This window comes from Rufibacter roseolus (genome assembly GCF_017916365.1).
GTDB lineage: Bacteria > Bacteroidota > Bacteroidia > Cytophagales > Hymenobacteraceae > Nibribacter > Nibribacter roseolus.
In genome coordinates, this window is record NZ_JAFMSU010000001.1 from 1,929,385 (window position 1) to 1,985,228 (window position 55,844).

Consider the following 55,844-nt stretch of genomic DNA (forward strand, 5'->3'; position numbering starts at 1 on the left):
AGTTCCTTGCCCATATCTTCCTCCACCCAGCGCGAGGCGTTCTCTATGCCGCGCAAGGGGGCTTTCAAGTCATGGGATACCACGTAGGCAAACTGATCCAGTTCCTTGTTTTTGCTGTCCAGCTCCGTGAAGGTGTTGTCAATGGTGGAGGCCATCCGGTTCAGGGACTCAGAGAGGCGGGTGAGTTCGTCGTTGGCATCGTCCTCAATCTGGGTTTTGTATTCGCCGTGCGAGATCCGGTCGGCTAGGTTCACCATCTTTAAAATCCGGCGCGAGATAAGGCGGGTAATATAGTAGGCCCAAACCAAGCCCAGCATCACCGAGATCACCGTCAAAGTGGTGGAGATCCGGCGCGTATCCGCGATACTTTCAGCCAGGCGGGCATTGCGGGCTTCGCGCACCTTGTACTCAATGCTGTTAAAGTCCTTGAAATAAATCCGCATCTGGTCAGTGATGCGTTTCCCTTCCTCGTTGAGCACTAGAAAGCCGTGTTCCAGTTTCTGAATGCCGCGGTAGAGGTCTGAGGTTTTGTTTTCCTTGTCTTTCTCCTCAATCAGCAGCACGGCAAATTCATCGCGCCATTTCCGGTGCAGGTCTTCAATCTCTTTCACTCTTTTCAGCTGATCTGGGTTGTCCTTCATCAGTTTCTTGAGCAGGTCAAACTGGCCGGGGATTAGGGCCGCCGCCGAAAAATAAGGATCCAGGAAGGTGCGGTTGCCGGTAAGCAGATAGCCACGCATACCGGTCTCCATGTCAATGATGCTTCTCTGCAGCGAGGCCGACGTACGGGTGATGTTCTGGGAGTCTGACACGAAGGCCGAGTTGGAAATCACATCCTCAGAAAGGCGGTAATTGACAATGGCCACCGTGGTGAAGAGAAAGGAGATTAGAACGAAGCCGGCGAAGAGCTTGGTTGTTAGATTCATGTAATGTGTGCTAGGAGAGATGGAGACCACCTCCCAAGATAAATACAGAAACAGCCGCGCCTTCCTCTGCTGGAATGCCGGCTGTACAAAAGTAGATTTTTTGCGGTACTTACCCTCTCAAAGAAACCTGGGTGTATGGTGCAATCTACCCTGCCCAACTATTTGAGTCATCTTGATAATTGCTGCCAACCAGAACCTGAGGGCAGAAAAGTTATGTGTGATGACACCGGTGAACCTGGAACAGGGAAACTGAATAAAGAAGCAATACGGCAACGAGCCTAACGGGTTTTGTACGATCAGGGAAAGTACTATAAGTATGAAAAGAACTTGCTTTATGTTTTGGCCTTGTTTTCACCAAATCAGGCCAGAAGCGGTACCATCCTGGGGTTGGCCTGGTGCAAAGGCAAAGGCGGCGGCTTGGTTTAGAAACCCGCCTTTATTTTTATACTTTTGCCTTTCCTTAACCGATTCTTCCTAAACAACCCATACATGGAATTAAAGAAAATTGCCCTGAATGATGTGCACGAGGCCCTGGGCGCCAAGATGGTGCCTTTTGCGGGTTACAACATGCCGGTTCGTTACAGCTCTGACCTGGATGAGCACCACACCGTGCGCAAAGCCGTGGGGATCTTTGACGTGTCGCACATGGGCGAGTTCCTGGTTTCTGGTCCCCAGGCCCTGGACCTGATCCAGCGCGTGACCACCAACGATGCCTCCAAACTGACGCCGGGCAAAATCCAGTATTCCTGCCTGCCCAACCAGGAAGGCGGCATTGTGGATGACCTGTTGGTGTACTGCCTGGCCCCCGAGGAATACATGCTGGTGGTGAACGCCTCCAACATTGAGAAAGACTGGAACTGGATCAATCAATTCAACACCAACGGCGCCGAGCTGAAGAATATCTCCGATGAGATGTCTCTGTTCGCGGTGCAGGGCCCCAAAGCCGTTGATGCGTTACAGTCTTTAACGCCAGTAGACCTGAAAAACATGGTGTACTACACCTTTGACAAAGGCACCTTCGCCGGACAACCCGACGTGATCATCTCGGCCACGGGTTACACCGGTGCCGGCGGATTTGAGATCTACGTGCCCAACGAAAGCGCCAAAGAGGTGTTCCAGAAAATCATGGAAGCTGGGGCCGAATACGGTATCAAGCCGATTGGTTTGGGGGCCCGCGATACCCTGCGCCTGGAGATGGGCTACTGCCTCTACGGCAACGACATCACCGATTCTACCTCGCCGCTGGAAGCCGGTCTGGGCTGGATCACCAAATTCAACAAAGACTTCACCAACGCGCAGAACCTCAAAACCCAGAAAGAACAAGGCGTGAGCCGCAAGCTTATAGGCTTTGAGATGATGGAGCAGGGCATTCCGCGCAGCCACTACGAGATCGTGAACGCCGAGGGTGCCACCATCGGGGAAGTGACCTCGGGCACCATGTCGCCGTCGTTGGGCAAAGGCGTGGGTTTGGGTTACGTGCAGAACGAGTTCACCGCTCCCGGCAGCGAGATCTTCATCAAAGTGCGTAACAAGCAGCTCAAAGCCCAGGTGGTGAAACTGCCTTTTTACAAACCAACTGTGTAAGTTCTGAGTCTTGAGTCATGAGTCCTGAGTTGAAAACTGATTTTGTTTACGGCTCAAGACGCAGAACCTTTCATTGGCGTTTAGCGGCTGTTTTTCCAAGAACAGCTCCTAAACGCCAAATTTTTTAAAGACTCAGGACTCATGACTCAAGACTCAGAACTCTTTTCCCATGCCTTCTTTAGATGTCTGTTTCAGCCCCGAGCTGTTGCACCTGTATAATTTAACCGGCAAGATTGCCGTAGTTGTGGATGTGCTGCGGGCCACGTCCAGCATGGTGACCGCGCTTTCGCACGGCGTCGCCCACATTACCCCCGTGAGTGAATTGGAGGCTTGCCTCGCTTACCGTGACCAAGGATACCTGGTAGCCGCCGAGCGTGAAGGCCTCAAAGCCGATGGGTTCGACCTGGGCAATTCCCCGTTCCATTACCTGGAAGAAGACCGCACCGGTCGTTTCCTGGCTATCACCACCACCAACGGCACCAAAGCCATGCGCCTGTCCAGTTCCGCCGATGAAGTCCTGGCCGGCGCTTTCCTCAACGTGGGCGCTATCGCTGATTACGTGCGCAAAGCCGGCAAAGACGTGGTAGTGGTCTGCGCTGGTTGGAAAGGCCTTTTCAACCTGGAAGACACCCTGTTTGCCGGCGCCCTCGCCGATCGTCTGCAAGGCGAATTCACCTTCGACCACGATGCCACCCAAGCCGCCTGGCACCTCTACACCACCGCCAAACCAGACATGATGGGCTTCCTGGCCAATGCCTCGCACGTGCAGCGCATGAAACGCCTGGACATCCTCAAAGACACCGAGTTCTGCCTGCAGGAAGACGTGTACACCGTAGTGCCCGTCCTGAAAGGCGATTTCCTGGTGCCCGCCGAGCTCGCGTAAACACCAAGAGAAATGCTCTTGTGCCTTGTCTCTGTTTTCGGCCCGATTTCTTTAAATCAGCCCGAAAACAGAAACAAGGCATTTTTATTTGAGTGGAAAGCGCCTGCGTTAATCCGCAGCATGCCTTCCGAAGGGATCTTGCAACTGCACATCAAAGGCCAGGTAGGAGGTTTTGTGCCCATGCGGCTTAAACTGCTCCATCAAGCCAAGATCCACGCTGAGCGACGAATGGGCGAACACGTGCCGGAAATATAGGGATAAGCGGTCCTCGGTGAAATGGTAGGTTGACCAGATGTTCTCCGGGCTTTTATCCGTCACCGTCAGGAGTTCGTTTCCCCCGATCAAGAAATTACTGTGTGGCTGGTTCAAGGGAATACTGGCCTGCGCCTTCAACCTTATCCTGATTTCCTCGGGCGTTGCGAGGGGCGTAGCAGAAGACTGATAAAACGTGCGCCACTCCGGCCGGAAGGTGTAGGTCATGACCACCTGCCTCAGATGGTGTTTGTATTGGAGCCGGCTGTAAAAGCGTACTTCCTTCTTATGGGCCGGATTCTCCAATTCAAAAGGAGCCTCCTCGGAATACTCATTCTGCCGCCTGAAACTTCCCGCCACGGAGAGCTGCCAGTGAGAGGTTAAGCCGTAGCCTACTTCCTCGTTTAGTACTAGCAAGCCCTGCTTCTTGAACAAGGCCCAATTATCTGGGTCGCTTTCCCGGGCCATCCCAACGTAGGTGCTGGACACCCATCGCGATCCCAGATGCTGCGTCAACCCGATGGCTCCCCAACTGACGCCCTTGGTGGAGCCAACCCCCGGCGGCGAAATCTGGGCCTGCGCCGAGCCGATGAAAAGAATAAACAAAATCGCTGATAATCCCCGGCGGAGATAGGTAAAACGTGCCGAGACGCGGCAAAGGAAAGTAGGGGAGGTGTAGGAGGAGGTGAGGGTTCTTAACATAGTTTCTTTCAGTTAGGAGGTTATCTCAAGGACCTTGCAAAGTCTGGTCAAAGAGACAGCCCAATACTGGAAGAAATTGGGAAGAGGAAAATAAGCCTCGGTCTGAGGAATTGCCCGCCAAGGCAAAATGCGTTTTGGGTCTGCTTGTTAGAAAACAGGCCCAAAACGCATTTCTGTTTATGGAGTGAGGTCTACCGCAGTTTGGGGTTGTTCTGGTGCCGGTCTTTGTCGCGGGAGGTGCGTTTCTCCATGCCTTTGGCAAAGGCCTCGGTGAGGTTCACGCCCGTCTGGTTCGCCAGCGCGATGAGCACAAACAACACATCGGCCATCTCCGCACCCAGGTCCACGTCCTCGTCGCTCTTTTTGAACGATTGGTCGCCATAGCGCCGCGCGATGATGCGGGCCACTTCACCCACTTCCTCGGTGAGAATAGCCAGGTTCGTCAGTTCGGAGAAATACCGCACGCCCACATCTTTGATCCAGGTATCTACCGCTTGTTGTGCTTCTTCTAAGGTCATGTTTTTAATGTGCTAATTAGGAAATGTGCTAATGTGCTAATTGGGGAATGTGATGAGGTGTTGATGAAGAGTGTTTTAAGGCTGTTTCTCAGAAAACAGATTGAAAACAGAGCCAGAAAAACAATCAACAATAAACAACTAACAATCAATTACTCCCTGTTTTGCGAGTCAATGGTGATGGTCACGGGGCCGTCGTTGACCAGGGCTACTTTCATGTCGGCGCCGAAGATGCCGGTGGGGACTTCTTTGCCTAGTTCTTTTTTGAGCATCTGGTGGAACTGCTCATACAGCGGGATGGCCACGGTGGGCGGGGCGGCGTTGATGTAGGAGGGGCGGTTGCCTTTCTTGGTGAGGGCATACAGCGTGAATTGGCTGATAAGTAAAATGCCGCCGTTCACGTCCTGCACGCTCAGGTTCATCTTGTCCTCGGCATCAGAGAAAATCCGGAGCTGCACAATCTTCTTGGCGGTCCAGGATAGGTCCTCTGCGGTGTCTGAATTGGTGAAGCCAGCCAGCACTAGCAGGCCCTGGGCAATGTGGCCGTTCTTGTTTCCTTCAATGGTGACGGATGCCTCAGACACCCGCTGAATCACTACGCGCATAATCAGTAATTAAGAGGAAGGACAACTGGTTGGTTTCACAAGGTTTTAAGGAAAAGGGGCTAAAAAAACATTCACTCCTTCTCGCAATCACTCCTTCACTCATTCCTAAAAGGGGCAAGTTAAAAAGAAAACCCGCAGCCATCGCGCTCAAGCGCACATTCTTCATTTTATAAGAATAGAAAGCTGAAGCAGACGTTTTTCCATTATTTTTGTGTTCCTAACCCTTCAAGGATGCCGAAAAAGACGATTTACTGGCTGTGTGGTGTGGTGGTGCTGTTGGCGCTGGGCTTCTATGGGTACTCAAAATGGACGGAGGCACGCGAAAAGGTGAGCCTCTGGACGCTGGTACCCGACAATGCCGTTTTTGTGGTGGAAACGAACAACGCCCCCCGGTTCCTGGATCATTTGCAACAGACAGACCTGTGGGCCACGGTTTCCCAGATGCCCTACGTGCTGCGCCTGGACGATCAATTGACCCAACTGGACAGTCTTTCTACCGGCCGCTCGCCACTTCGTAATTTCCTCACCAATAAGAATGTATTAGTGTCCATGCACGTGATGGGCCGCACCGAGTATGACCTTGTCTATTACGTGCCGGTGAGCACCGTGGCGCAACACCGCTACATCCGTACGTTGGTGGAGAACATGTCTAAGTCTGGTTTGTACCGGCAGGAGATGAGGGAGTATCAGGGTTTCCAGATCACTGACATCATCCACCAGAACGACAACGACAACCTCTCTTATTTCAGCTACCATAATAACCTGGTCATCAGTCCCAGCCCGGTGCTGGTGGAGGAGATCATTAGAAAGATCAACCGTGGGCAACTGGAGTCGCCGGCCAAGGACTACAAGAACACCAACTACCTGAGCCAGCCCGATGTCTACGCCAACGTCTTCATCAACTACCAGCACGTACCTGATCTGTTGGGCGTTTTCCTCAAGAAAGACCTCCTCGCCGATGTGAACCTGCTCAGCAGCCTTTGCCGCAACAGCATGTTGCAGTTAAAACTAGACAACAACCGGCTGTTCATGAACGGCTTCTCGCGACCTGAGACCGTGGAAGGTTCTTTGTACAGTCGCATCCAGGGGCATGAGGCCAAGAAATTCAGCCTAAAGGAGGTGCTGCCAGAGCGGGCGGCCATTGTGCTGCACCTGGGTCTAAACCAGATGAGCACCCTCCGGAAAGAACCCGGCAAGCCGGAAGGCTCCTTCCTGGATTCGCTGTCCGGGTCTTTTTCCGGGGAGCTGGGCCTTTGTTACCTGGAAGCCTACGATACCAAGACCAGCCCTGAGAAAATCCTGTTCGCGCAGACGGCCAACCCGGGGGTGACCCAGCAGATGCTCAACCGTTTGCAGCCAGGCCAGACCGCCGGTACCGTGGAAAAGCACGGCCAGCACACCATCAGGCTACTCACCGCCAAGGAACTGCCGCAGCAATTGTTCGGGGACCTGTTCAAGGGCTTTGAGCAGACCTATTACACCACCCTGCAGAACTACATCCTCTTCACCGATGACGTGGCCACCATGCGCGCGTTGCTCACCGAGGTAGAGGAGGGGAAGGTCTGGAACAAATCGGCTGCGCTGGAGCCTTTGCTCAATGAGTCGCAGCAGACAGACAACATAGGGTTGTTCATTAACACGAGCCACGCCTGGAACCTGCTTTTGCGCTCCATGAGCCCCGAGCAGCAGGTGAGTCTGCTCCGTAATAGCGCTATCATCAAGAAATTCAACTATTTTAGTCTGCAATTCGGCGCCGCCGATAACCAGTATTACACTAGTTTCCTTTTGCGCCACCAGGAAGAGTCAAGGGTGAAGACCGTTTTGGCCAACCAGGGCATCAGGCAGGAAGAGACCTTTGACTTTAACAGCCGCCTTATTTCCACGCCGTTCCTCACGCGGTTTGTGGTAGACAACAGCAGCGAGATTGTGGTGCAGGACTCGGCGCTGGTGCTTTACGGCGTGGGCGCAGACCGCGGCCGCCGCAACTGGAGCGATACGCTCAACTCCCGCATTATGGGGCCGGTGCTCCAACTGCCCTACGGCCAGGACAAGCGCCTGAAGTATTTCTTCGCCACTGCTAACAGCCTGCACTGTATTGACAAAAACGGCACCGAAGAGGAGAACTTCCCTTTCATTCTAGGAGACTCCATCAGGTTGCAGCGCCTCACCGTGTTTGACTACGACAAAACCGGAGATTACCGCCTCGCTGCGGATGATAACCTGGGCAACCTCTTCATCCTGGACATGCAGGGGAACCTCCAGTCTGGTTGGAACCCCATGCGCCTGGACGGCCGCCTGGCTGCGCCGCCGCAGCACGTGAAGGTGAACGGCCGCAACGTGATTATGGTGGCGCTGGAAAACGGCTTCATCTACGCCTTTGGAACGCAGGGCGAGCCTTATCCGGGGTTCCCCATCAACCTGAACGCGAGTCTGCGCTCGGGGCTATTCTCTAAATTGGGCATCTCTTTCCGGCGGTCGCTCTTCACCACGGTGACGCAGGGCGGCGAGATCATCACCTTTGACTTGACCGGCGAGGTAACCCGGCGCGAACAGCTCCTGCGCCCCAGTAGGAGCAGCACGTTCAAAATGATACCCGAAGAAGGAGGGAAGTCGTTTATCATTGCCCGCTCAGACCCGGGCCGCGTGGCCTTGTTTGGGCAGGACGGAAAACTCTTGCTGGACCGCCGCTTCGTGACGTCCTCGGCCAAAGAGGTGCAGTATTTCCATTTCGGGGGAGACCGCAAGCTGTACGTGATCTGGGAAACCGGGCCACGCAAAGCGTACTTGTTTGATGTGCAGGCACAGCCGCTGGGCAATGACCCCATCAATACCAGCTATCCGGTAACGGTGCGCTACAACGAGGTGCAGAACCAGTACACCATCTTCTCTACCTACAACAAACTGCTGCAGAAAACGGTGGTGCAGGGCCGCTAAATTCCTGCTCCTTCATTTTTTCTGCTTTCTGTTTCCGGGCCGTTTTTCCGTTATCGGCCCGGAAATGAAAAAAGATGAAAATATTTTGAACTTAAATGTATGTATATACATTAATTGTCTATACATTTGCAGCACTTAAACACTAAGTCAAAAAGAAATGAAACTGAGAAACACAGTACTATTGGCGCTGGTAGCGTTAGTAACATTTGCCTTCGCTGGTAAAGGCGTTAATTACAAAGTGGTAACCAACCAGTCTAAAGTGAACTGGAGAGGCACCAAAGTAACAGGTGAGCACTCTGGCGCGATCAACGTAGCCGAAGGTACCCTGAACAGCGACGGAAAAAACATCTATGGTGGTACATTCACCATTGACATGAACTCCATCACCTGTACTGACATCACCGATGCCAAGATGAACGGTAACTTGGTAGGTCACCTGAAGTCTGATGACTTCTTCGGTACTGCCAAACATCCAAAGGCTACCCTAGTGATCACTAAAGTAACCCCTTCTAAAACCAAAGGCCAGTACCTGGTGAATGGTGATTTGACCATCAAAGGCATCAAAAACCCAATCCAGTTCCCGGCTACCATCGCGCACGCCGGTAACCAGATCAAAGCCAAAGCCAACATCAAAGTAGACAGAACCAAATATGACATCAAATATGGTTCAGGTTCTTTCTTTGACAACCTGGGCGACAAAGCCATCAGCAACGAATTTGAACTGAACGTTGATTTAGTTGCTCAGAAAGACTTAGTAGCCAAGAAATAAGCTTACCCGTTTTTCATGATTGTTTGCCCCGTGGCAAGAGCGAAAGCTCCCCACGGGGCATTTTTCATTTTAGCCCAATTTATTGGGCTTTCCTCGTTTTCAGGGTCTTTTTCTTATTTCTCAGCCAAACAGGATTTCTTTTGAAAACAGAAATGAAGTAGTAACTGTTCTATTGATGATAGTATTGCTATTATTTCAAAGAGTGTTTGTATATTTGGGCAGGATTTACGGATACAACCATGAGCGCTACCATTACCATCAAGTTAAACGAGAAGCTGTTCCTGCGGGACCCTGAACAAACGGAACTGGGCAAAGCCATTGTGAAAGAAAGCATCAGGCTGATTGATGAACTTGGCTTTGAGCAGTTCACCTTCAAAAAACTGGCCCAGCAGATTACGTCCACGGAGGCATCGGTGTACCGGTACTTTGAGAACAAGCACAAGCTGTTACTCTACCTGGTGTCCTGGTACTGGAACTGGCTGGACTACCGCATCAGCTATCATACCCACAATGTGACCGATGCTGCGGAGCGACTGCAGGTATTCATCAAGATTCTGGCGGCTGATCCTATGAAAGAGCCGTTGACCACCTTTTTTGATGTGGAAGCACTGGCCCGCATTGTGGTGCTGGAGGCCTCCAAAGCCTACCTTACCAAAGAGGTGGATAATGATAACCGGGCTGGCTTGTTCCGCGACTACAAGAGCCTGTGCCACAAGATGGCGCTGGTGGTGCTGGAAATAAACCCTGAGTACCCATATCCGCATGCCTTGGTGAGCACTCTTTTTGAGACTACCCGTAAGCACCTGTTTTTCGCCCAACATCTGCCCTCCCTCACCGAGGTGAAACTGGAGCAAGCCGGTTTGACCAGCCTCACCAGCTATTTGAACCACCTGGCTTTCTCGGCTATTGGTACTGCAGTTGTAAATACACAGTCAAAGGACTAAAAGAAAAAGATGAGCGAAATACCTGCAAAAAGAAGTCCCCTTAGCCGCTTCCTCGAGCTGCTGGCCTCAGAGAAAAAAGTGATCGGCTTCATTTACCTCTATGCCGTCTTTTCGGGGCTGGTCAACCTGTCTTTGCCGCTGGGCATTCAGAGTCTGATTGGGTTTGTTTCCGGGGGGCAGTTGGTTACTTCGGTTTCGGTCCTGATTATTTTCATTGTGGTGGGGGTGCTGGTGGTGGGAGGCCTGCAGGTGATGCAACTTTCCTTAGTAGAACACATTCAGCAGCGCATTTTCGCGACCAAGGCTTTTCAGTTTGCTACCCACCTCACCAAGATCAAAGGAAGCCAACTGGCTACCCAGAACCTGCCCGAACTCATGAACCGGTTCTTTGACGTGGTTTCCCTGCAGAAAGGTCTGGCCAAAATGCTGACCGATTTCTCGGCGGCTGCCATCCAGATCTTGTTTGGGCTCATTCTGCTTTCCTTCTACCATTCTTATTTCATTTTCTTCGGGTTGGTGTTGGTCTCGCTGTTAGTGTTGGTGCTGCGCCTCACCAGCCCGCAGGGAATGCGCACCAGTTTGGAGGAGTCTAAATACAAGTACCGGCTAGTGCATTGGCTGGAGGAGATGGCTCATAATATCTCGGTGTTCAAGTCGGCCTCCCACGAGAAACTCTCCCTGGAGAAGACCGACTATTACACCAGCGGCTATCTAAAGGCGCGGGATGCCCACTTTAAGGTCTTGATCACCCAGTACATCAGTTTTGTGGGTTTCAAGACCATCATTACGGCGGGCTTGCTGCTCATGGGAAGCCTGCTTCTGATCAATCAGGAAATCAACCTGGGGCAGTTTGTGGCCTCGGAAATCATCATCATTCTGGTCATCAACGCGGTAGAAAAACTGCTGGTGAAACTGGACGTGGTGTATGATGTGCTCACCAGCCTGGAAAAATTGGGTGCCGTTACAGATCTACCCATGGAAGAGGAAAAAGGCCTGGCCCGGGAGACGCCTTCCGGTAAACCGGGTGTTTCTCTGAAAGTGGAGGAGTTGACCTTCCAGTACGCGGTCTCTCCCAAACCTGCCCTGCGGGGTGTTTCCTTCTCCGTGAATGCTGGCGAGAAAGTTTGTCTGATGGGTTCTGAGGAGGCTGGAAGATCTACCTTGCTGCAGGTGATTGCCGGCATCTTAACCGACTATGAAGGCACAGTGGTCTGCAACGGTTTGTTGCTGCGGGACTATACCCCGGAGGCCATCCAGAACCAAACGGGATACTTTCTCTTCCCCAGCCTCTTGTTTGAAGGAACCATTCTGGAGAACATCTCCATGGGGCAGCCAGACGTGAAACTGGAAGATGTGCTCTGGGCGCTGGAGACTGTGGAGTTAACTGATTATGTTCATGCGCAGTCTCAGGGCTTGTATACGCCCATCCGCAGCCATGCACCCAATATTCCGGCGGGAGTGGCCCAGCGCCTGGCCCTGGCCCGCAGCATTGCCCGCCGCCCTAACCTGCTCTTGCTGGATTCCTTTCTGCCTAATGTCAACAAACATCTGCGGGAGCGGATAGGGAAGCGGCTGCTAGGGCAAGAAACCACCTGGACCGTACTTCTGATCTCTAATGATTCCGCCATTATGCGCCTGTGTAAGAGGGCTGTTGTATTGCGGAATGGCCGGGTGGAACGCGATGAAGTAGGTGAATTTACCAATGCCGAGGAGTTAACCAGTTTGATGTCATGATAAGGCAAGCGAAAAAATATCCGTTTACCCAAGAATTGGAGCAGTATGAATCTTTTCGGCTGGTAGGCAAGCCGCGGCTGGGCAAAAGCGTGGCGTATTGGTGCGTGGGGCTGTTCAGTCTCCTGTTTCTGGCCTCCTGGCTACCCTGGACCCAGAATATCCGCTCTGCGGGTAGCGTCACCACGTTGCAGCCCCAGGATAGGCCGCAAACGGTTCATAGCACCATTGCCGGCCGTATTGAGCAGTGGCGGGTGCAGGAGGGGCAAAAAGTCAAAAAGGGCGATACCCTGGTACTGCTCTCCGAGATAAAGGAGAAATACTTTGACCCTCAGTTGTTGCCGCGCATGCAGGAGCAACTGCAGGCGAAGGAAGGCAGCCTTCAAGCCACCCAGGCCAAAGCCGAGGCGCTTACCCAGCAGATAGCCGCCTTGCAGGAAGGGCTCCAGTTCAGTCTGCAGAAAGCCCGGAACAAGGCCCGCCAGGCGTACCTGAAAGTCCAGAGCGACAGCGCGGATCTGGTAGCCATCAAAGCCGAGTATGAGGTGGCTCAGGCGCAGTTCGCGCGGCAGGAGAAACTGTATGCCCAGGGCCTGAAATCTTTAACCGAGCTGGAAACCCGCCGGCTGAAATTTCAGGAAGTCCGGGCCAAGCTGCAGAGCACCCAAAACAAACTGAGCATCAGCCGCAACGAGCAGCAAAACGCCCGCCTGGAACTAGCCTCTCTGCAGGCCGAGTACCAGGACAAAATCTCCAAAGCCCATTCTGACCTGAACGCCACGCTGGCCTACGTGAATGACACCAAAGGCGAGATCTCCAAGGTGAAGAATGAATACGCCAACACCCAGATCCGGAACTCCTTTTACCAGATCACGGCGCCGCAGGACGGGTACGTGGTGCGGGCCCTTAAATCGGGGTTGGGGGAGACCATTAAGGAAGGGGAAGCCGTGTGCAGCATCATGCCTGCTAATCCGCAACTGGCCGTGCAGCTCTACGTGCATCCCATGGATATTCCGCTGTTGGACGTGGGCCGGCCGGTGCGGCTCCAGTTTGAGGGGTGGCCCGCGCTGGTGTTCTCAGGCTGGCCCAACGTTGGATTCGGGACGTTTGGCGGAAAAGTGGCCGTCATCGATAACATTGACAGCCAAGGCAAATATCGGGTGCTGGTAGTGCCCGAGAACGCAGAAACTCCCTGGCCCGAGGCCATCCGGATCGGGTCTGGGGCTTATGGGTGGGCCATGCTCAATGACGTGCCCATCTGGTATGAGCTGTGGCGCCAGTTGAATGCTTTCCCGCCAGATTTCGTGGGAGCCGTGGACGGGGCACAAAAGGGCAGCGAAAAAGAGACAACATCTAAGGCAGAAGACAAGAAATGAAAGTGAAATTCGTCCTTCTCGTTTTTCTGATGGGGTGCCCGGCGGTCTTTTTCCAGGCAGCAGCCCAAAGAACTGACAGCACGGCCGTATTCACCATCCGCGATCTCATGGAGCAGCTGGTGGTGCATCATCCGGTGGCCCGGCAGGCGCAGCAGCTAACCGAGCAGGCCCGGCAGGAGGTCCGCATGGCCCGGGGCGTTTTTGACCCTGTTTTAGCGTCTAAGTACTATAACAAAGAACTGAGCGGCAAGAACTACTTCACCCTTTGGGACAATGTGCTTAAGGTTCCGCTCTGGGTAGGGGAACTCAAAGCCGGGTATGAGCGCAACAGCGGGGTCAATGTCAATGGAGAGAACATTACGCCTCCCTCGGGGCTGAGCTACTTTGGGGTATCGGTGCCGCTGGGCCAAGGCCTGTTGATTGATGAGCGGCGGGCCACGCTTCTGCAGGCCAGGCAGGCGCAGGACCTCGCTGAGGCCGATCGGGTGAAAATGATCAACAAATTATTGCTGGAAGCCGCCAAAGCTTACTGGGACTGGGCCGCTACTTATGAGCGTTGGCAACTGCTGGAGCAGGGCTTTCAATTGGCCCAAGTACGGTTGCAGGCCGTGAAGGAGCGGGTAATCCAGGGCGATCTGGCGGCCATTGATTCAGTGGAAGCTAAGATTGAGGTGCAGAACCGCCAAGCTCAGTTGCAGCAGGCCAGAACAGAATACCAGAACGCGGTTCTGGTGGTCTCCAATTTCCTGTGGGGCGAAAATGCTACGCCTCTGGAAATACCAGAGAATATCAGGCCTTCTTTGGTGGGTACCGAAACCGAACCTATGGCTTCTGATGCCCTTTCTGAATTGCTGGCAACTGCCCGGGAGCAGCACCCCGAGGTTCAGAAGCTGGAGATCAAGACCAGGCAACTGGAGGTGGAGCGCAGATTCACCCAAAACAAACTGCTGCCTAAGCTCAATCTGGAATATAACCTCATCGGGCCTGGGAATTCTCTAAGCGGTCAGTGGCTGGAGGGAGGGTATGCCTCCAATAATTTCAAAGTGGGAGCAAGTTTCAGTGTGCCGATTTTTTTGAGGCAGGAGCGGGGAAAGCTGCAGGTAACGCGCCTGAAACTGAATGCCACCCACCTGGAACTACAGCAAACCACTCGCGAGAACTTGAACCTGGTACAGGCGGCCTATAATGAGCGACAGATGCTGGAGGACCAGATTACCCTTCAGGAGCAAATCATTGCCAACAGTACCCTCATGCGGAACGGCGAACAACAGCGGTTTGAAAACGGCGAAAGCTCCCTGTTCCTGATCAACACCCGCGAATCGAATCTAATCACCCAGCAAATCAAGCTCTACGAACTAAAAGCGAAGTACGGCAAGGCCAAATACTACCTGCAGTGGGCCGCCGGTAACCTGAGCAGCACCTGGAACCCATTAGCCCGTGTTAGGTAGCATCCTGCAAAAGTGGTAGTTCTATTGGTGACTGCTTGAGGTCCTGAAAAGAGGCTAACTTGGAACTGCTTAGATGGAGCGTTTTCAGCCTCTCTTGCAGAAATTAACCTAAAAATAGCCGGAGTTAAGCCAGCTGATAAAGTCCGGTGGGGAGCATCACTGATTCGTGAGCCAGCCTTTGCGGTAGAAATAGTACACCATGCCCGAGACGATGACCGCCATCACGCATAGCAGCGTCACGTAACCATAGGGGTGGTAGAGCTCGGGCATGTTGAGGTAGTTGATACGGCCGTTGGGGTTCTCGCGCGAGAAGTTCATGCCGTACAGTCCCACAATGAAACTCAACGGAATGAAGATGGTGGAGATGATGGTGAGCACTTTCATGACCTCGTTCATGCGGTTGCTCACGTTGGAAAGGTACAGGTCTGTGAGGCTGCTGGTCGTTTCTTTATAGTTGTCTACCAGGTCCATGAGCTGCACGGCGTGGTCATAGATGTCCTTGAAGTAGATCTTGAGGTCCTGCGGAATAAGTTGCTCGTCCATGCGCATAATCTCGTTGATCTTGTCGCGCTCAGGCCAGACAATGCGCCTTATTTTCACCACCTCGCGTTTGAGATCCAGAATCTGGCTCAGGAGTTGTTTGCTGGGCTTCTGGAAAAGGCAGTCCTCCAGTTCCTCGGCGTACTCGCCCAGTTGGGCCATGGCCGGGAAATAATGATCCAACACCACATCCATAATAGCATACGCCAGGTACATGCTGGATTTCTTTCGGATGGCGCCTTTGCCCGCCTTGATCCGGTCCCGAAGTGGTTCCAGGCAGTCCTCGTAGTCGCTCTGGAAGGTGATCACGTAATTAGGTCCGGTGAAAATGGAGAGCTGGTCATCGTCAATTTTGTGGTCTGGCGTGAACTGAACCATGCGGGACACAATGAATAGCCGGTTGTGGTCTTCCTCCACCTTGGGCCGCTGGTAGTCATTGATCACGTCTTCCATCTGCAGCGGATGGATGTGGAAATCTTTCATGATTTGCTCCAGCAGCGCCACGCTGCCGTAGCCGCGCACGTCAATCCAGTGCCGGGCCTCCGGGGTTTGCTTAAACTCCCGCATCAGCGATTCATAATCTGTAAACTCCCGGGCCCCGTGCATCTGCTCATTGAAAGACATCAGGAAAAGTCGGGGCGCCAAGGCATCTGCCGAGATGGTCAGCGATCCTGGTTTCTGGCCTACGCTTCTTTCCAGAATGCTTTTAGGAGGCAGCTTTGACTTTTTAGACTTTGACTTAGGAAGAATGCGCATGTGGGTTTCTGGGTGTTGAGGTCTTAAGCGGATGCGGTAAACTGGATTTGATACGTAAACCGGCAAGGTACGGATAAGTCTGTTTCCGCGCTGTTTTTGCCGAAACAAGGTGTAAACGCCCGGGCAGGCAGGTTTCTTGCGCTAAGCCTCCAGCGTACCCCCGGCCTTATGCAGAAGCGTTTCAATCTGGGCGGCCAGGCTGGTGCGCACCTCCACCGTAAGGCGGCAATCCAGGTGGAAATCCTGCTGCCGCACCGGCAGGTCGAAGTCTTTGACCACCTTCATGATCTCGTTCATCTGCCCGTACCCAAACTGCACCGTGAGCAGCGCTGTTTCATGGCGTTCTATGACCTGAGCTCCTTCCAGCGCCTCAGCGGTGGCCGTTTTGTAGGCATGGATCAATCCGCCCACGCCCAGCTTCACGCCCCCGAAATAACGGATCACCACCACCAGCACGTTGCTCAACCCCAGCGACCTGATCTGTCCCAGAATAGGGTCCCCGGCCGAGTGATTAGGCTCCCCGTCATCGTTGGCGCGGTAGGTGGCCCGGTCGGCGCCCAGCAAATACGCATAGCAATGGTGCCGGGCATCAAAGTACTCTTTGCGCAGGGCTTGGAGGATTTCCTTGATCTCTTCCTCAGAGCGCACCGGGTAGGCCTTGGCGATGAACTTGCTGCCTTTCTCTTTGTACAGTCCCTCTACGGGCGCAGCGATGGTGCGGTAGGTGTCCTCCATGAAGGGTAAAATTACGAAAGGTTTTACAATGGGCGTAACGGCCGTTTCAATCCTCTTTTCCAGAAAACTGGCCTGAAACAACTTATGCGGTGGCGTTCATTTCCGGTCTGGCCCGGGAAGACGGTATCCATTTCCGGGGCTTTGCGTAACTTCGCCGATGATGATTCCAACTGAACCGTACCTGTTGCCGTTCCTGTGTTTGCCTGATGCCCATGGCACCCTGATTTCGACCCAAGACGAGAAAGGCTTGCCTTTCGCCGCCAAACGGATTTTTTGGGTTTTCGCCTCAAACCAAGGCGACGAACGCGGCGGGCACGCGCACCGCACCACGCAGGAGATTTTGGTGGTGGTACAGGGCAGCGTGAAAGTGGAAACCGAAACCGCCCAGGGAAAGCAAAGTTTTGAGTTGCAGACGCCCAGCCAGGGACTGTACATTCCACCGTTCTGCTGGATTGCCGTGCACCCTTCCCCCGGGGCCATCCTGTGCTGCATGACCTCCACCGTGTTTGAGAAAGCCGATTACATACGCGATTACGCCGAGTTCAAAAAACTGATTTAACCCCGAAGCGATGCCAGGACCCTTGGGAGCGACCTACGAGGCCAAATGCCTCACCAGCCCGGCGGAGCTTTCTGCCCTGCCTCCCTTTGCGTTTGAGGTGTTCCTGTACCTGCAACCAGCGCACGTGGCCCTGCAAGCCGGACCCAACTGGCAGGTGTTCGTTCTGGTGAACCACTCCACAGGTCAAGTGGTGGGAATAACTCATCTCTTCCGGGAGCAGGATTTAGCCCGTACCCCTTGGCGGGCTCCGTTCGGTGGCATGCAGCTGCACCAGGACGTCCCTGAAGCCGTGGCCCGCACGTTTCTGCAATACGTGCACCTGCACCTGCGCGATCAGAACGTGCAGCGCGTGCAGTGGCTGCAATGCCCCGATGTGTACGCCCCCGGCACCAACGAATGGATGCGCTCCGCCTTGCCCGCCTTCCGGTATTCCCTCCAGCACGACCAATGCAACCACCATATCCCAGTCACCGAGGCACCTTTCCAGAAGATCATTCATCCGTCCTTGAAACGCCGGCTGACCAAATGCCTGAACGCGGGATTCACCTTTCAGCAGGAAACCGTAGCGGAGTTGCCCGAGGCCTATGCGTTTCTCCAGCGTTGCCGCGAAGAGAAGCAGAAACCGCTCTCCTTGTCATTAGAGCAACTGACTCGCTATTTTGAGCTGTTCCCGGATAGGTACTTCCTGTTTACCGTCAGGCAGGGTCAGGAAGTGGCCGCCGTAGGCGTTGCCGTCCTGATCACCCCGGATCTCCTGAACCATCTGTACCCGGCCAGCCCCCGAAGCTTCAATGCCTACAGCCCCACCGTGCTGCTCAATGCCGGGCTCTACCATTTTTGCCAGACTCGCCACATCTCCATTCTGGACTTAGGCGTATCAGCGCCCGTAGACGAAAGCGAGGAAGATTACAGCGGGCTTTTCACCTTCAAGGAACGGCTGGGAGGGGTAGAATCTAGGAAACCCACTTTTTTGATGGAGTGAATAAGTGATAGCGAGAACGAGTGAATTGGGAAAAGTAGAAATTACCAAATTCGTCAAGCTGTTTTAGGGCTGTTTTTCTGAAACTGCTCTTAAAAAGGAATTTGCATCCTAACCCCACCACAGGTTTCTTTGCGCCAACATTTTCTCCGTCAATCAATCCATCATTCATTCGCTCATTTTCCCTCTCCATGCAGGTTCCTTTTTTCGCATTCCGAGATTTCCCCGCCGGACTACAGCAGCGTGTAGAACAGGCGCTGATAGAGGAATTGCGAAGAAACCAACTAATCTTGGGGCCCACAGTTACGGTATTTGAGCAGGAGTTCAGCCGGTTTTTAGGCGGCGGCGAAGTGATTGGCGTAGGAAATGGGTACGATGCCCTGGTGCTGAGTTTGAAAAGTCTGGGCGTGCAGCGAGGCGACGAGGTCTTGGTGCCGGCCAACGGGTACATCGCCACCATCAACGCGGTGCAGCAGTTGGGCGCTACGCCGGTATTTGCGGAACCAGACCCGCACTCCTTTAACCTGACCGCTGCCACTGCCGCGTCGGTGATTACAAGCAAAACCAATGTGATTCTGCCCATCCATCTGTACGGCCAGAGCTGCGAACTGGAAGAGCTGCTGCAGCTTTGCGAGGCAAACGGCCTGCACCTGGTGGAAGATTTCGCGCAGGCGCAAGGGGCCTTGTACAAGGGTAAACCGGTAGGTACGTTCGGGAAGATCAACGCCACCAGCTTTTACCCCACCAAGAACCTGGGCGCCGTCGGAGACGGAGGGGCAGTGGTCACCCAGGACGAAGAGCTAGCTCATTGGGTTCGGCAGCACCACAACTATGGTCAGTCAAAAAGGTATGAGTATGCACAGGTGGGCGTAAATTCCCGGCTGGATTCTTTGCAGGCTGCAGTGTTGCGGGAAAAGCTTGCCTGTTTAAATAAGTTGAACGCAGAGCGAAGAAGTTTGGCCCAGCGTTACCACCAGGCTCTGGCGAATGTTGGTGATATTACCCTTCCATTGCCTTCGTCTACTAATATTGAACACATCTACCATCTGTACGTGATCCAAACGGGGCGCCGGGATGCATTACAGCAGTACCTGGGACAGGGGCAAATCCAGACGTTGATTCACTACCCCATTCCGCCGCATTACCAGAAAGCGTACCAGCACTTGGGGTATAAAAAAGGCGATTTCCCAGTAGCTGAGAAGATGGCCCAAACTTGCCTCAGTCTGCCGCTCTTCCCCGGCATGACCCATGCGGAGCAGGACTACATAGTGGAGCAAATACAAAGATTCTTTGCCTCCTAAGCCACGTGTTCGCATACTGTTTCAAACCCGTTTTTCTGAAATCAGCGATAAACCAGATTCCGGAGTGTTCGCTTTGGGCAAGGGGGCAGCACCTGAATTAAAGGAATTTCTTCGTAGTTTGCGAAATGGCTCGAAAGCAGCACGTGCGGCAATTTTTGGGGAATTCAGTTTGGTCGGGGCTTTCCACAGTGGCCCGGGCGGGCAGTTCGCTTCTCATTAATAAGTTGTTCGCCGTTTATTACGGTCCGCACGGCATCACACTGCTGGCCCACTTCCAGAACCTCATTGCGCTGCTCACCACGCTGCCCAACAGCGGAGTCAACGTGGGCCTCATCCGCTACCTGGCCCAACACAAGCCTGATTCCTTAGAATACCGCGCCTATTTCTGGACCGGTCTGTTTCTGAATGCCGTCACCTTTCTGGGGGCTTTGGGGGGCATTCTGCTTTTCCCCGGTTTTTTTCTGGAGCGTTTTGGGGAGGAAATGCTGGCGCAGAGCAGCTCCTTTTCTCTCTGGGCGGTGTTGGGTCTGTTTGTGTTACTGTTGCTGCAGTTGTTCTGGCTCTCGGTGCTGCTGGCTCGCCAGGAGCTGCAGCCTTATGTGTGGTTAAGCTTGTTGACCAGCCTCATCAGCATTGCGGTGACTTGGTGGGCCGTAGGACGTCTGCACCTGACGATGGCACTGGTCCTGTTCCTGGTGGGGCAATCGGTGAGCGGATTGGTGGGATTGGGCGTGGTGCTCTATAAAGGATTGGTTCCGAGTTGGCAGGGAGCGTTGCCGAAAAGTGTGCTGCAAGACTTGGGCAAATTCCTGGTGATGGCGCTGTCCACACTGGTAGGTGCCAAGCTGGTGGATTTTGTGGTGCGCGAGATGGCCATTGAGCAGTTTTCTTTGGTAGAAACAGGCCTTTGGCAGGCAGTGGTGAAGATCTCCGATAGCTACACCATGGTGTACATTTCCATCTTGGGCATGGTTTACTACCCCAAAATAGCGGCGTTGTTGCCTCAACCCAAAGCCTTGAAGGAATACGTGAGAACCGTGTTTTTCCTTTTAGTGCCAACAGTAGGGGTGGGGTTACTAGTGTTCGGCGGACTTCGCGATTTTTTCATCCAGCTGCTGTTCCACCGGGATTTTCTGGCCGCCCGCGAACTCATGGACTACCAACTGCTGGGTGATTTCCTGAAGATGACTGCTTGGGTACTGTCGTATATTGTGACGGTGCAGGCCCGCGTGAAACTGTATATCTTCACGCAACTGGCCTCCGGGGTGCTGTATGTGGCGTTGGTGGCCTGGCTTATGCCTTTGCTGGGGGTGGAGGGTTTGCCCTTGGCGCATGCCCTTCGTTACGCGGTGTACCTGCTGTTCCACCTGTACCTGTTCCGGTCGTATTTCTTTGCGTCATGACTCCGCCTCTAGTTTCCATCATCTGCCTTTGCTATAATCACTCGGCTTTTTTGCGCGAGGCCTTGGATTCGGTATTGGCCCAAACGTATCCCAACCTGGATATCCTGGTGGTGGATGACCTGAGTACCGACCACAGCGTGGGGATTATTGAGGAGTACGTGCAAAGGTATCCGCAGATCAGGTTTATCCAGCACGCCAAGAACTTGGGAAACTGTGCCTCCTTCAATGAAGCGCTGCAGCTAAGCCAAGGCGATTTCATCATCGATTTTGCCACCGATGATGTGCTGCATCCTGAGCGGGTAGCCCGGCAGGTAGAGGCATTTCAACAGCTGCCAGCATCATACGGCGTAGTCTACACCGATGCCGAACTCATAGACGAGCAGGGTGCTTCGCTGGGCTTTTTCTACACCCGTTCTGCTGGCGGTAGTCTGTCTCCCGTGCCCGCCCAAAGCGAGGTGTTTGCCGAGGTGCTGGGCCGCTATTTCATCTGTCCGCCTACCATGATGATCCGTCGGCAGGTGCTGGAGGAACTGCATGGGTATGACCCCGCGCTGGCCTATGAAGATTTTGATTTTTGGTTAAGGTCGGCTCGTAACTGGCAGTACTATTTCCTGGACCAGCCTTTGTGCCAGCGCCGGATGCATGCGGCCTCTCTTTCCCGCAGAGTGTACCAAAAAGGAGATAAACAACTAGCCTCCACAATCAAAGTCATCCAGAAGGCGCAAAAGCTGGTAAGAACTCCTCATGAAAAAGAGGCACTGCGGAGGAGAATCCGGTACGAGGCCCGGCATGCGTATCTCACGGCCAATTACCCCGAGGCCACTCAACTTCTGCGCCTGCTGGAAGAAGAGCAGGGAATGACAGCCTTGTACCGACTTCTACAAGTGCTTACCCAAAAGCAGATCCCACTGCAGTTTATCCGGCGTTGGTATCACCGGTGGAAGTACGGGCGTACCGCTGCATAAAGTTCTGGATCAGTTTGGTGAAAACGGCATCGGTATCCAAGCCGGACCCGCTTTGGATAGACCCGGTGTTCAGAACGGCGTGGCTTTGCGAGAATTCCGTGAGGGAGATTTCCCCGCCGCCGGTGCCATCCCAGGCAGAGTCATTTTTCGCGTAGATGCTGGTTTCCCCTGCAGAGGCTTTGTTTAGGCCTTTGGCTAAAACCACGGTATTAGCAGGCGTGCTCCACATTGTTTTGTCGGCTTCATCGCCGCAGATGGGAAGACCGTCCAATCCTTTTTCTCCAAAGAGATCTCTTTCTTTTAGCTGAAGGCCAGTGAATAGCCAATGCGCAGGCTGCAGAACCTGGTACGATGCGAAGGTGCCCATGCCGGGTTCAGAGAACTGGGCGCCCAGCAGCTGCGCCTCTGGTTGGGGAGTGTGGCGCCAGAGACTGCCTCGTTTGGTCTCGTTTTGGAAAAAAGACCCGTTTTTCCGGCACTCTAGTTGGGTGAAATCCTGGTGCCATCTTACCTGCCAGTAAACCTGGTTTCCGCCCAGAGCCAAGAGAGACTTTCTCTGATTCAAAACCAAATCCCTCAGTCCCGCATACATCTTCTCCGAGAAATATTCAGCATGGTAAGCCAGCACGAAGACCTCGTACCCGCGGAGCAATTCCGGGTGAGCTTCCAGGTAGAAATCGGGGTAAAGGTCTGCGTTGTAGTGGTGGGAAAACCAGTGGAAAATATGTGCCTCTATGTGGAGGTTGTGTTGCAATGGATTAGTACAGGCGTAGGAAAGGGCCGTGTTAGGGCGCAGAGCAGAGACAAAAGGCGCATAGCCTTCGCCTAGGGCATTGCGGTATAATGATTGGCCGCCGTAGGCATTGTACGCGAGCCAGGTGGTCACCGGGGCCAACACCGCTACTTTAGAAGAAGGGGCGGAGGAACCCACCAGGAAATGGATCTCAGCAGACTTTTCCACGGCAGGATTGGTGAGCAAAGCCCGATAATAACCCACAGCAGTGGAAGAGGGCAATTCAAAAGTCCAACCGATGGTCCAGTGGCAACCTTCCTGAGCTTCGTTTAGGGCCTCTTTTTGAAAAATCGAATCAAAAGTAAATTCAGCTACTTCCTTCCAGGTTTCATCGGCCACGTACCGCTGTAACCTGAGGTGGTTGCCGGGATGAAGGGCTTTGAGGTGGAAGAAAACGGTCTGCCCGGGAAGATAGAAAAGCTTGTCGGTGTAGCCTTCTAAGGGTTGCGGTACCATATCCGGGGTGACCTCGTCAACAGGCATGGCGGGTTTGGGCCTGAGGCGCCAGGCAAAATGCTTCAAGGGACCCACCGTTTTAAGTAGGAGCGGAGAGAGCGCCGGGAAAAGCTGGCTTACCCTTTTACTTAGCCTCATGAACCTGCGGCGTAGCGACAAAGATGAGTTCTCCCTTACCCAGACCCAGCCGGGCTTGTTCCTCGGGAGAGCGGGAAAGGGCGTACTCCACGGCCTCTACCGCAAAGCCCTGCGCGGCTACCCGCTTCCCGAAATCCTGGCCGTAGTTCCGGTACCTATCGGCTTGGCCGTAGGCCTGCAGGCGCTGCTGCGGCGTGATAGCCTCGGTCTTTTCAAGGGTGTGGGCGTGTGGGTGCAGGCGGGCCTGGAGCAGCAGCTGGCCATCGGACTTTAGCACCCGGCGGAGTTCCTGCAGCGCTTTTTGGTCATCGGGTACGTGGGCCAGCACGTGGGAACAGAGAATCAGGTCGAAGGTATTGTCTGAGTAGGGCAAGGCCTGGATGTCTACGTGGTCCATGGCCACCGGTGAGGTAAGGTCGGCGCTTCGGTAACGGAGGTTCAAGAGGCTTTTCAGGCGCGTCTGCAGCATCGGCTCCGGAGCCATGTGCAGCACCTCCAAGGACCTTTCCCTGATTTTGACCTTTTCCTGCAAAAACAGCCACAAAAGGCGGTGCCGCTCCACGGTGTGGCACTGTGGACAAAGGGCCTGCGCCCGGCGTTCACTCCCGAAGGGTAGAAACGTGCGGAAGGAGCCTTCGCAGATGGGGCAGTACACCTTGCTACCGGCGTAAAGCCAGCCTCTGGAAAGCCAGTAAAGCTTTCTTAACGTAAGCCGGGCTTGGGCGGGTAGCATTTTCTTTAACAGGGGCACAGGCATAGGCGCAGATTGGTATATTCAAAGATAAAAAAAACGGGCTGTTTTTCCAGTTAGAAGCAAATCCTGACACCCTGTCTCTGGTTTTACGTAAGAAATAGTTTTAAAAGGCGATCTGGGTGGGCCGTAGATAAAGGAGCACTGCCCGGCAATTCTGTGAAAAAGTAATATATTTGTTCTTCCATATCTAACTAGTGTATGATTTCAAAGGCCTTAGCCACCCGTTCAGAGGTGATGATATATGTGGAGAAATTCCTGGACACCGCCTTGCCAGAGTTCCTCAAAAGCGTGGAAGACAGCTGGCAACCTGCGGATTTTCTGCCAGACGCCCGTTTTGATTCTTTCTTTGACGAAGTGCGGGAACTGAAAGAGCGTGCCCGCGAATTGTCCTATGACCTGCTGGCGGTGCTTATTGGCGATACCATCACCGAGGAAGCCCTGCCTACCTATGAGAGCTGGATCATGAGCATACAAGAGGTGAACCGTGACCCCAATTCTTCCTGGATGAAGTGGAACCGCGGCTGGACCTCAGAGGAAAACCGCCACGGCGATTTGCTTAACCGCTACCTGTACCTCACCGGGCGCATTGACATGCGCCAGATGGAAGCCTCTACCCAGTACCTCATCGCCGACGGCATGGATATCCAGACCGATGATGACCCGTACCGTAGCTTCGTTTATACCTCGTTTCAGGAAACGGCTACCAACGTGTCTCACCGCCGCGTGGGCGCATTGGCCAAGAAAGCCGGCGAAACCACGCTGTCGCGCATCTGTAACTTCATCGCCGCTGATGAAGGACGCCACGCCAAAGCCTACAAAACCTTCGTGAAGAAGATCTTTGAGGTGGATCCGTCTGAGATGATGATCGCCTTTGAGGACATGATGCGCAAGAAGATTGTGATGCCGGCCCACTACCTGCGCGAGTTGGGTATTGACCAGGGACAGACCTTCGGGCACTTCACCGATGCCGCTCAGCGCATTGGCGTGTACACCTCCTCAGACTACGTGGAGATCATGGAAACTCTTATCAGGGAGTGGAAAATCTCCAGCATGACCGGGCTGAACGAAGCCGGGGAACGCGCCCGTGACTATTTAATGGCCCTGCCTAACCGTCTGCGCCGCGTGGCAGACCGCCTGCGCGTACCAGAACTGCAATACAAGTTCAAGTGGATTGACAGCTAAGAAGCGCCGTTTCAGGCCTCTTTCCATAAAACAAAACAAGAACGCCCTGCATCTCTGCGGGGCGTTCTTGTTTTCCATTCACCGTCAGGTAAAAGGGAATAAGAGATAGGATCAGGTGTGGGGCGGTTAGTTGTTGCCTACTACTTGTACGCCTTTCCAGAAAGCGATGAAACCTCCAATGTTTTTGGCTTTGTCATTGGGTTGCGGGTAAGTCCAGGCCGCGTCTGGGTTCTCAAAGTGTCCTACCTGCACGGAGTAGTAAGAAGCCTCTCCTTTCCAGGAGCAAACAGAGTGCCGGGTACTGGGTTTGAAGTACTCCCAATGCAGGGAAGAAGGCGGAAAATAGTGGTTGCCTTCTACCTCTATAGTCGTATCGCTTTCCGCCAGAATCGTATTTTTCCAGATAGCACGCATAAGGGTAATTGAAAATGGTATTATAAGTATATTCTCGTTGTATTAATTATTCATGTTTACTCCTTTCTTTTTAGAAGGTTACCTTAAATAAGAAACATTTTCGTTTACACGTTGTTAAAGAAAGTATACTTTAGAAGCACATGGCAGCCGGATATAGATTTACAGATTTCGTTCCGGAGGAACCCAAGGACAAGGGGTTTGAATCCCTGCTCCAGATTTTCCTCCAATTGATTACCCTTACCGCCGGCGACGTAGCTGAGGCAATGTCCTGGATGAGCGAACTGGACAAACGCTACAAACTCACCGATGATTCTTACGGTTTAGGCGATTTCTTTGAGGATCTCAAGAAGAAAGGCTACATAGATGACAAAGGCCCCGACGGGCAGTTCAAGCTACAGGCCAAAGGCGAGCAGAAGATCAGGAAAAGCGCCCTGGAGGAGATCTTCGGGAAACTGAAGAAAGGCGGCAAAGGTGACCACAACACCCCCAAGACGGGTATCGGCGATGAACCCTCCGCTGACCGGCGCGAGTTCCGTTTCGGGGATGCGCCCGAGCAGATCGAGCTCACTGAGTCCATCCGGAACGCCCAGATTGAGCACGGCATAGGCGACGATTTCTTCCTCACCGAGCAGGATCTGGAAGTGATGGAGCGCGAGCACAAAAGCCTCACCAGCACCGTGCTCATGATTGACATCTCGCACTCCATGATTCTGTACGGCGAGGACCGCATCACGCCCGCCAAGAAAGTAGCCATGGCCCTGGCCGAGTTGGTGAAAATCAAGTACCCCAAAGACAACCTGGACATCATCGTGTTCGGGAACGATGCCTGGCAGATTACGGTGAAGGACCTGCCGTACCTCATGGTGGGGCCGTACCACACCAATACCGTGGCCGGCCTGGAATTGGCCATGGACCTGCTGCGCCGCCGCAAAACCGCCAACAAGCAGATCTTCATGATCACCGACGGCAAGCCCACCTGCCTCAAAGAAGGATTGAAGTACTACAAGAACAGTTTCGGGCTGGACCGGAAAGTGGTGAACAAAACCCTGAACCTGGCGGCCCAGTGCCGGCGCATAGGAATTCCCATCACCACGTTCATGATTGCCTCAGACCCGTACCTGCAGCAGTTTGTGGAGGAGTTTACCCAGGTGAACAACGGGCAGGCCTACTACAGCAGCCTCAAAGGCCTGGGAGACCTGGTGTTCCGGGACTACGGCCGCAACAAAAAGAAAAGGCTGTAAAACCGCGCTTGGGTCAAGGCTTCTATCAGTTTGTTTTGGGGCAGTTTCTAAGAAAACAGACCTAAAACAACTTGGGCAGCGTATTTACCTTATTTTCGGTTCAGGTCTTTGTGGCGCAGCAGGTTGCCAATGGTGCCCAAGACAATACAAACGCCAATCAATCCATAGAAATAAGGGCGGTCCAATACATGCGTAATCCGCAGCACGGCACCAAAAACCGCCAGCAAAGCGCTGAGCGCATAAACAAGGGAAGAAGTTTTCACAAGCAATACAGTTAAAAGATAAACCTACACATAAACTTTCTGTTTTGCGGCTGTTTTTCTAAGAACAGGCCCAAAGCAGCCAACCATCCCAAACCACCAGCAATTTAACCCATGCTTTATTCAGATATACCTGCAGAGCAACTGCAAAAGATTAAGACCCTGGGCCAACTCAAGGCCGCCGGCTATGAGCCGCAGAGCGTGAAAGAAGAACTGCGCGCCAACCTTATCAAAAAGCTGAGCAGCGGCGAGGAAGTGTTTCCCGGTATCTTCGGGTACGAAGAGACCGTGATCCCTGATCTGCAGCGCGCTATCCTCAGCCGTCACCATATCAACCTGCTGGGCTTGCGCGGACAGGCTAAAACCAGAATAGCGCGTTTATTGGTGCAGCTCCTGAACGAGTACGTGCCCGTGGTGGCCGGCTCTGAGCTGAACGATGACCCGCTGCAGCCGCTCTCGCGTTACGCCCTGGACCAGATTACCCACCATGGCGACGAGACCGCTATTGCCTGGATGCACCGCGATGAGCGCTACACCGAGAAACTGGCTACCCCAGATGTATCCGTAGCGGACCTCATCGGCGACGCCGACCCAATCAAAGCGGCCACTCTCAAATTACCTTACTCAGACGAACGCGTGATCCACTTCGGGTTGATCCCGAGGGCGCACCGCGGCATCTTCGTGATCAACGAATTGCCGGATTTACAGGCCCGCATTCAGGTATCGCTGTTCAACATTCTGCAGGAAGGTGATATCCAGATCAGGGGTTTCAAGATCAGGCTGCCGCTGGACATTCAGTTTGTGTTCACCGCCAACCCAGAAGACTATACCAACCGCGGTTCCATTGTGACGCCGCTCAAAGACCGGATCGATTCACAGATCATCACGCACTATCCCAAGTCAATTGAGATAGGCAAGAGCATCACCAAGCAGGAGGCCCGCATCACTGAGGTGCAGCAGGAGCGCGTGAAAGGCCACGAACTTATCCATGACCTGGTAGAGCAGATCGCTTTTGAGGCCCGCGAGAGCGAATACGTAGACGCCAAAAGCGGGGTCTCGGCGCGTCTCACCATCTCGGCCTACGAGAGCGTGGTGAGTGCCGCCGAGCGCCGGGTGCTGCTCAACGCTGAGTCTTCCACACACGTGCGCATTGCTGATTTCCTGGCCGCCGTGCCTGCCGTGACAGGCAAGGTGGAGTTGGTGTACGAGGGAGAGCAGGAGGGAGCCGGCGGTGTGGCCTATCGCCTCATGGGCAAGGCCATCCGGACGCAGTTCCTCAACTACTTCCCGGACCCCGATAAGTTCAAGAAGCAGAAAGACAAAGACCCGTACAAAAAGGTATCAGCGTGGTTCTCAGATGGCCACACCCTGGACCTGCTCAACGATGCCTCAGACGCCGAGTACAAACGCGTGCTGAACCAGGTGCCGGGCCTTTCTGAGGTGGTGAATAAGTTCCAGCCTACGCCCAAAAGCGAAGCCGAGCACCTGTTCTGGATGGAGTTCTGTTTGCATGGCTTAGCCGAGTACAGCCTGATTTCCCGCAACCGCCTTACCGCCGGCCTGCAGTTCAAAGACCTGCTCAGCAGCATGTTCTCGGGCGGCAGCTTTTCTCTCTCGGATGACGACGATGATGACAATGACCGTTATTAAGCCGTTTTCCTGAAAACTGGCCGTAAACGATAAACCAAAAAGCCGGAGCAGTACTTGCTTCGGCTTTTTGGTTTTTAGGAGATTTGGTTCAATGATGATAGGTATGCTTCTCTAACACGGAAACGGTTGGGAAGTCTTCCTTTCAACTATCCGGTAGCTTGCCCGTACGAAGCTTAGTCTGCCCGGGTAGAGGCGGCACTTATTAAGCTAAACAGGAAGATTATGCCAATCTGGTTACAGGCAACCTTGTGGGGTTTGCTGGGTGGTGGGGCTTTGCTCATAGGCGCTGCCATAGGGTACTTTTCGAAGGTCTCGGTGCGGGTTTCTTCCAGCGTGATGGCCTTTGGCGCGGGGGTATTGATCTCGGCGCTCGCTTTTGACCTCATGGACGAGGCCTTTGAGCAGGGCGGTTTCGATGCCGCGGCCATTGGGTTTCTGACGGGGGCGGTGGTGTACACGGCCGCGAACTGGCTCCTGAAAAAACAGGGTGCCCACAATAGAAAACGCTCCGGGGACCAGCAGGTGTCTGAGGCCGAGGATGAAGGCAGTGGCCTGGCCTTGGCCATTGGGGCGCTCATTGACGGGGTGCCGGAGTCCATCGCCATCGGCATCAGTATGATCTCGGGCAGTAAGGTGAGTTTTGCGGTAGTAGCGGCGGTTTTCCTGTCTAACGTGCCCGAGGGGCTTTCCAGCGCAGTGGGCATGAAGAAGGCCCAACGGTCCAAAGCCTACATCTTCGGGGTGTGGGGCGGCATTGCTTTGATCTCAGGAGTGGCGGCTTTGCTGGGCTACACCGTCTTCAGCGACCTTTCGCCCAACGTCATTGCGGCTACTACGGCGCTGGCCGCCGGTGCCATCCTGGCCATGATCACCGATACCATGATCCCCGAGGCCTTTGAGGTTACCCATGATTTCACCGGCATCATTACTGTGCTGGGTTTCCTCACCGCCTTCGTGCTCAGCCATTTAAGCGGGTAAAAAAAACTCCGTTTTGCAGCTGTTTTCAAAAAGCAGCCGCAAAACGGAGTTGAAAGGATTCATTGTTGATTATTAATTGCTCATTGTTTCAACAATCAACAATATTAAGCCTCACTTACTACGATTTTCTCGATTCTGTCGCCTTGGCGGATGTCATCAATCACGTCCAGGCCTTCCACCACTTTCCCGAAGCAGGTGTGGTTGCGGTCCAGGTGAGCGGTGTTGTTGCGGCTATGGCAGATGAAGAACTGAGATCCGCCGGTGTTGCGGCCTGCGTGTGCCATAGACAACACACCACGGTCGTGGTACTGATTGCCGCCGGTTAATTCGCAGTCAATCTTGTAACCTGGTCCGCCGGTGCCGGGCATGCCTTTGGCGCCCTCGCGGGAATTAGGGCAGCCGCCCTGGATCACGAAATCGGGCAGTACACGGTGAAAGGTAAGACCATCATAGAAACCTTCTTTGGCCAGTTTGGTGAAGTTCTCAACGGTTTTAGGGGCATCCTGCTCGTAGAACTCTACTTTCATGACACCTTTAGCGGTATGGATTTCTGCGGTTTTCATAGAAATAAATGTGCTTTTAAAATGAACCACGGGCCGCCTGACAGAAAACGCCTGCCGCCCGTCCAGCAAAGATACGTAAATTTCGTGGCCTTTGGCCGATGAGCAAGACCGCTCCTGCTGTTTACGTTTTTTGGCCTTTCCTGCAAAACCAAGCCTATAACTACGGGACCGCTAAGGTAAATGGAAGCCATAAAGGGTCTTTGTTAAAAATCGCTTGCTACCTGAAAACTCTCAAGATTACAACTCCTTGGAATACCTCGCCATCTACGACCAGTTGAACCAGCCTTTGCACCAGAACCTGCCTCGGCGGGAGGTTCACGTTTTGGGGCACTGGCATCGCACGTCCCAGATCTATGTGCTGCACCCCGAGAAAGGCTATCTCTGCCATCGGCGTAGCGCTGGCAAGGACTTGTTTCCCTCGCTGTGGGACGTGAGTATTGGCGGGCACCTGAGCCCTGAGGAAACCTATGAAAGTTGTGCCTTGCGGGAGCTGTCTGAGGAACTTGGTATTTCTGTGCATCCCGATGAACTGAAACTGGTCACCATCACCTCGGTAAACGGGCAAGACGAGAAGGCAAAACTGCTGGACCGCGAGCATGTGGGTATTTTCCTCTACAAAACCAATCTGCCAGAGGCCGGTTTTAAGGTGCAGCAGGAAGAGATCATAGAGATTGAATACCTGGCCTTGCCGCAGTTACGGGCAGACCTGCAGAGCGCCGCACCCACCCGCGCCTACATTCCCATGCAAGGACATTTCCTAGAAATCCTGGATTTGCTGGAGCAGCACCAGAAACGCAATGCCGATGGGTTGAATTAGCCGTCCCTTTTAGGGCTACTTTTCAAAAATTAGTACCTAAATGCTAATATTGGTAAACCAGACTCAGAACTCAAGACTCAGGACTCAGGACTCAGAACTCCCTTTTACCGGTGTGAGTCCTCGTCCTGCAGCAGGCTGAGGTAGCTTTCGTAGCGTGGTATTGCAATTTTGCCTTTTTTTACGGCTTCCTGTACAGCGCAGCCCGGCTCGTTCACGTGGACGCAGTTATTGTATTTGCATTTGTTCAGGCGCTCGCGCATCTCGGGGAAGTAGTGGGCAATCTCCTCGCGTTTCATCTCCACCACGCCCAGTTCCTTGATGCCAGGAGTGTCAATAAGGTAAGTGCCAGGCTCCACCTCAAACATCTCGGCGAAGGTGGTGGTGTGTACGCCTTTGTCTGAGAACGCCGAGATCTCGGAGGTCTTGATGTCCAAATCAGGGACCAGGGCGTTCACCAGGGTGCTTTTGCCCACGCCCGAGTGGCCGGTGAAAAGGGAGACCTTATCTGCCAGCAACTCCTGCACTTGGGCCAGGCCCTGGCCGGTATGCGCTGAGAGCGGATAGCATGGATAGCCAATCTGGCTGTAGAGCTGCATCACCTGGTTCATGTACTGCAAGGCCTCAGGGTCATACAGATCCAGCTTGTTGAAGAGCAGCGAGGCGGGGATGTCGTAGGCCTCAGCGGTCACCAGAAAGCGGTCAATAAACCCGAAGGAGGTACGCGGCGAGACCAGCGTGACCACCAGAAACGCCTGGTCCAGGTTAGAGGCCACAATGTGCGCGTGGTGCGCCTTATGCGTTGATTTCCGGATGATGTAGTTGCGACGGGGCGTTATCTCGGTGATCACGCCCTGCTGGTCGCCGCCCTCGGGTTCCATTGTCACCTCATCGCCCACGGCAATGGGGTTACTTACCTTCAATCCTTTGTTCTTGAACTTTCCGCGCAGGCGGCATTTGAACAGCTGCCCACTTGCGTGGTCGCGAACCAAATACCACGAGCCCGTTGATTTTACTACTGTGCCTATCATACCTGGCGCGAAGGTAACCAATATTCCAACGATGTTAAGATACGGTCTGTGGCGCCGGCCTGTTTTTGCAGATAAGCCTGGGTAGATGCGCTGATTTTCTGGAGGGCCAACGGATTGTCGTGCACCGCTAGAAACTTCTTGCTCAGGTCCTGGGTAGATTTCACGCAGAAAGCCACGCCGGCATCTACCAGGTCCTTCGCTTCCTGGAACTTGGCGTATTTGGGCCCGAAGAAGATAGGTGGCCCGAAAGCGGCCGGCTCTAACGTATTATGCAAGCCTTTCCCGAACGCGCCGCCCACGTAGGCGTAATCGGCGTACTGGTAGAGGCTGGAGAGCATACCAATGTTGTCAATGAGCAGAATGCGGTACGTGTCCACCGTGGAGACATCGGCCTGGGAATACCTGATAGCCTTGCCCGGAAACTGCGCCTCAATCTCTCCTAATTCCTTGTCTTTGATTTCGTGGGGCGCCAGAATGAACTTCACGGCAGGCAACTGCTCCTGCATGAAGGGGAGGAGCACCTCCAGGTCCTGGGGCCAACTGCTGCCAATCACCATCACAGGAGCGGTGTCTTTGAAGGCCTCGGCTATTGGGATAGGGGCAGCGTTCTTGGCCGTTTGGAGCACCCTGTCTACGCGCGTGTCGCCGGCTGTGCTTACCCGGGTGAAATCTATGCTGGCCAGCAGCTGCGCCGATTCCTGGTTCTGGGTGTAGATGTGCGTGAACCGCTCCAAGATGCGGCGGTAGAAGCTGCCTTTCTTCTGGAAATAAATCTGGTTAGGCCGGAAAATAGCCGATACCGAGAACAGCGGGATATGGCGTTTTCGCAGTGCTTTGGTGTAATGGTGCCAAAACTCATACTTGACAAATACCGCCAGGATGGGCTTCACCAAAGTGACAAACTGGTGCGCGTTGCCCGGCGTGTCCAGGGGGAGATAGAAGATGAAATCGGCACCGGCGTAATTCTTTCTTACTTCATAGCCCGAGGGGGAGAAGAAAGTGAGCACGATCTTATAATCTGGGAAGCGTTGTTTGAATGCTTCTATGAGTGGCCTGCCTTGCTCAAATTCGCCCAGGCTGGCGCAGTGAAACCAGGCAACGGGCGCGGTATTGTGGTGCAGTTTGCGCTCTATCTCGGAGAAAATATCCTTTCGGCCGTTTACCCACAGGGCCGCTTTGGGCAGAAAAGGCGCCGCCAACCGTACTCCTAACCCATAGGCCCGCACACCAACATCGTAAAGAATCTTAGACATTACTTAACGGGTTTTTATTAAGTATGAAAAGGGGAAACCACAGCCAATTGCTTTTGAAGAAATAGCCTGTAAAGTAAAGATACACTGTAATTTCCAGCCAGCGGTAATATAAACAGGAAAATAAGCAATTGCATTTAGGATAGTTTCTGAAAATCTGTCTATAAAGCTGGCTGGTTTTTAGGCCGTTTTTCCGAAATCAGCCCCTAAATGGAAGCCGCTTTTCAAAGCGCAATTCATGGTGATTGTTAGCCAGTTAGCGCAATAAAAAAGCTCCCGTTTGTCGCGGGAGCTTTTTTTGTGATGGGTTGCTAATCAGTGGATTATGCGTTGGTGGTAAGGTAGTTGGCAACTCCCTCGCGGGTGGCTTGCATGCCTTCTTGGCCTTCTTCCCAGTTTGCAGGGCAAACTTCGCCTTTTTCCTCAAAGTACTGCAGAGCGTCTACCATTCTAAGTGCCTCGTCAATGCTACGGCCCAGCGGCATGTCATTCACCACTTGGTGACGCACGACACCTTGCTTGTCGATCAGGAACAGACCGCGGTAAGCTACTGGCTCGCCTACGAAGATCAGTTCACCTTCCTCGTTGTAGTCATAGTGACCGGCCAATACATCAAAGTTGGAGGAGATGGTTTTGGTGGCATCGGCTACCAGCGGGTAAGTAACGCCCTCAATACCGCCTCTTTCGCGTGGGGTGTTCAACCAAGCCCAGTGCGACTGGTGGGTATCTGTAGAGCAACCAACCACGGCTACGCCTTTACGGGTGAATTCCTCTAAACGGTCCTGAAACGCGATGATTTCTGTAGGGCATACAAAGGTAAAGTCCATTGGATAGAAGTAGAACACAACGTGCTGCTTTCCAATGTATTGGTCAAGTGAGAAATCCTCTTCAAACTCTAAATCTACTACCGCTGTAGCTTTAAAAGACGGTGCTTTTTTACCTACTAATACTGCCATTGTTAAATAAATTAATTTAAAAGATGCTAATTGAAAATTGCCCCGAGTTTCTGTTTGAAGCCCTTGGGCAATTGTGGCGCAAAGGTAAGGGGCAGCCTTTTACCCTGCAAAAAAGATGGGAAATGAGTCTGTAAACTATTCTGTGTGCGTGGTTACCTTTTGTAAACCTGTATGGTAATACTTTGTCTAAATACAAAGTTGATTTATAGTTATTTACGGGAAAATAGCCTTTAAATAGCCCAGAGAAAAAGATGAATGTTAGATAGGATCAAGGGTTAAAAGATCCTCTTAATGCGGGAAATTATCTGTGGGGCGGCAGATGAACTGAAAGGTGAGGCGACTGCGCTGCTCCAGCAGGATCTCTTTGCCCTGGGTTAGTTTCTCCAGGCTGGCCTGGTCATAGTTCTTGATGGTGTACAGGTGCAGCGGTTGGTTGTAGTGGATGAGGAATTCCTGGGCCAGTTCTTCTTTGAGGGCCTCTACGCGGGCATCATCGGCGTCTACGCAGGTAGAAAAGGAGATAGCCGAGTTCTGCATGAGGTTAATCTTGACCCGGTGTTTGCTCAAAGCCTGGAAAATAGAGCTGAGGTGCGACTCAGAGATGAACCCAAAATCCTTGGTATGGAAGGAGAGGAGACACTGGTTCTGCTTCAGGATAAAGGAAGGCGAAATGCGGGCGTGCTGGCAGTTCCAGATGACGGTACCCGGTGCCTCGGGGTGCAGGAAAGACTTCACATGCAGCGGAATGCAGCGCTGGGCCAGCGGTTGCACCGTTTTGGGGTGGATGACCGAGGCTCCGTAAAAAGCCATTTCAATGGCCTCCTGGTAGGCAATCTCTTCGTACCTCACCGTGTCCCTGAACAGCTTGGGATCAGCGTTGAGCAAACCGGGTACGTCTTTCCAGATGGTGAGTGCCGCCGCCTGCAGGCAGTACGCAAAAATGGCCGCGCTGAAATCCGAGCCCTCGCGGCCCAGGGTGGTGGTGGTGCCATCAGGGGTGCGGCCGATAAATCCTTGGGTGATGATGGGCTGCCTCTCTAATACCGCCGGAAGGTCTTGCTGGATCTGCCTTTCGGTCCATTCCCAGTCCAGCCGTCCCTCGCGCCAGGTGTCATCGGTGCGCAGGTAATCACGGCAGTCCACCCATTGGTTCTGGAAACCCTGGCTGCAGAGAAAATGGTGCAGAATCAGGCTGGAGAGCAGTTCCCCCACGCTGATGATCTGGTCATACTGGCGATCAAAGTCATGGGGCTGAACCGCTTTAAGTGTTTCCTCTAAATAAGTGAATTGTTGTTGCAGTGCATTGTAGACCGGGTGTTTCGCATCCTGGAAGAGTTCCTGCACAATCTCCTGGTGATATTGCCGGGTTTCCTGCAGCGCCTCTGCGTATTCATGCCCCTGGTAAGCCAAATTAAAGACTTTCTCCAGGGCGTTAGTGGTCTTTCCCATGGCAGAAACCACTACCACTACTTTCTGCGGGGTAGGTAGCAGGGATAGGATATGAAGTACGTTTCTGAAAGCGGCCGCATTCTTTACGGAGGCTCCACCAAATTTATAAACTATCATTTAATTCTGCTTATTTTAAGAAAGTGTTAAATGTTGAGTTTTGTATATCGGTTTAATTGTTATTTTTGTAAAAGAATAGCAAAACTATTCTCTGTCTAATCCTCCACTTATCTACCTTATCCTATGACACTGAAAGAAAACCTGGCCCTGCCGGTTGGCACCACCCTTGATAGGTTCATCATGCGGAAACAAGAAGATTTTCCGTATGCCACCGGTGAATTATCTCAGCTGCTCCGTGACATTGCCTTGGCGGCAAAAATAGTAAACCGCGCCATTAACCATGCGGGCCTGACTGATATTGGAGGTGCCTACGGTAAACAGAACGTGCAGGGCGAGGACCAGCAGAAGCTGGACGTAGTGGCCAACATCCGCTTCATACGCGCTTTACGCAACGGGGGCGAGGTGTGCGCCATCATTTCTGAGGAAGAGGAAGATGTGATCCATACCGGCAACAACAAGGGTAAATACATTGTGGCCATTGATCCGCTGGATGGTTCTTCCAACATAGACGTGAACGTGTCCATAGGCACTATCTTCTCTATTTACCGCCGTATTTCTGAAATAGGCACGGAAGCCACCATGGAAGATTTCTTCCAGAAAGGTACTGAGCAGGTAGCCGCTGGTTACGTGATTTATGGCTCCAGTACCATGCTGGTGTATACCACCGGCTGTGGCGTGAACGGCTTTACCTATGAAACGTCATTGGGTGAGTTCTTCCTCTCGCATCCTAATATCACCACGCCGCAGAACGGCAACATTTACTCGGTGAACGAGGGCGGGTTCAACCACTTCCCTGAGAGCATCAAGCATTACGTGGAGCTTTGCCGCGTGCGTAACTACGCCGCCCGCTACATTGGCTCCCTGGTGGCCGATTTCCACCGCAACCTGCTCAAGGGCGGCATCTATATGTACCCAAATACCCTGAAATCGCCGGGCGGAAAATTAAGGTTGCTGTATGAGTGCAACGCTCTGGCGTTCCTGGTAGAGCAGGCCGGCGGCAAAGCCTCAGACGGACGGCACCGCATTCTGGAACTGCAGCCTTCTGAACTGCACCAGCGCTGCACCTTCTACATCGGGTCCAAAGAAATGGTAGACGAGGTGGAAAACCTGCTCGTAGCCCGGGAAAGGCCGGTAAGGGCGTCCATGCTCATGGATAACTAATACCTGCTCTAAACAAACACCAACATCCTTATAAACACCGCGGCCCCTGCCAATTGGCAGGGGCCGCGGTGTTTATGGCTCGTTCCGTTCAGGATAGATTATCCAGCAGAGGCCGAGGCATCTCCCTCAGTTTCCTGAGCCGGGGTGGCAGTTTCTTCAGCAGTTTCTGTGTAAGGAACAAACTGATTCACGATCTGGTACCATTGGGCCAGTTTCTTCATGTCTGAGGCATACACGCGGTCCTGGTCATAGTCCGGCAGCACTGATTCCAGGAAGGAAGACAGTTCCTGGGTGCTGGACTTAGAGGATACCGGGATGTCAGATCCGTACTGTTTTCTGATTCTGTCAAAGATCTCCGCCAGAGGAACAGTATGCTCCTCATCATTGGTGTACATGGAGATTTCCTGCAGAATAGATACGCGGTTACGGGCCTGCGCTACGCTACGGGCAGGTTTTTCGGAGAGGCTTTCTACAATAATTCCGTTGCGGGTAGGCGCTACAATCTTGTAAAGGCCTGGCATGCCGGAAATAGAAGCGATCTCTTTCAGGTCAAATGGCATAGGATAGTTTGGTTATGTTGAATAAATTATAGTTTGAAGCTTACGGGCACGCTGTATTGCTGGCTGTAACCCGGAGCTTTGAATTTGAGGAGCTTTACCACCCGCAGGGCTTCCTGGCCGGTGCCGCCGCCAATCTCCTTAAGAATTTTGGCATTGGTGATGGCTCCATCCTCAGTGAGGGTGAAACCAATGATGCACTGACCCTGCATGCGGTTACGCTTGGCCAGGGCAGGGTACTGTATACTGCGCTGCAACTGCGCCACCAAAGAGTCTTGTCCGCCGGCATAATGCTCGGCCACCGGCAGTTTACCAACCTGGGTAGCGGCGGGTTTGGTTGTCTGGGCAAAAGCACCCGTGGAGAAAAAAGCCAGAAGGGCTCCTGCTAAAATGTGTTTTAATTTCATGATGAGTAGGTTTTATGCTTTTACAGACCCCTATGCCTTACGCTCTTCCTGGTAACGCTGGTTCACGTCACTGATGAACTGAAGAATCTCTTCCCGACCCTCTTTGGTGGTAGAGGAACTCTTCATGTACATAGGCAGCTCTTCCCAGGTTTCCTTCAGCGTTTTCATATAGAGCGCTATGTTCATATCAGTTTTCGTGCCAGACTGTTTGTCTGTTTTCGTGAAGATAAGCACAAAAGGCACGCCCATAGTTCCCAGCAACTCCATGAATTCAAGGTCTGGTTTCTGAGGGGGCAGGCGGGAATCTATGAGCACGAACACGCAGGCCAAATTGGGCCGGTTCTTCATGTAATACAGGATCATCTTGCGCCAGGCCTCCCTGGAATCTTTGCTCACTTTGGCCCAGCCGTACCCCGGTAAGTCTACCAAATACCAGTTGTCATTGATGAGAAAGTGGTTGATCAACTGGGTCTTGCCCGGGAAAGAGGAAGTCTTGGCTAATTTAAGCCGATTGGTAAGCATGTTGATGAGCGATGACTTGCCCACATTTGACCGCCCAATAAACGCATATTCCGGCAGGTCTGTCTGCGGACACAAATCAGCACGGGTGTTGCTGGTAATGAACTTTGCATCTTTAATGACCATAATTACTCCCTACGTTTATTGATAAAACGCAAAGGTACCAAATAAACCGCTAACCCCTTCATAATCTATTGGCAGACGGTTTTTGCCTGCAGAATCTTGCAGAAATAGTAACCATTTAACCCAAATCTAAGTATCGTAGGGCGAATAAGCGTAATAGATATGATTATGAGATAAGATAGTTTTTCTATATTGCGGCACTTTACTAATAAAAGCCTTAAAATAATTTAGAAAAGCAGATTAATTATCTTAAAATTTTTAAATATTATTGTGGTTCTCTTTATTGCTGACAATAACGTTTAAGAAGCCAGAATAACCCTCTGATTTTCTTATCCTATTTTACTTTTTGCGCCTTATTTAGAAGATACTATACCTTAACCTTTACACTATGAATCACTTAGACAAGCGGTTGTTTAGAACATCTTTATTTTTTCTGACACTGTTTCTCATGGCTTCCACGGCCATGGCCCAGAGTACCCGTAAGCTGATCAGGAGCGGAGATAAATTTTTTAACCAGGCAAATTTCCGGGCAGCATTACCTTTCTATGAGCGGGCGTTGGAGCGTGATCCAAATAATGCAAAGGCCCTTTACCGGGCAGGTATCAGCTACATCGCTTTTGACAAAGAGAAAGCCAGTGAGTATGTATACAAGGCCTACAAGATGAAACCCAAAGTGGGCGAAGATGTACTTTATTGGTTAGGCCGCGTGGACCTGGTGAACTATGAGTTTGACAACGCCATCAAAAATGCCCAGGCTTACCAGGCTACCTTGGGCAAGCGTGATGACGAAGGCAGAGAGCAGGCGGCTTTGCTTTTGCAACATGCCCGTAACGCCAAGAAAGAGGTGGCCAACCCTAAGGACATTTTCGTGAAGAACCTGGGGCCAACCGTGAACACCCCCTACTCTGAGCACAGCCCCGTAATTTCTTCAGATGACAACTACCTGCTGTTCACTTCCCGCAGCGCGGGCGTAACCGGCGGTAAGGAAGCTGAGGATGGTGAGTACTTTGAGGACATCTTTGAGACCCGCCGTTTAGGTGTTGATCAGTGGGAGACCCCAAAATCTTTGAGCGGACGTTTGAACGGTACCGGGCACGATGCCTCTATCCAGTTATTCGACAACGACACTAAATTGCTGATGTACCGTCAGGACGAAGGTGGTGATATTTTCATGAGCAGCCGTGACGGTGGTGATTGGGGACAGCCGCAGAAACTGAACAAGAACATCAATTCCAAAGGCTTTGAGTCTGATGCCTTCATCTCCAGAGATGGCTCTACTCTTTATTTCTCTACAAGCCAGTTTTCTCAGAACGGTGACCTGGACATCTACTACGCCAAGCGCCAGCCTAACGGCGAGTGGGGTACCCCTAAGAACTTCGGTAACGGTGTGAACACGCCTTATGATGAGGATAGCCCTTACTTCACACCAGATGGTCTGACCATGTATTTCAGCTCACGCGGACACTCTACCATGGGTGGATACGATATCTTCACCATGTCCTTTGACACCGTAGCCCGCCGTTGGAGCAGACCAGTGAACATGGGTTATCCAGTGAACACACCAGATGATGATACTTACTACCGCCTAAGCCCAGATGGTTCTTACGCCTACCTTTCTTCTTACCGCATGGGTGGTTACGGCGAGAAAGACATCTACACCATCAACTACATCCGCAACGCCAATGTACGTGGCCATGTATACAGCCTGCGTGACTCAACTATCATCCCAGGAGTAGAGCTGGTGTTCTCTGGTAAAGCCGCTAACAACACGCCAGTTGAGGCCCGTGATGTGACCAAGCCAGACTCAGGAACTTACCAGGTTTCTGTGCTTTCTGCCCGCCCTTACCAGGTAACTTTGTCAAAAGACGGCAAAACCATCGCTACTGAGCAGTATGAAGTGCCAATGTCTCTGAGCGATACCACCACGTTTGAGAAAGATTTCTACATCGCGTTTGAAGACACCAGCGGTGTTGGTGCCGGTGCTTACGCCTTCAAGCGTATCTACTATGACACTGACAAATACAACCTGCGTCCTGAGTCTATCTCTGAGCTGGACAACATTGTGCGGGTAATGAAAGCCAACCCAACCCTGCGTCTGTCTATTGACGGCCACACTGACTCTCGTGCCTCAGACGACTATAACGTGACTTTGGGTGAGAACCGCGCAATGGCTGCTTACAACTACCTGTTACAACAAGGTATTCCTAGCAACCGCATGATCACTGTTTCTTATGGTGAGCGTCGTCCGGCTGCGCCGAACACCTCTCCAGAGAACATGCAGTTGAACCGTCGCACAGAATTCAACGTGATCAAAAACCTGGAACAATAAGACATTCCGCTTTAGCGTTCTTTTTGAGAAAATAGCTTAGAAACAGAGCCCCGGTCAAATGGCCGGGGCTCTTGTTATTTATGGGAGGGCACTTTACAACATAATGCAGGAAATGTAGTTAATGGGTAGTAGCTTTGCCGCTCCTAAACTAAATTAGTACATGTCAGTAGTTCCGTACAAAGACCAGGAAGATGGTAAGAAAAAGCAGGTGGCCCAGATGTTCAACAGCATTGCCAAACGCTATGATTTCCTTAACCATTTCCTTAGCGCAGGAGTAGACATTTACTGGCGCAAACGGGCGGTGAAACTGCTGGAGCCGCTAAAGCCTCAGAATGTATTGGACATTGCTACCGGCACCGGGGATTTCGCGCTGGAGACCCTGCGGCTTAAACCAAAGCAGATCGTGGGGATTGATATCTCTGAGGGCATGCTGCAGGTGGGCCGGGAGAAGATAAGCAAGCGCGGCCTTAGCCACCTGGTGCAACTGCAGTTAGGCGACTCTGAGAACATCCAGTTCCCTGATAACCACTTTGACGCCATTACGGTGGCGTTTGGGGTGCGCAACTTTGAGAACCTGGAGAAAGGCCTCACTGAGATGTTTCGCGTACTGAAACCTGGCGGCATGGCGGTGATCCTGGAGTTCTCCAAGCCGCAGGCGTTCCCCATGAAACAAGGATATAATTTTTACTTCAAACATATTTTACCCGTTTTCGGAAAACTGATCTCGAAAGACAATGCCGCTTACACCTACCTGCCAGAGTCTGTGCAGGCGTTCCCAGACGGCAATGATTTCCTGGCCATTTTCCAGAGAATCGGATTTAAAAACACAAAATGGCATTCACTTACCTTCGGCATCAGCTCCATTTACACCGGCACAAAATAGTCTTATTCCTACTGCTTGCTCTTCTGGGCTTCGGCCAGAAAGCCATGGCGCAGGGGAAACTCCAGGGTGAGAACCTGCCTGGTTATGAATTCAAAAGACTGCGCTGGGGTTTCTCTTTGGGCGTGAACGGATCCTGGTACCAACTGGAGCATTCGCAGTATTATGTAGACCAGATCAAGGCCGGAAACGACTACTCGGTGAATGACAAGACCGGCATCGGGTTCAACGTGAACTTCATCACCTCTTACCGCCTGAACCAGGATTTTGTGCTGCGCGCGCAACCGGGCGTGGGTTATCACAGCCGGGCCATTGAATACAAGAACGTTCCCGCCGATGAGAATACCCAGGGCGGAAACATCACGCAGCAGATCAATACTTTTGCCGGCGAGTTGCCGCTGCTGGTGAAGTATGAGGCCAAGCGACGCAGAAACACCCAGATGTATTTCATTGGGGGGGTGAAACCGTCTTTGGTGGTGGGCGGCCAGAAGAAGGGCAACCCCGAGGTGCTGCAGGTGAAGAGCTTTGACGTGGCCATTGAGTATGGCGTAGGATTAGATATGTTCTATCCGTTCTTCAAGTTCGCGCCGGAGATCAGGTACTCACGGGGCATCACCAACATCCACCAGCCTTTCCCCACGGTGTTCAACAACAGCATTCAGCAGCTGAACACCAATACCATTACGCTTTACCTCAATTTTGAATAAGTCTCTTATGACGCAGAAGATTGCATTGGTGACCGGAGCCTCTTCGGGTATTGGCCGCGCCACCGCTATTTCCCTGGCGCAGCATGGTTTTAAAATAATCGCCACGGGTCGCCGCACCGAAAGGCTGCAGGAACTGGTGCAGCAGTTTGGCCCCGAGAACATCTACCCGCTGGAATTTGACGTGCGCGACAAAGAAGCCGTCCGGGCAGCCATAGCTAGCCTGCCTGCCGAGTGGCGTACCATTGACGTGCTCATTAACAATGCCGGCAATGCGCACGGGCTGGCCTCGTTCCAGAACGGCAACCTGGATGATTGGGACGCCATGCTGGACATCAACGTAAAAGGTTTGCTGTACGTGACCAAAGAGGTGCTGCCGGTAATGGTGGAGCGGAAATCAGGGCACATCATCAACATCGGGTCTATTGCCGGAAAAGAAGTATACGCCAACGGAAACGTGTACTGCGCGAGTAAATCCGCAGTAGATGCGTTGTCCAAGGCCATGCGCATTGACCTGGTGCACGAAGGCGTGAAGGTGTCTGAGGTGAACCCAGGCGCCGTGGAAACCGAGTTCTCTGAAGTACGCTTCAAAGGCGACAAAGAACGCGCGGCTAGCGTCTACAAAGGATATGAAGCCCTTACTGCCGAAGATCTGGCCGACCTCATCCTGTTCATGGTTACCCGCCCCAAACACGTGAACTTAGCCGAGGTAATGATTCTACCCGCAGCTCAGGCTTCGGCTACCATCATCAACAAGCAATAGATTTCCTTCAAAGAAAACAACAAGGCCCACCGGTTACAGAACCGGTGGGCCTTGTTGTTTTTGGGCTGTTTTCTGTAAACCAAGTTCTAAACGGGTATCTATCTGCGCGGTAATTCCGTTGCAGGAGAAACGCCGCTGCCCATGAAGTTCACCCAGATAAAAGAGACCTGCCTCTACGTCCAAGACCTGGATCGCACCACCGCTTTTTACACGGAAATTTTGGGCTTACCCGTCATTGGGCAGGTGCCTGGGCGACATGTGTTCTTCAGGGTGGGGAGTTCAGTGCTGCTGTGTTTCAATGCCCAGAAGACGCGGGCCAGCAAAGACCTGCCGCCGCATTTTGGCGAGGGACAACTGCACCTGGCCTTTGAGTGCGAAGCCGCGGAATACGTTGCCTGGAAAGAGAAGCTGCAAGGAGCTAACATCACCATTGAGCACGAGCAGACCTGGCCCCATGACCGCAAGTCCTGCTACTTCCGGGACCCCGACCAGCACCTGCTGGAGATTGTGGTGCCGGGCATCTGGGAGAGGTAAAGTAGAATGGTTTTAAGGCTGTTTTATAAAAAACGGCTTCTAAACAGATTAGCCGAAATGCTTACTCTTTCCTCCGGTTTTTCAAGGCCAGGAGCACCTCCTGGTTTAGTTCATGCTTGCCTTCAAAGGTGATGATGTCTGGGTGCAGCCCAGCTTCTCGTACCTGTTTGAGTTGATCCTGGACCTTGTCTTCCGCTACGAAATGATCCTGCTTTCCATACACATAGGTGAGGTCCGTTTCTTTTAGCGGATGGCTACCAGAAGCCAGTTCCATGTCCTCGGGAAAGACGCCGGCCCAGAGCACCAGTTGACTGATGGGCCATTGCGCCTGACCCAGCCAGCGGCAGACGGTGGCTGCGCCCTGCGAGAAACCCAGCACGTGCAGTTCGGCCCCAGGCGCTTCGCGGAGCGCCATTTCCCGCACCAGGTTCAGGTAAGAGACATAATCCGCGATCTCGTGCAGGCGTTCCTCCTTCGTCATCCAAGTGGCGCCCACGCGGCCCGAGAAACCCTCCAGGTAAAACCGGGAAAGTCCTTCCGGGGCAATCACTACGGTCTGCTCGTCAATTAGGGCCTCAAAATGCCTGATGAAGTAGCGGGCCAGTTGGCCGTAGCCGTGCAGGACGATCCAGAGATGTTTGGTCTCAGGGGAAAGGGTGCCCAGTTGATGCAGGTGCGCCGTACGGGGAACTTCAATGGTCCGGTGATAGGATGGCAACTTACAGTTGGTCTTTCGTGAACATGAAAGGCAACAGATCCTCCACCGATTTCAGGCGGATGACTTGGCCGTCCTCGCCTTGCATGATGAGGCGGATGGGCGCGTTCTGGCGGTTCTGGTACTCGGCCATAACCTGACGGCAGGCACCGCAGGAACAGGCTTTCAGGAAATGGGACTCATTCCGCCGCCGAACCGTCACGGCCATCATCTCAATAATTTTATCCGGGTAATTGGAGCCAACGCCAAACAGCAGGGTACGCTCGGCGCAGAGACCCGAGGGGTAGGCGGCGTTTTCCTGGTTCGTGCCCTGGTGCAGACTTCCGTCTGAAAGAAGCAAAGCGGCTCCTACCAAATAATTGGAATAGGGGGCGTAGGCGTTGTCGGTGGCTTTTTGGGCGAGGAGAAGGACCTGCTGTTCCTGAGGGGTTAATTCTTCAAGAGAAGACACTACCTCATAGGTAATGTTGAGTTGTACTTGTTCTATCATAGGGTGCGGTTTCCGCACGAGCACGTACGGGAGCCAAAGTTAATAAGTTGGCCCGAAAAACCAAGAAGTGGTTGCCGGTGCGGGAGAAAATGCCCATTTTAAGGCGATCATCCGTGCCGTACTATGAATAAGATCCTCCTCCTGGGCGCTGGCCGCTCCGCTACCGTGCTCATCCAGTACCTGTTGTCCAACGCGCAAATCCAAGGCTGGCAAGTGGCCATCGGGGATGTCTCCATAGACCATTTAGGGCCGTTTTTGCAGGAATACCCCCAAACCAGAACGTTTCTCTTCAACGTGCAGGACGATGCGCAGCGCAAGGCAGAGATCGGCGCCGCCGATGTGGTCATCTCCATGCTGCCGGCCTTGTTTCATCCTTTAGTTGCGGAAACGTGTTTAACCTTGGATAAGCACCTGGTCACCGCCTCGTACGTGCCGCCGCAGATAAAGGCATTGCACGAGGAGGCCCAAGCCAAGGGACTGACCTTTCTCATGGAGTGTGGCCTGGACCCGGGCATCGACCATATGTCTGCCATGCGTATCATTCACCAGATCCAGGTGGCAGGAGGGACCATCACCTCGTTCAAATCCTTTACGGGTGGGCTCATGGCCCCGGAGTCCGATAACAATCCCTGGCACTACAAATTCACATGGAACCCGCGCAACGTGATTCTGGCGGGTCAGGGAACGGCCAAATACATAGAGAACGGCACGTACAAATACATCCCGTACCCGCAGCTTTTCCGGCGCACCCAGACCTTCACGGTAGACGGCTACGGCTCCTTCGACGGCTACGCCAACCGAGACTCACTAAGCTATCGCGAGCCCTATGGTTTGCAGAATATCCCCACCATGCTGCGGGGCACGCTTCGGCGGCCAGGTTATTGCCAGGCCTGGCAGGTGCTGGTGCAACTGGGCCTCACCGATGACTCCTACTCCCTGGAAGATCCCGCCCGCATGACGTACCGCCAGTTGGTGGAAAGCTGCCTGCCCGAAGCCGCCCAGGAAAAATCCCTGAAAGAGCGAGTAGCGGCCTATGTAGGCCTATCCCCGGAGGCGGAGGAACTGCGCCTGGTGGAGTGGACCGGTTTGTTTGACGAGGTTCCTATTGGGTTGGAGCATGCCACCCCAGCCCAGGCCCTGGAGAAACTGCTGACAGAGAAATGGAAGCTGAGCCCCGGCGACAAAGACATGATTGTGATGCTGCACCAGTTTGAGTACAAACAGAACGGCCAACGCAAAAAGCTGACTTCCTCCCTGGTGGTGCTAGGCGATGATGAGGTACATACCGCAATGGCGAAAACTGTAGGGCTGCCGGTGGGCATCGCGGTGAAGCTTCTGTTGCAAGGCAAACTGCAGACCAAAGGCGTGGTGGTGCCTTTGAAATCTGATTTCTATGAACCCATTCTGGAGGAACTAGAGCAGTACGGCATCCGCTTCCAGGAGCAGGAAGGATAACCGTTTAAGGCCGATTTTCGGGAAATAGCCTACAAACGGGAAAATACCTGCGATGAAGTTGACGGAGAGAAATTAGAAAATAAGGTAATAATCCTTTAACAGCTCCCGGAAGGCAGCGGTGTAGGAGTGGTCTTTTTCCCGCACTGCCAGCACCTGTTCTGCCGGTGCACTTGGTTGGCAGGAATACGTGTGGATAGCGCGCAGCAGTTTCCCGTTGGGCGTGCCCTCTAACCATAGAATGCTGTTGGTGAAGAACCCGCTTTGGTGGGCCTCGCGCTCAAATACCCTAGCCTCATGCGGAGGCAAAAGAATGTGCATTTGACCCGTTGGTTTTAAATACCGCTGGCCGAAGAAGATGATCTCTGAAAATGAAAGCGTCTCGGTGTGTTTGGCCTGGTTCTTTACAGCATCTGATGACTTGAGCGAAGCCTGGAAAAAAGGCGGATTACTGATAATCACGTCAAAAGGCACAGGCTGGGTAGCTTCAAATTCTTGCAAACCCATGGGAAACAACCGCACCTGGTCGGCCCACGGACTGCCCGAGATGTTTTCCTGCGCCTGTCTGGCCGCCGCCGCCTCAAGCTCCACCGCTTCAATCTGCGCCTCAGGAGCCCGCTGCGCCACCATCAGACTCAGCAAACCCGTTCCGGCCCCAATATCAAGAATCCGTTTCGCACCCGTCACATCCGCCCAAGCACCTAACACACAAGAATCAGTGCATACCTTCATCGCGCACTGGTCCTGTTTGATCAAGAACTGCTTAAACCGGAAATAGTCGTTGGCCACTTTGCAGATGTGAAGATTTGTAGATTTGGAAATTTGGAGATGAGGAGATTTGAAGATGAAGTTGGTTTGCTAGTGCATTTCATCTGCACATTTTCACATCTCCACATCTTCAAATCAACCAGCCGTTGGATTTGCTTCGAAGCCTTTGTCTGGGGGGAGGTTGGGTTGGAGGGCGGCGGCTACGGCCAGTTCGTCGCAGCGTTCGTTTTCAGCGTGGCCGGCGTGGCCACGAACCCAGACGAAACGCACCTGGTGCTTGCGGTAAATTTTGAGGAAACGCTGCCACAGATCGGGGTTGGCTTTGCCGGTGAAGCCTTTCTTCTCCCAGCCAAAGACCCATTTCTTCTCCACCGCATCCACTACGTATTTTGAGTCTGAGTAAATGGTGACCGGAATGCCGGGCTTGGTGATGGATTCCAGTGCCACGATCACGGCCAGAAGCTCCATGCGGTTGTTGGTGGTCTTCCGGAAGCCTTCGCTGATTTCCTTCACGTGGGGGCCGTACCTGAGAATAACGCCGTAGCCGCCAGGGCCAGGATTGCCCCGCGAGGCACCATCGGTAAATACTTCTATCAAAACGTATGCAGTTAGTCTGCCGCAAAAATACCCATCCCGCCGCAAGCCTCGGCTAAATGCGGCCAGAATATTTTCCAACGGTACATCAGCGCACTCAGGCCAATTACCCGTTCTGCGCCTGTTTGTCTAAAACCGACCATAAAACAGCAAGGCAGGTGAAGTGTTATATCATTACTGAATGCCTGGGGCATTTATGAACAAACGGTACCTAAGTGGAAGATTCCCCTCCTGGGAGGGGGAGGTTTAATGCTACAGAGAAAAGCAGCTAATGCTCACAAGTGAAGAAAGATTGGTATTAGTTGAGCAAATGGGATTCAAGCTTCCATTCTATCAATCACTCAACCACTCAATCACTCATTCTACTACTTCGCGTAGCTGATGGTGGCGTTGAAACCTACACCTCCAAGGGCCATCTTCTCCCAAGCACCCTGGCTTGTTTCGCGGGTATAGCTGGGTTTGTTAAATAAGCCGGCGCTAAACCAAAGCCCGCCGCCACCCAGGTGCCGCACAAGTTCCAGCGAGAGCAGCACATCAGAGTCAAGGTAGATGTTGCGGTCGCGGAGGTCCAGCGTGATGCCGTCTCCCAGATCTTTCTGGGCTACATTGAGGTAGATGGGTTCTCTGAGCAGGTTTTCCTCCGGTCCGTTTTTGCCCATCCGGTAGACATTGATCCTCAGGAAGAGGGTGTCGTACTGGTTGCTGGCGATGTTAAAGGTCACCTTTTCCAGGAACGACGGTTTTTTGATGTCCAACACTGTGCCTATCTCTGTGCCCAGGCGGTTGCTTTTGAACCCGGCAGTGGTGTTTTTGGAGTTAGTGGTATTGCCCACCACTTTTGTTACGTACTTGCGCGGCCGCACCACCACTTCTTTCAGGGCCACGGCCTGTTCCCGTAAACTGATGGTCGCGCTTTGCTGCCCGTACCTTTGCTTGAAGTCACTTACTTTCCAGCTTTGGGTTGCGTACCCGATGGCGGATATCTGCAAGGTCTCATTGTCCAGAGCATCAGGAAGAGAAAGCGCGAAAACGCCCTCGGTAGTGGAAACCGTGCCCACGTTCTGGCCCACCACGCCAATATTGACGTACTCCAGCGGCCGCGATTGGGCGTCTACAATCTTACCTTGGATGCGCTGTGCCTGGGCCAGGAAAGAAATCAGGAAGAAGAGGAGAGTGAAGGAAGCTTTCATATGGTGGCTGTTTTCTCTGTAGATGCAGGGACGCTACGGCAGGTTGCTTCAGGTTTCAGAAAATGCTTTCCTTCAGATGGATGAGAAATAAAAAAGCAGCCTTTTGTTTTAAGGCTGTTTTAACAAAATCGGCCCCTAAACGGAATCAGATGCTCACATGGGTTTTGAACAGCTTGATAGCAATGGCCAGCAGAATCACCCCGAACACCTTACGCAGGACCTCGGTGCCGTTCTGGCCCAGTTTGCGCTCCAGCCAGTTAGAACTCTTGAGCACGATGTACACAAACAACAGGTTGAGCAGGATACCCACCAGCACGTTGGGCAATGCATAGGCTGCGCGCAAAGAAAGCAGCGTAGTCATGGTGCCCGCGCCTACAATGAGTGGGAAGGCCAGCGGCACAATGGAACCGGTCTTTACCTCGGGGTTGGAGTGGAACAGGTGAATGCCCAGCACCATTTCCATCCCCATCAAAAAGATGATGATGGCCCCGGCCAGCGCGAAAGAAGCGAAATCAATCCCGAAGAGCCGCAGAATCCCATCGCCCAGGAAGAGGAACACAATCATGAGGGCACCCGCCACCAGCGTGGCTTTCTCAGACTGGATAATTCCCTCGCGCTGCCGCAACTGGATGATGATGGGAATGGAACCCAGGATATCAATGATGGCGAACAGGATCAGGCTAACGGAAACAATCTCTTTGAAACTGAAATGGGGCATGGCAATGGTCTGCGGCGGTTTAGGGGTTTGCCGCCGCAATATTAGTGATAATGGTTGGAAATGAAATTGCGCAGCACGTCATAGTCTGAGTCTGCGATGGCGGGGAAGTTGGCGATCCTGAACGTGTTCTTGGCCCAGGGACCGTATCCGTTGCCCAGCGTGATGCCCTGCGTGGCCGCAATTCGTTTGGCCTCGGCAATCCAGCGGTCGGGGCCTTTCACGGCCACTACCGTGAGGGAACGCACCTCGGGGTTTTCCACCAACAGTTGCATCTCAGTGAGTTCTTCAAAGAACGTGTATAGGTCCTGCGCCCGCTGCGCCAGGTGCTGGTCAATGTTTTTGATGAGCGGGCGGTGCTCCATCACCCTTTTGAGCAGGTACAGGTTGAGCACGTTGGGCGTGTAGGCGGTCTGGTAATTGAGCATTTTCTCGTGCAGGAACACCAGACTGTTGTAGTGTCGGCGGTCGTTGAGGCCTTTGGCCCGCTGAATGGTGCGCGGCGAGCACACCAGCACGCCCATGCCGGCCGGCAACCCGAAACATTTCTGCACCGAGGCAAACCAGATATCGGCCCTAATGAACTTGAGGTTGGCCCCGGCCATGCTGGAGGTGGCGTCCACGGCCAGCAGCGGGTCTTTGAACTGGTTCTGTAGTTTCAGGAGCGTGTTCATGCTCACGTGCGTGCCGTTGGAAGTCTCGGTCTGGGTCACGCAGATCAGATCAGTGTCATCCTCCACCGGGATATTGGGCACGTCCAGCACCTCCTCCAGCCCGAAGGCCTGTCCGTAGCAATCGGGGCGCAGGCGCTTGGCGTACTGGTACCATTTCTCCCCGAAAGCCCCGTTGTAGAGGTGGAGGCTTTTGTGCGGCGTCAGGCTCTGGGCCAGGATCTCCCAGCACTCGGTGGCCGACGAGGTGAAGAAAATGTAGTAGTCCTGGGGAATGTTCAGCCGGTTGCGCACCAGGCCCACCAGGTCACGCATCATCTGCACAAAGCGCTCTCCGCGGTGCGGAATACTCAGGATCCCTTCATCATACGCCATGGTCAGGTAATCCCGAACCTCGGGATAGACTTGGGAGGGACCCGGATAGAAGTTAAGCATGGGCAGCGGCAGTGGTTGGTGGTGGAACGATGCGTGAAAATTGGGCAAAAGGTACTGGACAGCGGATTGCGGAAAAGCTGTTTCGGGGCTGTTTTTAAGAAAATGGGCTTAAAACGAAACCCTGGGCAGACCTCCTGCTAAAATGACCTACACGTGAAAAACGAAGGCTGGTTACGCTTTGGTGTATGTAAATCCTACCTTGTTGGGCTTCTGCCGCTCAAAGTACTGCAAGGCAAGCCGATAGCTCTCCAACCCGAAGCCGGAGATGCTGCCCACGCACCGGCCGCCAATGTACGTCACGTGGCGGGTGGCCTCGCGGGCATACACGTTGGAGATGTGTACCTCAATCACGGGCGTCTCAATGGCCGCGATGGCGTCTGCCAAAGCCAGGCTGGAATGCGTGTAGGCCCCGGCGTTGAATACGATGCCCTGGTACTCGAACCCCACTTCGTGCAGTTTGTCAATGAGGGTGCCTTCTGTGTTGGACTGGAAGTACACCAGTTCCATGCCCGGGAAACCGGGGATGAGGTCTTTCTCCAGGTAGTCTTCAAAGGAGCGAGAACCGTAGATAGACTTTTCGCGGCGGCCCAGTAGGTTCAGGTTAGGGCCATTGAGGATGAGAATTTTCATAGTGGTAAGGTTTGCGTGGAGCCGGAAAATGGGCCCGGGGTCATGACCAAATGTACGCAATAACTGCCTTTGGGCGGCTATTTCTTGTGAAGCATTTGGATATAATTAGGTTATACCTATATTTAGGCTTTTCCTCCCCCAAATGAATTGGTCCGTAAGTCTTACCCATTTTCAGGGATATCTCCAGTTGGAGAAGTCCTTGTCAGGCCACTCTGTAGAAGCTTACCTACGGGATGTGCGCAAACTGGTGCAGTTTTTAGAGATAACCCAACAGAAAGTAGGGCCGTTGGAGGTGCAAGCCACCCACCTGCAGGGTTTCCTGGAATACATCAATGGCCTGGGCATGACGTCTCATTCGCAGGCGCGCACCCTCTCCGGCATCAGGGCTTTCTACAAATTCCTGATCATGGAAGACCTGCTCAACGCAGACCCTACCGAGACCATTGAAGCCCCCAAACTGCAACGCAAACTCCCTGACGTCCTCAGCTACGATGAAATCGTCTCCCTCTTTGAGGCCATTGACGTGAGCACCCCCGAGGGCACCCGCAACAAAGCCATGCTGGAAACCCTCTACAGCTCGGGCCTGCGCGTCACCGAGTTGATTGAGCTCAAAATAAGTAACCTCTACGAAGACCTGGGTTTCCTGCGCATCACCGGCAAGGGCAACAAAGAGCGGCTGGTACCCATCGGGCGGGATGCCCTCAAATACATCAGGCTCTACCTGGACGGCGTGCGCCGGCACCTGCCCATCAAGAAAGGCCATGAGGACTTTGTGTTCCTCAACCGCCGGGGCGCCAGTCTGAGCCGTGTCATGGTGTTCACCATCATCAAAGACCTGGCCGCCAAAATAGGGCTGGAGAAAAACATCTCGCCTCACACCTTCCGCCACTCCTTCGCCACGCACCTCATTGAAGGCGGCGCCGATCTCAGGGCCGTGCAGGAAATGCTGGGCCACGAGTCCATCACCACCACCGAGATCTACACCCACCTGGACCGCGACTACCTCAAGCAGATCATCCAGGAGTTCCATCCCAGGAGCTAGGAGATAGTGATTGGTTGACCAATGGTATTTGGTTGTTAGGGCGCTAATTTATTCGAACCTCATGTATTCATTAGTGGATATAATAGAATTTGTAAAAGACAAGACAGGGGTTGAGGAGGTGACAGCAGAGGCTGATATTGAAAATGATTTGGGGTGTTATGGTGATGATTGGGATGAACTTATTCAAGAATATGCAAGTCGTTACCAAGTGGACATGAGTTCGTATTTGTGGTACTTTCATACTGACGAAGAAGGACACAGTAATAGCATTGGAAGAGCTTTTTTTAAAGCACCATATGAAAGAGTTACTCGTATCCCTGTTACACCACAGATGTTCTTAGATTTTGCGAATAAAGGTAAATGGGACATTCCCTATCCTCCACATACATTACCTAAAAGACGGTATGATATTTTAATTAATCAGATCCTCGTTGTGTTTTTCATAGCTTACGCCATTTACTCATGCAGCAAATAATGTGACATGAAAATCTGGTGCTTAAAAATGTGTTTTTAATATTTCATTGCCGTTGTTGGTGTTATCACCAACAACCCAAACTGCGGTGGCCGGCGCAAGGGCAACCACAAGGGATTGCCCCTACCTAATCACCGTAGAATTCCCATCTGTTTGATGGGCGATTCTCAAGAAAAGTTTCTCAAACAGGAATGATGTGGATTTTCATCATGGCCATTTATAGCCTTAATTATCAAAAACATCCCTAAAACAGAAAAGCCCGGAGCTGCTCAGCTTCGGGCTTTTCTGTTTTGGTGAACCAAGGTTTATTTCAGCGCCAACTGCCGGGCATCGGCGGCGATGACTTTCTTGTAGAAGGCCTGGAACTCGGCCATCTGTTGGGGCTGGATGATGTCTTTGGTGAACCTGAGCTCGCGGGTGAACACCAGTTGGTCTTTCACCTTCTTGTAAGTGAGCGAGTACTCGGCCACCGGGCAGGTCAGTTTCACCGATTGTGGTACCTCCGCGAGGGCTTTCTTGGCGGGCAGTGACATGGTGATGGTTTCCCGGTCATGGTCGGCGTAGAGTAGTTGGGTCAGGTCCAGCGGGGTGGTGCGGGTCTCGTTGAAGGTGAAATCGCGGGCGGTGGCTTTGCTGGTCCAAGGCAGGGAGAACAGAGACATGCCGCCTACCTGGGTCACCACATCGTTTGCCTGGTAAGCCAGACGGCAGCGCACGGTGTCCTGGGCGCCTTCCAGCCCTTTGAAAGAAAGCTCCGTCAGTTTCACGCTGGCCATGGAGGCATTAATAGCCTGCTGCACAATCCGCTCGCGCTCCTGCTGGCCGGCATCGCGGTAACGTTGCTTGGCCTCGGCGGCCATGGCCCCGGTTTTGTAGTTTTCCTCCACCACAGACAGTCCATTGTTCACCAACTGCACTTTCACGTTGCGGTCAATGATGTTCTGGGTCCGGACTTTGGGGTTCAGGTGCGAGAGGCTGCGGTTGGCCTGGCTCTGCTCATCGTCAATTTCCAGGATACCGGACTGCAGCATGCCCTGGTACAGACTCCCGAAGGGCAGGAAGTTAGACGTCAGCTCCACGTACATCTCTTTCTCCGGCAGGTTGATCTTGGCGATGCAGTGGTTGAAGTCAATGGAGGGCAGCACCAGGTCATCGTAGCCGTTGTCGCGGGTGTTCACCAGTACCAGTTGGGCCGGCACGCCTACCTCGCGGCACATGGCCACAAACAGCGTGGACACGTCTTTGCAGTCGCCTATTTTGGTGCTGAGCACATCAGACGGTTTCTGGGGCACCAGTCCACTCTGGCGGAACGGGATAGAGCTGTAGGTGATGTTGCTGGTGATGTACTCGTAGATGGCCTGGGCTTTCTGCACCGGGGTGAGGTTCTGCTTACCCACAAATACCTCTTCTACGGCCTGTTTCACCTCATAATCAGGGCGGGCTTTAGCGGCGGCCAGATCGGCGTACCAGTTGGAGATGAACTTCCAGTCGGGGAACGAGGAGATGTACAGGGTCTGGCTTACGTCTGAGAGCACCGGCATCTTGTCCTCGGGCTGCATGCCCGGCTGGTCTTTCTGTTCCCACACGTAAAGCTTGAACTCATCGGCGGTCTGCACCTTAGGCTCCAGGGCTTTTTGCGTCACCTTATACTGGAACTTGGTCTCGGGGTCTACGAGCAAGCTGTAGCGAGTGGTCTGGTAAGGCAGGTAGTGGGTGAAGAAATGACGGTCCCAGAAATGCGAGGCCAGTTTGCCCAGCAGGTGGTTTTCCAGTTTGTAGGTAATATGGATGGCGTCGCCGGGCTCCAGGTTAGTGAACACCAACTGGCCATTGTTGCTCTCGGCGGGCACCTTGTTGCCGTTCTGTTTCACCACTTCGGCCTTCTCCAGGAGCTGGCGCTGCATGTTGTGGTAGTCAATGCCGTATTCCTTCCAGAACTCCACGCCCTGCTGATTGAAAGTCTTTACCACAATGGTGCGTTTCTCCTCAGAGGCGCCGCCTTTGTAGACCACTTTCTGCACTTCGTCCAGCAACACCAGGCTGCTGTGCTCTGGGTATGTGGCCGCAGCCGGGGCTTTCTTGATCAGGGCGTACACATCGGTCTGCGGGAAATAGCTGAACACCTCTTTCTTGTTCTCCAACTGGCGTAGTTCTTTGAGGCTGGTGTAATCAGTAGGGTCCAGTTGAATGGCTTTGCGGTAGGCGGCCAGTGCTTCTTCTTTTTTATCCTGGGCCTTGAGCGTTTTGGCCAGATCGGCCCAGTACTGCCCAATGTAGGGCGAGAGCTGCAGCGTTTTGCGGTAAGCTTCCTCGGCCAGTTTATGGTTCTGGGCCTGGGCGTAAATATTGCCCAGCGTGTGTTGGATGCCCACGGCCACTGGCTCTTCCTGCAGATACTGCTGGTAAAGCTTGATGCCGTTGTTCATGTCGCCTTTGTCAAAGTACACCGAGGCCAATCGCTGCGAGACGGCGTAGGAACGGTTCTCCTTCAGGAATTTCTTCAGGACATTGGCCGCACCCGCCTGGTTTTTGTTCACGTTCTTCTCAATCATGTACTTGAGCTCAATGAACGCCGGATTCTCGGGGTAATTGGTGTAGCCGCGCTCGGCCAGTTTGATGACCTCGTTGAACTGCTCTTTCTTGGACAGGACTTTGATGCGCTTGGTCAGGATAGACTCATCGAAGCCTTGCTGCTGCTCCATCTGGTCCAGCAGGGCCAGTGCCTGGGTGTAGTTCTCCT

54 protein-coding genes (2 of these 54 only partly in view) are annotated in these 55,844 nt (G+C 53.1%); 27 read left to right on the forward strand and 27 right to left on the reverse strand.

Translation table 11 applies throughout. The annotated features are described in order from the left end of the window. Nucleotides 1-926, reverse strand: partial view of a sensor histidine kinase gene (locus J3P35_RS07585; RefSeq protein WP_210463724.1) — the 5' portion only. 568 nt of this gene lie to the left of the window's left edge; only the first 926 of its 1,494 coding nucleotides appear in the window; it begins with the start codon at nt 924-926; the stop codon falls past the left edge of the window. A 489-nt stretch (nt 927-1,415) separates the two neighbouring features. Here J3P35_RS07585 and gcvT point away from each other — a divergent pair, with 489 nt between their 5' ends. Together gcvT and J3P35_RS07595 are read left to right on the forward strand one after the other, a co-directional pair. Next, on the forward strand, nt 1,416-2,510 hold the full coding sequence (gene gcvT / locus J3P35_RS07590) for a glycine cleavage system aminomethyltransferase GcvT (RefSeq protein WP_210463725.1): 1,095 nt from the start codon (nt 1,416-1,418) through the stop codon (nt 2,508-2,510). A gap of 169 nt (nt 2,511-2,679) precedes the next feature. Further along, complete coding sequence (locus J3P35_RS07595) at nt 2,680-3,393, forward strand: 2-phosphosulfolactate phosphatase (RefSeq protein ID WP_210463726.1); 714 nt, start codon at nt 2,680-2,682, stop codon at nt 3,391-3,393. 108 nt (nt 3,394-3,501) lie between these two features. Here the strand turns inward: J3P35_RS07595 and J3P35_RS07600 are convergent, their stop codons facing one another. From J3P35_RS07600 to dtd, 3 genes are all read right to left on the reverse strand, one after another. Continuing rightward, nucleotides 3,502-4,347, reverse strand: a complete 846-nt coding sequence (locus J3P35_RS07600; RefSeq protein ID WP_210463727.1) for a DUF2490 domain-containing protein — start codon at nt 4,345-4,347, stop codon at nt 3,502-3,504. A gap of 191 nt (nt 4,348-4,538) precedes the next feature. Further along, nucleotides 4,539-4,865: a nucleotide pyrophosphohydrolase gene (locus J3P35_RS07605; RefSeq protein WP_207435594.1), complete on the reverse strand. Its 327-nt coding sequence runs from the start codon at nt 4,863-4,865 to the stop codon at nt 4,539-4,541. 149 nt (nt 4,866-5,014) lie between these two features. Further along, a complete protein-coding gene (gene dtd, locus J3P35_RS07610) occupies nt 5,015-5,467 on the reverse strand; it encodes a D-aminoacyl-tRNA deacylase (RefSeq protein WP_210463728.1) in 453 nt (150 codons plus the stop codon). A gap of 231 nt (nt 5,468-5,698) precedes the next feature. On the opposite strand from dtd, the gene J3P35_RS07615 reads away from it, so the two are divergent. The 6 genes from J3P35_RS07615 to J3P35_RS07640 all read left to right on the forward strand — a co-directional run bounded on the left by J3P35_RS07615 (nt 5,699) and on the right by J3P35_RS07640 (nt 14,669). Then, entirely contained in the window at nt 5,699-8,401 is a 2,703-nt protein-coding gene (locus tag J3P35_RS07615) for a hypothetical protein (protein WP_210463729.1), read from the forward strand. A gap of 157 nt (nt 8,402-8,558) precedes the next feature. Continuing rightward, entirely contained in the window at nt 8,559-9,170 is a 612-nt protein-coding gene (locus tag J3P35_RS07620; RefSeq protein WP_210463730.1) for a YceI family protein, read from the forward strand. Between the two features lie 239 nt (nt 9,171-9,409). Next, nucleotides 9,410-10,114 (forward strand): TetR/AcrR family transcriptional regulator, encoded by a 705-nt coding sequence (locus J3P35_RS07625; RefSeq protein ID WP_210463731.1) that lies wholly within the window; start codon nt 9,410-9,412, stop codon nt 10,112-10,114. A 9-nt stretch (nt 10,115-10,123) separates the two neighbouring features. Then, entirely contained in the window at nt 10,124-11,848 is a 1,725-nt protein-coding gene (locus J3P35_RS07630) for a peptidase domain-containing ABC transporter (protein WP_210463732.1), read from the forward strand. Then, nucleotides 11,845-13,221, forward strand: a complete 1,377-nt coding sequence (locus J3P35_RS07635) for an HlyD family secretion protein (RefSeq protein ID WP_210463733.1) — start codon at nt 11,845-11,847, stop codon at nt 13,219-13,221. Before J3P35_RS07630 ends, J3P35_RS07635 begins: the two co-directional genes overlap by 4 nt. Next, the gene (locus J3P35_RS07640) at nt 13,218-14,669 is read left to right on the forward strand and encodes a TolC family protein (RefSeq protein WP_210463734.1); all 1,452 of its coding nucleotides are present in this window, start codon (nt 13,218-13,220) and stop codon (nt 14,667-14,669) included. The genes J3P35_RS07635 and J3P35_RS07640 overlap by 4 nt, the downstream gene beginning before the upstream one ends. A 156-nt stretch (nt 14,670-14,825) precedes the next feature. Here the strand turns inward: J3P35_RS07640 and corA are convergent, their stop codons facing one another. Then, complete coding sequence (gene corA, locus J3P35_RS07645) at nt 14,826-15,965, reverse strand: magnesium/cobalt transporter CorA (RefSeq protein WP_210463735.1); 1,140 nt, start codon at nt 15,963-15,965, stop codon at nt 14,826-14,828. A 141-nt stretch (nt 15,966-16,106) separates the two neighbouring features. Continuing rightward, nucleotides 16,107-16,700: an IMPACT family protein gene (locus J3P35_RS07650; protein ID WP_210463736.1), complete on the reverse strand. Its 594-nt coding sequence runs from the start codon at nt 16,698-16,700 to the stop codon at nt 16,107-16,109. 160 nt (nt 16,701-16,860) lie between these two features. Here J3P35_RS07650 and J3P35_RS07655 point away from each other — a divergent pair, with 160 nt between their 5' ends. The 5 genes from J3P35_RS07655 (at nt 16,861) to J3P35_RS07675 (ending at nt 21,907) form a co-directional block, all read left to right on the forward strand. After that, nucleotides 16,861-17,259 carry a sugar 3,4-ketoisomerase gene (locus J3P35_RS07655; RefSeq protein ID WP_210463737.1) on the forward strand — a complete coding sequence of 133 codons (399 nt, stop codon included), beginning with the start codon at nt 16,861-16,863 and terminating at the stop codon, nt 17,257-17,259. 10 nt (nt 17,260-17,269) lie between these two features. After that, nucleotides 17,270-18,241 (forward strand): peptidoglycan bridge formation glycyltransferase FemA/FemB family protein, encoded by a 972-nt coding sequence (locus J3P35_RS07660; RefSeq protein WP_210463738.1) that lies wholly within the window; start codon nt 17,270-17,272, stop codon nt 18,239-18,241. 188 nt (nt 18,242-18,429) lie between these two features. After that, nucleotides 18,430-19,539 (forward strand): DegT/DnrJ/EryC1/StrS family aminotransferase, encoded by a 1,110-nt coding sequence (locus J3P35_RS07665; protein WP_210463739.1) that lies wholly within the window; start codon nt 18,430-18,432, stop codon nt 19,537-19,539. Between the two features lie 125 nt (nt 19,540-19,664). Then, nucleotides 19,665-20,942: an O-antigen translocase gene (locus J3P35_RS07670; RefSeq protein ID WP_210463740.1), complete on the forward strand. Its 1,278-nt coding sequence runs from the start codon at nt 19,665-19,667 to the stop codon at nt 20,940-20,942. Then, entirely contained in the window at nt 20,939-21,907 is a 969-nt protein-coding gene (locus tag J3P35_RS07675) for a glycosyltransferase (protein WP_210463741.1), read from the forward strand. The genes J3P35_RS07670 and J3P35_RS07675 overlap by 4 nt, the downstream gene beginning before the upstream one ends. Here J3P35_RS07675 and J3P35_RS07680 read toward each other — a convergent pair. Together J3P35_RS07680 and J3P35_RS07685 are read right to left on the reverse strand one after the other, a co-directional pair. Then, the gene (locus tag J3P35_RS07680; protein WP_210463742.1) at nt 21,858-23,294 is read right to left on the reverse strand and encodes a N,N-dimethylformamidase beta subunit family domain-containing protein; all 1,437 of its coding nucleotides are present in this window, start codon (nt 23,292-23,294) and stop codon (nt 21,858-21,860) included. The genes J3P35_RS07675 and J3P35_RS07680 overlap by 50 nt on opposite strands. After that, nucleotides 23,281-24,027, reverse strand: coding sequence for a class I SAM-dependent methyltransferase (locus J3P35_RS07685; RefSeq protein WP_210463743.1), 747 nt, complete (start codon nt 24,025-24,027; stop codon nt 23,281-23,283). Before J3P35_RS07685 ends, J3P35_RS07680 begins: the two co-directional genes overlap by 14 nt. A 219-nt stretch (nt 24,028-24,246) precedes the next feature. Between J3P35_RS07685 and J3P35_RS07690 the strand changes: the two genes are divergently transcribed. Continuing rightward, the gene (locus tag J3P35_RS07690) at nt 24,247-25,230 is read left to right on the forward strand and encodes an acyl-ACP desaturase (RefSeq protein WP_210463744.1); all 984 of its coding nucleotides are present in this window, start codon (nt 24,247-24,249) and stop codon (nt 25,228-25,230) included. 126 nt (nt 25,231-25,356) lie between these two features. Here the strand turns inward: J3P35_RS07690 and J3P35_RS07695 are convergent, their stop codons facing one another. Continuing rightward, nucleotides 25,357-25,644, reverse strand: a complete 288-nt coding sequence (locus J3P35_RS07695) for a DUF427 domain-containing protein (RefSeq protein WP_210463745.1) — start codon at nt 25,642-25,644, stop codon at nt 25,357-25,359. 140 nt (nt 25,645-25,784) lie between these two features. Between J3P35_RS07695 and J3P35_RS07700 the strand changes: the two genes are divergently transcribed. After that, on the forward strand, nt 25,785-26,885 hold the full coding sequence (locus J3P35_RS07700) for a vWA domain-containing protein (protein WP_210463746.1): 1,101 nt from the start codon (nt 25,785-25,787) through the stop codon (nt 26,883-26,885). Nucleotides 26,886-26,974: 89 nt separating this feature from the next. Here J3P35_RS07700 and J3P35_RS07705 read toward each other — a convergent pair whose 3' ends face one another. Further along, entirely contained in the window at nt 26,975-27,148 is a 174-nt protein-coding gene (locus J3P35_RS07705) for a hypothetical protein (protein WP_210463747.1), read from the reverse strand. Between the two features lie 111 nt (nt 27,149-27,259). Between J3P35_RS07705 and J3P35_RS07710 the strand changes: the two genes are divergently transcribed. Both J3P35_RS07710 and J3P35_RS07715 read left to right on the forward strand, forming a co-directional pair. Next, nucleotides 27,260-28,795: a sigma 54-interacting transcriptional regulator gene (locus J3P35_RS07710; protein ID WP_210463748.1), complete on the forward strand. Its 1,536-nt coding sequence runs from the start codon at nt 27,260-27,262 to the stop codon at nt 28,793-28,795. A gap of 222 nt (nt 28,796-29,017) precedes the next feature. Further along, nucleotides 29,018-29,773: a ZIP family metal transporter gene (locus tag J3P35_RS07715; protein WP_246850018.1), complete on the forward strand. Its 756-nt coding sequence runs from the start codon at nt 29,018-29,020 to the stop codon at nt 29,771-29,773. A 104-nt stretch (nt 29,774-29,877) separates the two neighbouring features. Here the strand turns inward: J3P35_RS07715 and J3P35_RS07720 are convergent, their stop codons facing one another. Then, the gene (locus J3P35_RS07720) at nt 29,878-30,336 is read right to left on the reverse strand and encodes a peptidylprolyl isomerase (protein ID WP_210463749.1); all 459 of its coding nucleotides are present in this window, start codon (nt 30,334-30,336) and stop codon (nt 29,878-29,880) included. Nucleotides 30,337-30,583: 247 nt separating this feature from the next. Here J3P35_RS07720 and J3P35_RS07725 point away from each other — a divergent pair, with 247 nt between their 5' ends. Beyond that, complete coding sequence (locus J3P35_RS07725) at nt 30,584-31,153, forward strand: NUDIX hydrolase (RefSeq protein ID WP_210463750.1); 570 nt, start codon at nt 30,584-30,586, stop codon at nt 31,151-31,153. A gap of 104 nt (nt 31,154-31,257) precedes the next feature. On the opposite strand, the gene rsgA is transcribed toward J3P35_RS07725, so the two are convergent. The 4 genes from rsgA to J3P35_RS07745 all read right to left on the reverse strand — a co-directional run bounded on the left by rsgA (nt 31,258) and on the right by J3P35_RS07745 (nt 35,953). Beyond that, on the reverse strand, nt 31,258-32,181 hold the full coding sequence (rsgA, locus tag J3P35_RS07730) for a ribosome small subunit-dependent GTPase A (RefSeq protein WP_210463751.1): 924 nt from the start codon (nt 32,179-32,181) through the stop codon (nt 31,258-31,260). After that, complete coding sequence (locus tag J3P35_RS07735; protein WP_210463752.1) at nt 32,178-33,434, reverse strand: 3-deoxy-D-manno-octulosonic acid transferase; 1,257 nt, start codon at nt 33,432-33,434, stop codon at nt 32,178-32,180. The genes rsgA and J3P35_RS07735 overlap by 4 nt, the downstream gene beginning before the upstream one ends. 320 nt (nt 33,435-33,754) lie before the next feature. Further along, nucleotides 33,755-34,387, reverse strand: a complete 633-nt coding sequence (locus J3P35_RS07740) for a peroxiredoxin (RefSeq protein WP_210463753.1) — start codon at nt 34,385-34,387, stop codon at nt 33,755-33,757. Between the two features lie 288 nt (nt 34,388-34,675). After that, nucleotides 34,676-35,953 carry an aspartate kinase gene (locus tag J3P35_RS07745; RefSeq protein ID WP_210463754.1) on the reverse strand — a complete coding sequence of 426 codons (1,278 nt, stop codon included), beginning with the start codon at nt 35,951-35,953 and terminating at the stop codon, nt 34,676-34,678. 123 nt (nt 35,954-36,076) lie between these two features. On the opposite strand from J3P35_RS07745, the gene fbp reads away from it, so the two are divergent. Next, nucleotides 36,077-37,114, forward strand: a complete 1,038-nt coding sequence (fbp, locus tag J3P35_RS07750; RefSeq protein WP_210463755.1) for a class 1 fructose-bisphosphatase — start codon at nt 36,077-36,079, stop codon at nt 37,112-37,114. A 98-nt stretch (nt 37,115-37,212) separates the two neighbouring features. On the opposite strand, the gene J3P35_RS07755 is transcribed toward fbp, so the two are convergent. The 3 genes from J3P35_RS07755 to yihA are packed head-to-tail and all read right to left on the reverse strand — an operon-like array spanning nt 37,213 to nt 38,723. After that, complete coding sequence (locus J3P35_RS07755) at nt 37,213-37,674, reverse strand: DUF5606 family protein (protein WP_210463756.1); 462 nt, start codon at nt 37,672-37,674, stop codon at nt 37,213-37,215. Nucleotides 37,675-37,700: 26 nt separating this feature from the next. Continuing rightward, a complete protein-coding gene (locus J3P35_RS07760) occupies nt 37,701-38,078 on the reverse strand; it encodes an energy transducer TonB (RefSeq protein ID WP_210463757.1) in 378 nt (125 codons plus the stop codon). A gap of 30 nt (nt 38,079-38,108) precedes the next feature. Further along, nucleotides 38,109-38,723 (reverse strand): ribosome biogenesis GTP-binding protein YihA/YsxC, encoded by a 615-nt coding sequence (gene yihA / locus J3P35_RS07765; RefSeq protein ID WP_210463758.1) that lies wholly within the window; start codon nt 38,721-38,723, stop codon nt 38,109-38,111. Between the two features lie 445 nt (nt 38,724-39,168). Between yihA and J3P35_RS07770 the strand changes: the two genes are divergently transcribed. The 5 genes from J3P35_RS07770 (at nt 39,169) to J3P35_RS07790 (ending at nt 43,930) form a co-directional block, all read left to right on the forward strand. After that, complete coding sequence (locus tag J3P35_RS07770) at nt 39,169-41,049, forward strand: OmpA family protein (protein WP_246850019.1); 1,881 nt, start codon at nt 39,169-39,171, stop codon at nt 41,047-41,049. A gap of 160 nt (nt 41,050-41,209) precedes the next feature. Beyond that, nucleotides 41,210-41,932, forward strand: coding sequence for a bifunctional demethylmenaquinone methyltransferase/2-methoxy-6-polyprenyl-1,4-benzoquinol methylase UbiE (ubiE, locus tag J3P35_RS07775; protein ID WP_210463760.1), 723 nt, complete (start codon nt 41,210-41,212; stop codon nt 41,930-41,932). Continuing rightward, nucleotides 41,881-42,636 (forward strand): type IX secretion/gliding motility protein PorT/SprT, encoded by a 756-nt coding sequence (porT, locus tag J3P35_RS07780; protein ID WP_210463761.1) that lies wholly within the window; start codon nt 41,881-41,883, stop codon nt 42,634-42,636. The genes ubiE and porT overlap by 52 nt, the downstream gene beginning before the upstream one ends. Nucleotides 42,637-42,643: 7 nt before the next feature. After that, nucleotides 42,644-43,396, forward strand: a complete 753-nt coding sequence (locus J3P35_RS07785) for an SDR family NAD(P)-dependent oxidoreductase (RefSeq protein ID WP_210463762.1) — start codon at nt 42,644-42,646, stop codon at nt 43,394-43,396. Nucleotides 43,397-43,537: 141 nt separating this feature from the next. Continuing rightward, nucleotides 43,538-43,930, forward strand: a complete 393-nt coding sequence (locus tag J3P35_RS07790; RefSeq protein ID WP_210463763.1) for a VOC family protein — start codon at nt 43,538-43,540, stop codon at nt 43,928-43,930. A 61-nt stretch (nt 43,931-43,991) separates the two neighbouring features. On the opposite strand, the gene J3P35_RS07795 is transcribed toward J3P35_RS07790, so the two are convergent. Further along, nucleotides 43,992-44,648, reverse strand: coding sequence for an alpha/beta hydrolase (locus J3P35_RS07795; protein ID WP_246850020.1), 657 nt, complete (start codon nt 44,646-44,648; stop codon nt 43,992-43,994). Nucleotide 44,649: 1 nt separating this feature from the next. Continuing rightward, entirely contained in the window at nt 44,650-45,135 is a 486-nt protein-coding gene (locus J3P35_RS07800; protein ID WP_210463764.1) for a cytidine deaminase, read from the reverse strand. Between the two features lie 123 nt (nt 45,136-45,258). On the opposite strand from J3P35_RS07800, the gene J3P35_RS07805 reads away from it, so the two are divergent. Next, a complete protein-coding gene (locus J3P35_RS07805; RefSeq protein ID WP_210463765.1) occupies nt 45,259-46,590 on the forward strand; it encodes a saccharopine dehydrogenase family protein in 1,332 nt (443 codons plus the stop codon). 72 nt (nt 46,591-46,662) lie between these two features. Here the strand turns inward: J3P35_RS07805 and J3P35_RS07810 are convergent, their stop codons facing one another. From J3P35_RS07810 to J3P35_RS07835, 6 genes are all read right to left on the reverse strand, one after another. Then, the gene (locus J3P35_RS07810) at nt 46,663-47,376 is read right to left on the reverse strand and encodes a tRNA1(Val) (adenine(37)-N6)-methyltransferase (protein ID WP_210463766.1); all 714 of its coding nucleotides are present in this window, start codon (nt 47,374-47,376) and stop codon (nt 46,663-46,665) included. Nucleotides 47,377-47,490: 114 nt separating this feature from the next. Next, nucleotides 47,491-47,952: a ribonuclease HI gene (gene rnhA / locus J3P35_RS07815; protein WP_149089001.1), complete on the reverse strand. Its 462-nt coding sequence runs from the start codon at nt 47,950-47,952 to the stop codon at nt 47,491-47,493. A gap of 362 nt (nt 47,953-48,314) precedes the next feature. Next, complete coding sequence (locus J3P35_RS07820; protein WP_210463767.1) at nt 48,315-49,139, reverse strand: carboxypeptidase-like regulatory domain-containing protein; 825 nt, start codon at nt 49,137-49,139, stop codon at nt 48,315-48,317. 145 nt (nt 49,140-49,284) lie between these two features. Next, nucleotides 49,285-49,857, reverse strand: coding sequence for a MarC family protein (locus tag J3P35_RS07825; protein ID WP_210463768.1), 573 nt, complete (start codon nt 49,855-49,857; stop codon nt 49,285-49,287). 41 nt (nt 49,858-49,898) lie between these two features. After that, on the reverse strand, nt 49,899-50,960 hold the full coding sequence (locus tag J3P35_RS07830; RefSeq protein ID WP_210463769.1) for an aminotransferase class V-fold PLP-dependent enzyme: 1,062 nt from the start codon (nt 50,958-50,960) through the stop codon (nt 49,899-49,901). A 171-nt stretch (nt 50,961-51,131) separates the two neighbouring features. Beyond that, nucleotides 51,132-51,590, reverse strand: a complete 459-nt coding sequence (locus J3P35_RS07835) for a type II 3-dehydroquinate dehydratase (RefSeq protein ID WP_210463770.1) — start codon at nt 51,588-51,590, stop codon at nt 51,132-51,134. A gap of 142 nt (nt 51,591-51,732) precedes the next feature. Here J3P35_RS07835 and xerD point away from each other — a divergent pair, with 142 nt between their 5' ends. Both xerD and J3P35_RS07845 read left to right on the forward strand, forming a co-directional pair. Next, entirely contained in the window at nt 51,733-52,632 is a 900-nt protein-coding gene (xerD, locus tag J3P35_RS07840; protein ID WP_210463771.1) for a site-specific tyrosine recombinase XerD, read from the forward strand. Between the two features lie 61 nt (nt 52,633-52,693). After that, complete coding sequence (locus tag J3P35_RS07845) at nt 52,694-53,107, forward strand: DUF1493 family protein (RefSeq protein WP_210463772.1); 414 nt, start codon at nt 52,694-52,696, stop codon at nt 53,105-53,107. 302 nt (nt 53,108-53,409) lie between these two features. Here J3P35_RS07845 and J3P35_RS07850 read toward each other — a convergent pair whose 3' ends face one another. Continuing rightward, nucleotides 53,410-55,844: the 3' portion of a tetratricopeptide repeat protein gene (locus J3P35_RS07850; protein ID WP_210463773.1), read on the reverse strand. 1,342 nt of this gene lie beyond the right edge of the window; the window shows 2,435 of its 3,777 coding nt (coding positions 1,343-3,777); its start codon lies off the right edge, out of view; it ends in the stop codon at nt 53,410-53,412.

What these genes read in the sequence shown, in the direction of transcription:
- J3P35_RS07635 (WP_210463733.1), top strand. Translation starts at nt 11,845, where the DNA reads ATGATAAGGCAAGCGAAAAAATATCCGTTTACCCAAGAATTGGAGCAG.
- J3P35_RS07660 (WP_210463738.1), top strand. Translation starts at nt 17,270, where the DNA reads ATGCCAGGACCCTTGGGAGCGACCTACGAGGCCAAATGCCTCACCAGC.
- J3P35_RS07620 (WP_210463730.1), top strand. Translation starts at nt 8,559, where the DNA reads ATGAAACTGAGAAACACAGTACTATTGGCGCTGGTAGCGTTAGTAACA.
- J3P35_RS07600 (WP_210463727.1), bottom strand. Translation starts at nt 4,347, where the DNA reads ATGTTAAGAACCCTCACCTCCTCCTACACCTCCCCTACTTTCCTTTGC.
- J3P35_RS07675 (WP_210463741.1), top strand. Translation starts at nt 20,939, where the DNA reads ATGACTCCGCCTCTAGTTTCCATCATCTGCCTTTGCTATAATCACTCG.
- J3P35_RS07650 (WP_210463736.1), bottom strand. Translation starts at nt 16,700, where the DNA reads ATGGAGGACACCTACCGCACCATCGCTGCGCCCGTAGAGGGACTGTAC.
- J3P35_RS07735 (WP_210463752.1), bottom strand. Translation starts at nt 33,434, where the DNA reads ATGTCTAAGATTCTTTACGATGTTGGTGTGCGGGCCTATGGGTTAGGA.
- J3P35_RS07690 (WP_210463744.1), top strand. Translation starts at nt 24,247, where the DNA reads ATGATTTCAAAGGCCTTAGCCACCCGTTCAGAGGTGATGATATATGTG.
- J3P35_RS07830 (WP_210463769.1), bottom strand. Translation starts at nt 50,960, where the DNA reads ATGCTTAACTTCTATCCGGGTCCCTCCCAAGTCTATCCCGAGGTTCGG.
- J3P35_RS07755 (WP_210463756.1), bottom strand. Translation starts at nt 37,674, where the DNA reads ATGCCATTTGACCTGAAAGAGATCGCTTCTATTTCCGGCATGCCAGGC.
- J3P35_RS07685 (WP_210463743.1), bottom strand. Translation starts at nt 24,027, where the DNA reads ATGCTACCCGCCCAAGCCCGGCTTACGTTAAGAAAGCTTTACTGGCTT.
- J3P35_RS07695 (WP_210463745.1), bottom strand. Translation starts at nt 25,644, where the DNA reads ATGCGTGCTATCTGGAAAAATACGATTCTGGCGGAAAGCGATACGACT.
- yihA (WP_210463758.1), bottom strand. Translation starts at nt 38,723, where the DNA reads ATGGTCATTAAAGATGCAAAGTTCATTACCAGCAACACCCGTGCTGAT.
- J3P35_RS07770 (WP_246850019.1), top strand. Translation starts at nt 39,169, where the DNA reads ATGGCTTCCACGGCCATGGCCCAGAGTACCCGTAAGCTGATCAGGAGC.
- J3P35_RS07640 (WP_210463734.1), top strand. Translation starts at nt 13,218, where the DNA reads ATGAAAGTGAAATTCGTCCTTCTCGTTTTTCTGATGGGGTGCCCGGCG.
- J3P35_RS07595 (WP_210463726.1), top strand. Translation starts at nt 2,680, where the DNA reads ATGCCTTCTTTAGATGTCTGTTTCAGCCCCGAGCTGTTGCACCTGTAT.
- J3P35_RS07790 (WP_210463763.1), top strand. Translation starts at nt 43,538, where the DNA reads ATGAAGTTCACCCAGATAAAAGAGACCTGCCTCTACGTCCAAGACCTG.
- gcvT (WP_210463725.1), top strand. Translation starts at nt 1,416, where the DNA reads ATGGAATTAAAGAAAATTGCCCTGAATGATGTGCACGAGGCCCTGGGC.
- J3P35_RS07605 (WP_207435594.1), bottom strand. Translation starts at nt 4,865, where the DNA reads ATGACCTTAGAAGAAGCACAACAAGCGGTAGATACCTGGATCAAAGAT.
- J3P35_RS07720 (WP_210463749.1), bottom strand. Translation starts at nt 30,336, where the DNA reads ATGAAAACCGCAGAAATCCATACCGCTAAAGGTGTCATGAAAGTAGAG.
- J3P35_RS07665 (WP_210463739.1), top strand. Translation starts at nt 18,430, where the DNA reads ATGCAGGTTCCTTTTTTCGCATTCCGAGATTTCCCCGCCGGACTACAG.
- J3P35_RS07680 (WP_210463742.1), bottom strand. Translation starts at nt 23,294, where the DNA reads ATGAGGCTAAGTAAAAGGGTAAGCCAGCTTTTCCCGGCGCTCTCTCCG.
- corA (WP_210463735.1), bottom strand. Translation starts at nt 15,965, where the DNA reads ATGCGCATTCTTCCTAAGTCAAAGTCTAAAAAGTCAAAGCTGCCTCCT.
- J3P35_RS07670 (WP_210463740.1), top strand. Translation starts at nt 19,665, where the DNA reads ATGGCTCGAAAGCAGCACGTGCGGCAATTTTTGGGGAATTCAGTTTGG.
- dtd (WP_210463728.1), bottom strand. Translation starts at nt 5,467, where the DNA reads ATGCGCGTAGTGATTCAGCGGGTGTCTGAGGCATCCGTCACCATTGAA.
- J3P35_RS07835 (WP_210463770.1), bottom strand. Translation starts at nt 51,590, where the DNA reads ATGAAAATTCTCATCCTCAATGGCCCTAACCTGAACCTACTGGGCCGC.
- rsgA (WP_210463751.1), bottom strand. Translation starts at nt 32,181, where the DNA reads ATGATAGGCACAGTAGTAAAATCAACGGGCTCGTGGTATTTGGTTCGC.
- J3P35_RS07700 (WP_210463746.1), top strand. Translation starts at nt 25,785, where the DNA reads ATGGCAGCCGGATATAGATTTACAGATTTCGTTCCGGAGGAACCCAAG.
- J3P35_RS07825 (WP_210463768.1), bottom strand. Translation starts at nt 49,857, where the DNA reads ATGCCCCATTTCAGTTTCAAAGAGATTGTTTCCGTTAGCCTGATCCTG.
- porT (WP_210463761.1), top strand. Translation starts at nt 41,881, where the DNA reads ATGGCATTCACTTACCTTCGGCATCAGCTCCATTTACACCGGCACAAA.
- J3P35_RS07745 (WP_210463754.1), bottom strand. Translation starts at nt 35,953, where the DNA reads ATGATAGTTTATAAATTTGGTGGAGCCTCCGTAAAGAATGCGGCCGCT.
- J3P35_RS07710 (WP_210463748.1), top strand. Translation starts at nt 27,260, where the DNA reads ATGCTTTATTCAGATATACCTGCAGAGCAACTGCAAAAGATTAAGACC.
- J3P35_RS07630 (WP_210463732.1), top strand. Translation starts at nt 10,124, where the DNA reads ATGAGCGAAATACCTGCAAAAAGAAGTCCCCTTAGCCGCTTCCTCGAG.
- J3P35_RS07740 (WP_210463753.1), bottom strand. Translation starts at nt 34,387, where the DNA reads ATGGCAGTATTAGTAGGTAAAAAAGCACCGTCTTTTAAAGCTACAGCG.
- fbp (WP_210463755.1), top strand. Translation starts at nt 36,077, where the DNA reads ATGACACTGAAAGAAAACCTGGCCCTGCCGGTTGGCACCACCCTTGAT.
- J3P35_RS07805 (WP_210463765.1), top strand. Translation starts at nt 45,259, where the DNA reads ATGAATAAGATCCTCCTCCTGGGCGCTGGCCGCTCCGCTACCGTGCTC.
- J3P35_RS07715 (WP_246850018.1), top strand. Translation starts at nt 29,018, where the DNA reads ATGCCAATCTGGTTACAGGCAACCTTGTGGGGTTTGCTGGGTGGTGGG.
- J3P35_RS07785 (WP_210463762.1), top strand. Translation starts at nt 42,644, where the DNA reads ATGACGCAGAAGATTGCATTGGTGACCGGAGCCTCTTCGGGTATTGGC.
- J3P35_RS07760 (WP_210463757.1), bottom strand. Translation starts at nt 38,078, where the DNA reads ATGAAATTAAAACACATTTTAGCAGGAGCCCTTCTGGCTTTTTTCTCC.
- J3P35_RS07845 (WP_210463772.1), top strand. Translation starts at nt 52,694, where the DNA reads ATGTATTCATTAGTGGATATAATAGAATTTGTAAAAGACAAGACAGGG.
- J3P35_RS07820 (WP_210463767.1), bottom strand. Translation starts at nt 49,139, where the DNA reads ATGAAAGCTTCCTTCACTCTCCTCTTCTTCCTGATTTCTTTCCTGGCC.
- J3P35_RS07655 (WP_210463737.1), top strand. Translation starts at nt 16,861, where the DNA reads ATGATTCCAACTGAACCGTACCTGTTGCCGTTCCTGTGTTTGCCTGAT.
- J3P35_RS07615 (WP_210463729.1), top strand. Translation starts at nt 5,699, where the DNA reads ATGCCGAAAAAGACGATTTACTGGCTGTGTGGTGTGGTGGTGCTGTTG.
- xerD (WP_210463771.1), top strand. Translation starts at nt 51,733, where the DNA reads ATGAATTGGTCCGTAAGTCTTACCCATTTTCAGGGATATCTCCAGTTG.
- ubiE (WP_210463760.1), top strand. Translation starts at nt 41,210, where the DNA reads ATGTCAGTAGTTCCGTACAAAGACCAGGAAGATGGTAAGAAAAAGCAG.
- J3P35_RS07625 (WP_210463731.1), top strand. Translation starts at nt 9,410, where the DNA reads ATGAGCGCTACCATTACCATCAAGTTAAACGAGAAGCTGTTCCTGCGG.
- J3P35_RS07800 (WP_210463764.1), bottom strand. Translation starts at nt 45,135, where the DNA reads ATGATAGAACAAGTACAACTCAACATTACCTATGAGGTAGTGTCTTCT.